At 68.4% G+C, this 49,608-nt stretch carries 39 protein-coding genes and 1 pseudogene; 23 read left to right on the plus strand and 17 right to left on the minus strand.

The window, feature by feature from the left end; genetic code table 11:
• Positions 1 to 382 precede the first annotated feature (382 nt).
• Positions 383 to 1,021, minus strand: coding sequence for a LysE family translocator (locus VGP60_RS17825; protein ID WP_327549138.1), 639 nt, complete (start codon positions 1,019 to 1,021; stop codon positions 383 to 385).
• Between the two features lie 72 nt (positions 1,022 to 1,093).
• Between VGP60_RS17825 and VGP60_RS17830 the strand changes: the two genes are divergently transcribed.
• The 6 genes from VGP60_RS17830 to VGP60_RS17855 all read left to right on the plus strand — a co-directional run bounded on the left by VGP60_RS17830 (position 1,094) and on the right by VGP60_RS17855 (position 6,148).
• Positions 1,094 to 2,272, plus strand: coding sequence for a winged helix DNA-binding domain-containing protein (locus VGP60_RS17830; RefSeq protein WP_327549139.1), 1,179 nt, complete (start codon positions 1,094 to 1,096; stop codon positions 2,270 to 2,272).
• Positions 2,273 to 2,424: 152 nt separating this feature from the next.
• The gene (gap, locus tag VGP60_RS17835; protein WP_327549140.1) at positions 2,425 to 3,429 is read left to right on the plus strand and encodes a type I glyceraldehyde-3-phosphate dehydrogenase; all 1,005 of its coding nucleotides are present in this window, start codon (positions 2,425 to 2,427) and stop codon (positions 3,427 to 3,429) included.
• 10 nt (positions 3,430 to 3,439) lie between these two features.
• Positions 3,440 to 4,678 (plus strand): phosphoglycerate kinase, encoded by a 1,239-nt coding sequence (locus tag VGP60_RS17840; RefSeq protein WP_327549174.1) that lies wholly within the window; start codon positions 3,440 to 3,442, stop codon positions 4,676 to 4,678.
• Positions 4,678 to 5,463 carry a triose-phosphate isomerase gene (gene tpiA, locus VGP60_RS17845; protein ID WP_327549141.1) on the plus strand — a complete coding sequence of 262 codons (786 nt, stop codon included), beginning with the start codon at positions 4,678 to 4,680 and terminating at the stop codon, positions 5,461 to 5,463. Before VGP60_RS17840 ends, tpiA begins: the two co-directional genes overlap by 1 nt.
• Before the next feature lie 55 nt (positions 5,464 to 5,518).
• On the plus strand, positions 5,519 to 5,749 hold the full coding sequence (gene secG, locus VGP60_RS17850; protein ID WP_327549142.1) for a preprotein translocase subunit SecG: 231 nt from the start codon (positions 5,519 to 5,521) through the stop codon (positions 5,747 to 5,749).
• A 57-nt stretch (positions 5,750 to 5,806) separates the two neighbouring features.
• Positions 5,807 to 6,148: an RNA polymerase-binding protein RbpA gene (locus VGP60_RS17855; RefSeq protein ID WP_327549143.1), complete on the plus strand. Its 342-nt coding sequence runs from the start codon at positions 5,807 to 5,809 to the stop codon at positions 6,146 to 6,148.
• A gap of 172 nt (positions 6,149 to 6,320) precedes the next feature.
• Here VGP60_RS17855 and VGP60_RS17860 read toward each other — a convergent pair whose 3' ends face one another.
• Together VGP60_RS17860 and VGP60_RS17865 are read right to left on the minus strand one after the other, a co-directional pair.
• Positions 6,321 to 7,523 (minus strand): sensor histidine kinase, encoded by a 1,203-nt coding sequence (locus tag VGP60_RS17860; RefSeq protein WP_327549144.1) that lies wholly within the window; start codon positions 7,521 to 7,523, stop codon positions 6,321 to 6,323.
• Between the two features lie 195 nt (positions 7,524 to 7,718).
• Positions 7,719 to 10,376: a helix-turn-helix transcriptional regulator gene (locus VGP60_RS17865; RefSeq protein WP_327549145.1), complete on the minus strand. Its 2,658-nt coding sequence runs from the start codon at positions 10,374 to 10,376 to the stop codon at positions 7,719 to 7,721.
• 171 nt (positions 10,377 to 10,547) lie between these two features.
• Between VGP60_RS17865 and VGP60_RS17870 the strand changes: the two genes are divergently transcribed.
• Positions 10,548 to 11,555 (plus strand): RNA polymerase sigma factor, encoded by a 1,008-nt coding sequence (locus VGP60_RS17870; protein WP_327549146.1) that lies wholly within the window; start codon positions 10,548 to 10,550, stop codon positions 11,553 to 11,555.
• Positions 11,556 to 11,612: 57 nt separating this feature from the next.
• On the opposite strand, the gene pgl is transcribed toward VGP60_RS17870, so the two are convergent.
• From pgl to tkt, 6 genes are read right to left on the minus strand one after another with little or no spacing between them, the layout of a single operon-like run.
• Complete coding sequence (gene pgl, locus VGP60_RS17875; protein WP_327549147.1) at positions 11,613 to 12,392, minus strand: 6-phosphogluconolactonase; 780 nt, start codon at positions 12,390 to 12,392, stop codon at positions 11,613 to 11,615.
• Positions 12,389 to 13,381, minus strand: a complete 993-nt coding sequence (opcA, locus tag VGP60_RS17880) for a glucose-6-phosphate dehydrogenase assembly protein OpcA (RefSeq protein WP_327549148.1) — start codon at positions 13,379 to 13,381, stop codon at positions 12,389 to 12,391. Before opcA ends, pgl begins: the two co-directional genes overlap by 4 nt.
• The gene (gene zwf, locus VGP60_RS17885) at positions 13,378 to 14,907 is read right to left on the minus strand and encodes a glucose-6-phosphate dehydrogenase (RefSeq protein WP_327549149.1); all 1,530 of its coding nucleotides are present in this window, start codon (positions 14,905 to 14,907) and stop codon (positions 13,378 to 13,380) included. The genes opcA and zwf overlap by 4 nt, the downstream gene beginning before the upstream one ends.
• Positions 14,904 to 16,520 (minus strand): glucose-6-phosphate isomerase, encoded by a 1,617-nt coding sequence (locus VGP60_RS17890; RefSeq protein WP_327549150.1) that lies wholly within the window; start codon positions 16,518 to 16,520, stop codon positions 14,904 to 14,906. Before VGP60_RS17890 ends, zwf begins: the two co-directional genes overlap by 4 nt.
• A gap of 8 nt (positions 16,521 to 16,528) precedes the next feature.
• Positions 16,529 to 17,656: a transaldolase gene (tal, locus tag VGP60_RS17895; RefSeq protein ID WP_327549151.1), complete on the minus strand. Its 1,128-nt coding sequence runs from the start codon at positions 17,654 to 17,656 to the stop codon at positions 16,529 to 16,531.
• 29 nt (positions 17,657 to 17,685) lie between these two features.
• Complete coding sequence (gene tkt / locus VGP60_RS17900) at positions 17,686 to 19,785, minus strand: transketolase (protein ID WP_327549152.1); 2,100 nt, start codon at positions 19,783 to 19,785, stop codon at positions 17,686 to 17,688.
• Positions 19,786 to 20,149: 364 nt separating this feature from the next.
• Between tkt and VGP60_RS17905 the strand changes: the two genes are divergently transcribed.
• The 3 genes from VGP60_RS17905 (at position 20,150) to VGP60_RS17915 (ending at position 24,149) form a co-directional block, all read left to right on the plus strand.
• Entirely contained in the window at positions 20,150 to 21,130 is a 981-nt protein-coding gene (locus VGP60_RS17905) for a heme o synthase (RefSeq protein ID WP_327549153.1), read from the plus strand.
• 168 nt (positions 21,131 to 21,298) lie between these two features.
• Positions 21,299 to 23,566, plus strand: a complete 2,268-nt coding sequence (locus tag VGP60_RS17910; protein ID WP_327549154.1) for a HelD family protein — start codon at positions 21,299 to 21,301, stop codon at positions 23,564 to 23,566.
• Positions 23,567 to 23,576: 10 nt separating this feature from the next.
• Positions 23,577 to 24,149 (plus strand): FKBP-type peptidyl-prolyl cis-trans isomerase, encoded by a 573-nt coding sequence (locus VGP60_RS17915; protein ID WP_327549155.1) that lies wholly within the window; start codon positions 23,577 to 23,579, stop codon positions 24,147 to 24,149.
• Positions 24,150 to 24,225: 76 nt separating this feature from the next.
• Here VGP60_RS17915 and VGP60_RS17920 read toward each other — a convergent pair whose 3' ends face one another.
• Entirely contained in the window at positions 24,226 to 25,197 is a 972-nt protein-coding gene (locus tag VGP60_RS17920; RefSeq protein WP_327549156.1) for a quinone oxidoreductase, read from the minus strand.
• Between the two features lie 97 nt (positions 25,198 to 25,294).
• Here VGP60_RS17920 and VGP60_RS17925 point away from each other — a divergent pair, with 97 nt between their 5' ends.
• Entirely contained in the window at positions 25,295 to 25,609 is a 315-nt protein-coding gene (locus VGP60_RS17925) for a hypothetical protein (RefSeq protein ID WP_327549157.1), read from the plus strand.
• On the opposite strand, the gene VGP60_RS17930 is transcribed toward VGP60_RS17925, so the two are convergent.
• From VGP60_RS17930 to mptB, 5 genes and pseudogenes are all read right to left on the minus strand, one after another.
• Complete coding sequence (locus VGP60_RS17930; protein ID WP_327549158.1) at positions 25,606 to 26,583, minus strand: COX15/CtaA family protein; 978 nt, start codon at positions 26,581 to 26,583, stop codon at positions 25,606 to 25,608. The two genes, VGP60_RS17925 and VGP60_RS17930, sit on opposite strands and share 4 nt — an antisense overlap.
• Before the next feature lie 26 nt (positions 26,584 to 26,609).
• A pseudogene (locus VGP60_RS17935) lies at positions 26,610 to 27,991 on the minus strand (APC family permease).
• A gap of 138 nt (positions 27,992 to 28,129) precedes the next feature.
• Complete coding sequence (locus VGP60_RS17940) at positions 28,130 to 28,936, minus strand: ABC transporter permease (RefSeq protein WP_327549159.1); 807 nt, start codon at positions 28,934 to 28,936, stop codon at positions 28,130 to 28,132.
• Positions 28,933 to 29,856: an ABC transporter ATP-binding protein gene (locus VGP60_RS17945; RefSeq protein ID WP_327549160.1), complete on the minus strand. Its 924-nt coding sequence runs from the start codon at positions 29,854 to 29,856 to the stop codon at positions 28,933 to 28,935. Before VGP60_RS17945 ends, VGP60_RS17940 begins: the two co-directional genes overlap by 4 nt.
• Positions 29,857 to 29,892: 36 nt before the next feature.
• On the minus strand, positions 29,893 to 31,488 hold the full coding sequence (mptB, locus tag VGP60_RS17950; protein ID WP_414640371.1) for a polyprenol phosphomannose-dependent alpha 1,6 mannosyltransferase MptB: 1,596 nt from the start codon (positions 31,486 to 31,488) through the stop codon (positions 29,893 to 29,895).
• Positions 31,489 to 31,663: 175 nt separating this feature from the next.
• Here mptB and VGP60_RS17955 point away from each other — a divergent pair, with 175 nt between their 5' ends.
• The 8 genes from VGP60_RS17955 to VGP60_RS17990 all read left to right on the plus strand — a co-directional run bounded on the left by VGP60_RS17955 (position 31,664) and on the right by VGP60_RS17990 (position 38,645).
• Positions 31,664 to 32,518 (plus strand): helix-turn-helix transcriptional regulator, encoded by an 855-nt coding sequence (locus VGP60_RS17955; RefSeq protein WP_414640370.1) that lies wholly within the window; start codon positions 31,664 to 31,666, stop codon positions 32,516 to 32,518.
• Positions 32,515 to 33,963 (plus strand): Fe-S cluster assembly protein SufB, encoded by a 1,449-nt coding sequence (gene sufB, locus VGP60_RS17960; RefSeq protein ID WP_327549161.1) that lies wholly within the window; start codon positions 32,515 to 32,517, stop codon positions 33,961 to 33,963. The genes VGP60_RS17955 and sufB overlap by 4 nt, the downstream gene beginning before the upstream one ends.
• Complete coding sequence (gene sufD / locus VGP60_RS17965; RefSeq protein WP_327549162.1) at positions 33,963 to 35,138, plus strand: Fe-S cluster assembly protein SufD; 1,176 nt, start codon at positions 33,963 to 33,965, stop codon at positions 35,136 to 35,138. Before sufB ends, sufD begins: the two co-directional genes overlap by 1 nt.
• A 55-nt stretch (positions 35,139 to 35,193) precedes the next feature.
• The gene (gene sufC, locus VGP60_RS17970) at positions 35,194 to 35,961 is read left to right on the plus strand and encodes a Fe-S cluster assembly ATPase SufC (RefSeq protein ID WP_327549163.1); all 768 of its coding nucleotides are present in this window, start codon (positions 35,194 to 35,196) and stop codon (positions 35,959 to 35,961) included.
• A gap of 47 nt (positions 35,962 to 36,008) precedes the next feature.
• Complete coding sequence (locus VGP60_RS17975) at positions 36,009 to 37,325, plus strand: cysteine desulfurase (protein WP_327549164.1); 1,317 nt, start codon at positions 36,009 to 36,011, stop codon at positions 37,323 to 37,325.
• Positions 37,322 to 37,771, plus strand: a complete 450-nt coding sequence (gene sufU / locus VGP60_RS17980; protein WP_327549165.1) for a Fe-S cluster assembly sulfur transfer protein SufU — start codon at positions 37,322 to 37,324, stop codon at positions 37,769 to 37,771. The genes VGP60_RS17975 and sufU overlap by 4 nt, the downstream gene beginning before the upstream one ends.
• Positions 37,768 to 38,193 (plus strand): metal-sulfur cluster assembly factor, encoded by a 426-nt coding sequence (locus VGP60_RS17985; protein WP_327549166.1) that lies wholly within the window; start codon positions 37,768 to 37,770, stop codon positions 38,191 to 38,193. The genes sufU and VGP60_RS17985 overlap by 4 nt, the downstream gene beginning before the upstream one ends.
• A 119-nt stretch (positions 38,194 to 38,312) precedes the next feature.
• On the plus strand, positions 38,313 to 38,645 hold the full coding sequence (locus VGP60_RS17990; protein WP_327549167.1) for a YnfA family protein: 333 nt from the start codon (positions 38,313 to 38,315) through the stop codon (positions 38,643 to 38,645).
• 106 nt (positions 38,646 to 38,751) lie between these two features.
• Here VGP60_RS17990 and VGP60_RS17995 read toward each other — a convergent pair whose 3' ends face one another.
• Together VGP60_RS17995 and VGP60_RS18000 are read right to left on the minus strand one after the other, a co-directional pair.
• Positions 38,752 to 40,419, minus strand: coding sequence for a GGDEF domain-containing protein (locus tag VGP60_RS17995; RefSeq protein WP_414640372.1), 1,668 nt, complete (start codon positions 40,417 to 40,419; stop codon positions 38,752 to 38,754).
• Positions 40,420 to 40,524: 105 nt separating this feature from the next.
• Positions 40,525 to 41,652 carry a lycopene cyclase family protein gene (locus VGP60_RS18000; protein ID WP_327549169.1) on the minus strand — a complete coding sequence of 376 codons (1,128 nt, stop codon included), beginning with the start codon at positions 41,650 to 41,652 and terminating at the stop codon, positions 40,525 to 40,527.
• A 54-nt stretch (positions 41,653 to 41,706) separates the two neighbouring features.
• Between VGP60_RS18000 and VGP60_RS18005 the strand changes: the two genes are divergently transcribed.
• From VGP60_RS18005 to VGP60_RS18020, 4 genes are all read left to right on the plus strand, one after another.
• Complete coding sequence (locus VGP60_RS18005; protein ID WP_327549170.1) at positions 41,707 to 43,275, plus strand: dGTP triphosphohydrolase; 1,569 nt, start codon at positions 41,707 to 41,709, stop codon at positions 43,273 to 43,275.
• Positions 43,276 to 43,590: 315 nt separating this feature from the next.
• Positions 43,591 to 46,485 (plus strand): S8 family serine peptidase, encoded by a 2,895-nt coding sequence (locus VGP60_RS18010; protein WP_327549171.1) that lies wholly within the window; start codon positions 43,591 to 43,593, stop codon positions 46,483 to 46,485.
• Between the two features lie 724 nt (positions 46,486 to 47,209).
• A complete protein-coding gene (locus tag VGP60_RS18015) occupies positions 47,210 to 47,878 on the plus strand; it encodes an acVLRF1 family peptidyl-tRNA hydrolase (RefSeq protein WP_327549172.1) in 669 nt (222 codons plus the stop codon).
• A 160-nt stretch (positions 47,879 to 48,038) separates the two neighbouring features.
• A partial coding sequence (locus VGP60_RS18020) for an ABC-F family ATP-binding cassette domain-containing protein (protein WP_327549173.1) occupies positions 48,039 to 49,608 on the plus strand: 1,570 nt, incomplete at its 3' end.

Here is a 49,608-nt window from a genome sequence, read left to right on the forward strand (position 1 = left end):
CGCGTCGTCCGGCGAAGCATCGCCAGCGACGCGGATTTTCCCCCCAAATAAGGCAAAGAAAACCCACTACGAAGTACTACAGGAAATCTCCTCACGACCCAACCCACCCCGACGCCCCCGGAGCTACCCCAGAGCCGTCAATCGCCGCCAAGTCGGCCACAAACTCACCAAAAAAAGCCACCACACCCAAACCCGACACCCCAACTCACCCCAGATCCACCTCAGCCGAGCCCCCAGTTAACTTACCGGCATTGCTGTCGACAGATGGCGATCTCTTAGCTACTAAGAGGTCACGTGATGTCGACATCTCGTGACTGGATCGGGTGCTATGAACGGACCCTTCCTGCCGAAAATCGAGATGAAAGGTCCGTTCATCCCACTTTCAGTCCTTCCCCCCGCTAACGACCAGTGTCGTGCCCAGTCCGATCATCACCAGCCCGCCGGACCCGCCCACCATCTCCAGCCGCCGCGGCGACCGCGCGAACCAATCCCGCGCCCCGCCCGCGACCAGTGCCCACACGGAATCCGAGAGCAGCGCGAGCACCGGCAGCGCGATCCCCAGGATCAGGATCTGCCCGGGCACGGCCCCGAGCGCGGGGTCGACGAACTGCGGCAGGATCGCCGCCAGGAACACGATCGACTTCGGGTTCGCCAGGCCGACGATGAACCCGTCGCGAAGCACCTTCAGCGTCCGGCCGGGGGCCGCGCGCACCGTGGCGTCGAAGGTGAGGGAACGCCGGTGCCGTAGCGCCTGAACGCCGAGATAAATGAGATACGCGGCGCCGACGAGTTTGACGATGGTGAACACGGTCGCGGACTCGGCCACGATCGCGCCCAGACCGAAAGCCACGGCGACCACTTGCAGGTAGACACCCGCAGCGTTACCGCAGACCGTCAAAAGCGCGTCTCGGCGCCCGACGGTGAGGGCCCGGCTGATGGTGAAGAGCACACTGGGGCCGGGCACCACGACCATCAGGAACGTGAGCGCGGCGAACGCCGTGAAGTGACCGAGGGAGACCATCGTCCGAGGGTAAAGCCCTTGGCGCACAAAGCGCGCGGGGTTTTTGTCGGGCCCGGGTGGTAGGACGGTCCGGTGCGAAAGATCAGCTTGGCCGAGCGGCGCGCGCGCCTCGGTGTCCGTCACTGCCTGGCGGTCAAGGCCGCGACACCCCAGGAGGCCGCGGACGGGGTCGTGGCCCTGCATGCGACGGATCCGGCGACGGTCCATCTCTCGGTGTACGCCAGGACGGGTCTCGCCGGAGTGTCCGACGTCGAGCGAGCGTTGTACGACGAGCGCGCGTTGCTGCGGATGCTCGGGATGCGGCGCACGATGTTCGTCGTCGACACCGAGTTCGCGCCGGTGATCCAGGCGGCGTGTTCGGCGGACATCGCGGCGAAGCAGCGGCGGCTGCTCGCCGGGCATCTCGGGAAGCAGGGGTATCCCGAGAACGTGCCGGAGCCGGAGGCCTGGCTGGCGGAGGTGGAGGAGTCGACCGCGAAGGCGCTCGCCTCCCGGGGATCGGCCACCGCCCAAGAGCTCTCCGCTGACGAGCCGCGGCTCAAGCAGCAGCTGATCATGGCCAAGGGCAAGCCGTACGAAGCGATCGGGAACGTCACGAGCCGGGTCCTGTTCCAGCTCGCGGTGGACGGCCGGATCGTGCGTGGGCGGCCGCGCGGCTCGTGGCTCAGCACGCAGTACCACTGGTCGACGGTCGAGAACTGGCTTCCGGGCGGTATGACGGAGTGGACGGCCGAAGCGGCGCGCGTGGAACTGGCGCGGCGGTGGCTGTACGCCTACGGGCCGGCGCCGGTCGCCGACCTGCGCTGGTGGACGGGCTGGACGGGCGGCCAGACGAAGAAGGCGCTCGCCGCGATCGGGCCGGTGGAGGTCGATCTCGACGGCGTCATCGGGATCGTCCTGCCCGACGACCTCGACCCCGTTCCGTCACCGGAGCCGTGGGTGGCGCTCCTGCCCGCCCTGGACCCGACGTCGATGGGCTGGTCGGAGCGGGACTGGTTCTTGGGCGAGCACCGGGCGCCGCTGTTCGACGGCACGGGCAATATCGGGCCCACGGTCTGGAGCGACGGGCGGATCGTCGGCGGGTGGGCGCAGCGCCCGGACGGCGAAGTGGTGTTCCGGTTGCTGGAGGACGTCGGCGCCGGAGCAAAAGCGGCCATCGAGGCCGAAACGGGACGTCTTGCGCAGTGGTTCGGTGCCGTGAGAGTGACACCTCGCTTCCGGACGCCACTCGAGAAAGAACAGTCTTCTTGATCGATCTTGACCCGGCCATGGTCGTGGTGCAAGTCTCAACGGGGTGGTCAAGTACCCCCAGGCCAGCACGCTAGTGTTGCGCCCGAGTCCGCAAAGTCTTTCCGGGCGAGCCCCGGACAAGTCGTAGTCGATTTTTCAGAGGAGTGGCAGTAGTGACGGTTCGCGTAGGTATCAACGGCTTCGGTCGGATCGGCCGCAACTTCTTCCGCGCCGTGCAGGCCAGCGGGCACGACATCGAAGTAGTCGCCTTCAACGACCTCGGCGACCTTGCCACGATGGCCCACCTGCTCAAGTACGACTCCATCCTCGGCCGTTACCCCGGAGAGGTCACTGTCAGCGACGAGGGTCTCGTCGTCGGCGGCAAGACCATCAAGGCACTGGCCGAGCGCGACCCGGCGAACCTGCCGTGGGGCGAGCTGGGTGTCGACATCGTCATCGAGTCGACCGGTTTCTTCACCAACGCCGACGCCGCCAAGGCGCATATCGCCGGTGGCGCCAAGAAGGTCATCATCTCCGCGCCCGCCAAGGGCGAAGACCTCACGGTCGTGCTGGGCGTCAACGACGACAAGTACGACGGCTCGCAGGTCATCATCTCCAACGCGTCGTGCACCACCAACTGCCTCGGCCCGCTGGCCAAGGTGCTGAACGACAGCTTCGGCATCGAGCACGGCCTGATGACCACGATCCACGCGTACACCCAGGACCAGAACCTCCAGGACGGCCCGCACAAGGACCTCCGCCGGGCCCGCGCCGCCGCGCTGAACATCGTGCCGGCCTCGACCGGTGCCGCGAAGGCCATCGGCCTCGTGCTCCCGGAGCTGCTCGGCAAGCTCGACGGTTTCGCGCTGCGGGTGCCGATCCCGACCGGCTCGGCCACCGACCTCACCGTGACGCTGAAGAAGTCCGCCACCCTCGAGGAGATCAACGCCGCGTACCAGGCCGCCGCCGACGGTCCGCTCGCGGGCATCCTGCGCTACAGCACCGACCCGATCGTGTCCTCGGACATCGTCACCGACCCGGCGTCCTGCATCTACGACGCGCCGCTGACCAAGGTCATCGGCAACCAGGTCAAGGTCGTCGGCTGGTACGACAACGAGTGGGGCTACTCCAACCGCCTCGCGGACCTCGTGAAGCTCGTCGGCTCGAAGCTTTCCTGAATCAATGGCTCTGAAGACTCTCGAGGACCTGTTCAGCGCGGGCGTTTCCGGTCGGCGCGTGTTCGTGCGCTCCGACCTGAACGTCCCGCTGGACGGCTCCAAGATCACCGACGACGGCCGCGTCCGCGCCGCCGTCCCCACGATCAAGCGACTGGTGGAAGCCGGCGCGAAGGTGGTCGTGGCCGCCCATCTCGGCCGTCCCAAGGGCGAGCCGGACCCGAAGTTCTCGCTGGCGCCCGTCGCCGGGAGGCTCGGCGAGCTGCTCGTCACCGGCGTCACCCTCGCCGGTGACGTCGTGGGCGAGTCGGCCAAGGCCGCTGTCGCCGCGCAGGCGAGGGGTTCGGTGGTGCTGCTGGAGAACGTGCGTTTCGACGCGCGCGAGACGAGCAAGGTCGAAGCGGAGCGGGCCGAACTGGCCGCCGAGCTCGCCGCGCTGGTCGGCGCCGAAGGTGCCTTCGTCTCCGACGGTTTCGGTGTCGTGCACCGCAAGCAGGCTTCGGTCTACGACATCGCACGTGCGCTCCCGGCGTATGCCGGCGGCCTGGTGCTGGCCGAGGTCGAGGTGCTGCGCAAGCTCGCCGGCGAAGACACAGCGCGTTCCAACCGGCCTTATGTCGTCGTGCTCGGCGGTGCCAAGGTCTCGGACAAGCTGGGCGTGATCGCCAACCTGCTGACGAAGGTCGACAAGCTGCTCATCGGCGGCGGCATGGCGTACACCTTCCTCAAGGCCCAGGGCCACGAGGTCGGCAACTCGCTGCTGCAGGCCGACCAGCTCGACCAGGTCAGCGGTTTCCTCGTCGAGGCCGAGAAGCGCGGTGTGGAGCTGGTGCTCCCGGTCGACGTCCTCGCCGCCACGGGCTTCGCGCCCGACGCGGAGTTCGAGGTCGTGGACGCCACGGCGATCCCGGCCGACCGTGAAGGCCTCGACATCGGCCCGAAGACGAGGGAGCTCTTCGCGAGCAAGCTCGCCGACGCGGCGACGGTGTTCTGGAACGGCCCGATGGGTGTGTTCGAGTTCGAGGCGTTCGCCGGTGGCACCAAGGCGGTCGCGCAGGCGATCGCCGACGGCGACGCGTTCAGTGTCGTCGGTGGTGGCGATTCCGCCGCCGCGGTCCGCCAGCTCGGTCTGCCCGAAGACGGTTTCTCCCACATTTCCACCGGTGGCGGCGCGTCGCTGGAGTACCTCGAAGGCAAGGAACTGCCCGGGGTCGCCATTCTTGAAGACAGCACCGTTGAGGAGCAGAAGTAGTGGCGCGCAAGGTTCTCATCGCCGGCAACTGGAAGATGAACCTCAACCACCTCGAGGCCATCGCACTGGTGCAGAAGATCGCGTTCGCGCTGCCGGAGAAGTACTACGCCAAGGTCGACGTCGCGGTGCTGCCGCCGTTCACCGCCATCCGCAGCGTGCAGACGCTGACCGACGGTGACAAGCTGCTGCTGACCTACGGCGCGCAGGACATCGCCCCGAACGATTCCGGTGCCTACACCGGGGACGTCTCGGGCCCGATGCTCGCCAAGCTGGGCTGCAAGTACGTGACCGTCGGGCATTCGGAGCGGCGCGAGTACCACCTGGAGAGCGACGAGCTCGTCAACAAGAAGGTGAAGGCGGCGCTCAAGCACGGCATCACGCCGATCCTCTGCGTCGGCGAGAAGCTCGAGGTGCGGGAAGCCGGTGCGCATATCGAGCACACCACCGACCAGCTGGTCGCGGGCCTCAAGGGGCTCAAGGCCGAGCAGGTGCGCACGGTCGTGGTCGCCTATGAACCCGTTTGGGCGATCGGCACCGGTCGAGTAGCCACCCCGGCCGACGCCGAAGAGGTCTGCGCGGCACTGCGCGCGGTGCTGGCCGAGAAGTACGGCGCCGAAGTGGCGGCCGACGTCCGGGTCCTTTACGGCGGCTCGGCCAAGGCCAACAATGTGAGTGAACTCGTCGCTTGCGACAACGTCGACGGTGCTTTGGTCGGCGGTGCCAGCTTGGACGGTGACGAGTTCACGAAACTCTGCGCGCTCGCCGCTGGCGGGCCGCTGCCCTGATCGAGGCCACTACCGGGTAATCTGTGTATTCGGTCCGTCACACAGCGAGGATAAGATGAAGCTGTTCCTGCAAATCCTGTTGATCGCCACCAGCGTCTTCCTGGTGATCGCCGTCCTGCTGCATCGCGGCCGTGGCGGCGGCCTCTCGTCGCTGTTCGGTGGCGGTATGGCGTCCAGCTTGTCCGGATCGAGTGTTGCTGAGAAGAACCTCGACAGGATCACGCTGCTGCTGGGTGCCGTGTGGCTGATCAGCATCGTCGGCCTTGGGCTCCTGCTCAAGGTTTGAGTGTTTCGGCGTGCCTTTTGGGGGGGCGCGCCGCCGATTCCTTAGGTGTGAGGGTTCATGGTTGGCGGTAACGCTATTCGGGGCACCAGGGTAGGTGCCGGTCCGCTTGGCGAGTCGGAGCGCGGCGAGGCTGCTCCGAGGCGCCGGATCTCCTATTGGTGCGCGAACGGGCACGAGGCGCAGCCATCGTTCTCGATGGAGGCGGACATTCCCGAGCTGTGGGATTGTCCTCGCTGCGGGCTGCCCGGTGGACAGGACGAGAAGAATCCTCCTGCCGCGCCGCGCACCGAGCCTTACAAGACCCACCTGGCGTACGTGAAGGAGCGGCGCAGCGACGCCGACGGCGAGGCCATTCTCGCCGAGGCTCTGGATCGGCTGCGCTCGCGCAGGGAGATTTGAGCTTCTAACTCGCTTTGACGGAAAGGGGCACCCCCGGCCAACCGGCCAGGGGTGCCCCTTTCGTGCCATCCCCAGGGTGTCACGCTTCCGAACATGTCGACATATTCGGAAGCGTGACGGTCGGAAAGTGGGCGACATGTTCGGGGGAATATGTCGACACTTTCCCCAGGGGTCAGCGGTCCAGGGGGTAGCGGGCGCGGACGCGGAAGCCGCCGTCCTCGGTGTCGGTGGTTTCGAAGCTGCCGCCCAGCAGGCGGGCACGCTCGGCCAGCCCGGTGAGGCCGTGCCCGCCCGAGGGCAGTGTGGTCGCGGAGCGGCGGGCACGCTCGTTGCGCACCTCGACCTTCAGCGCGTCGTGCTCACCCCGGATACGGATGGTGGCGGTGGCGCCCGGTGCGTGTTTGTGCACGTTGGTCAGGCATTCCTGGACGGTCCGGTAGGCCGCGGCGGACACCTGGTTCGGCAGCGTGTCCGGGATCTGCTCGACGGTCAGGTGCACCGAGACGTCGGAGCTGCGGATCAGCCCGTCCAGCTCTTCGATGCCGTGGCGGGGACCGTCGTCCTCCGACCCCGAGCGCAGCACGCTGACCAGCGAGCGCAGTTCCTCGAGGGTCCGGTGGCTCAGTTGCCGGATCACCTGCGCGGTCTGGACGGCTTGGGTGTCCTGCGACTGCGACTGCAGCGCGCCGGCCTGCATGGCGATCAGCGTGATCTGGTGGGAGACGACGTCGTGCATTTCGCGGGCCAGCCGGGCACGCTCCTCGGCGCGGACGGCGTCGGCGTGGAAGCGGTGCTCACGGTCGCGGCTGGCGGCCAGTTCGGTGAGCCGCTTGGACAGTTCGGTGCGGGCGCCGATGAGCAGCCCGATCGCGACCGGCATGCCGGCGACCAGCACGCCGTAGATGCCGTCGAGGATGTGCTCACGCCAGCTCAGCTGGGCGAAGTCGTCCAGCGGCCATTGGACGAACCGGCAGATCCAGACCAGTCCGGCGCCGACCCAGGTCTGCCAGCTGAGTTGCTTGCGGGTGGCGAGGATGCCGAGCGCGATCATCGCGGCGAGCTGGGACCAGCCGGCGAGGAAGCCGGGGACGGTCGCCACCACCGCGACGAACGGGAGCCACCTGCTGAACGCCAGCGCCAGGCAGGCGGCGCCGGAAAGATAGATCGAGTAGGGCTGTGCCTTCTCGGGGATCACGAGCCAGACGTCGAGTATCGCCAGCACGATCGCGGTGAAGTGGAGCCCGGCCGACAACAGGGCGGGCCGTCTGGTCGCCGCGAAACCGCTGTTCGCGGTCGCACGCCGCGCTCGCTCGGCGGCCCCCGAGCCGGGGCCGCCGACCGAGATTCCTGGAATGGAGAGTCCCTCTGTGCTCATCGCTTGGACCTCACTCGTCTTGTGGACTTGTCCATGAGAGTCCAAAACCACCCGATCGGGACGCGTGTCGCCGAACAAATGTGCGGATGCTAACGAACAGGGGTGAGATGGCGGTTAGTTTCACCCAGAGTTGGCGGACCGGTGTCCGGTTTGCCCGTGCTGGTCCATTCGGGGGGTACCAATGACGATCGTGGTTCACCCGCGGTTGGGCGGGCCGTCGGCACCGGTCAACGCGTCGGCGAGATGCTGCCGGCCCGGGATGCCGAGTTTGCGATAAGCCTGGGTCAGGTGGAGCTCGACGGTCCGCTGGGTGAGGTCGAGCTCGTCGGCGATCTTCCGGTTGGTCAGCCCGGCCGCGGCCCGGCGCGCCACTTCCCGCTCCTGTGTGGTCAGCACCGCCGGATCGGCCGGGCCGGCTGGACCGGACTTGGCGGCGGGCCGCCCGCCCGCACCGCGTAGCTCCCGTGCCGCCCGGCCCATCAGCGGGACGGCGCCGCAGTGCTTGGCCAGCGCGTGCGCCCGCCGGAGGGTGGACCGGGCCTCCACCCGGCGCCCGGCGTCGCGCAGCGCGACACCCCAGTCGGTCAGCGACGTGGCCAGCTCCACCGGGACGGGCGATTCCCGCAGCGCCGACACCGAGTCGGCGAGCAGCGAGTTGCCGGTGTACCCGCCGACCACCAGACCGGCTGCCCGCAACGCGACCCCGAGCGCGGTCGCGGTACCCCATTTCCCGGCGAGCTCCAGTTCCTCCTCGATCAGCGGGAACGCCTCGGACTTCCGGCCGAGGTTCAGGTAGGCCAACGCCGCGTACGAGCGCCACGGGTGGACGGCCGGGTTGTGCGCCCCGCGCTGTTCCATCCGCCGCCCGCATTCGAGATGGTCCAGCAACGCCTCCTCGTGGTGGCCCAGCGCGGTCCGCAACCGGCCTCGCTGGTGCAGGACGGCGTGGTAGTGCGAGAACTCGGGCAGGTCGCCGTCGAGGTGGCGCTCGCGCAGGAGTCCCACCGCCGGGCCGGTCTCCCCGCTGTCGACCCAGGCGCCGACCAGACCGGCGACCGTGGTCGCGAGATGGCCTTCCTCGACCGCGCTCAGCGCGTCGAGCTGCCGTAGTGCCGCCAATCCCAGCGATTCCGCGTCGCCCAGCGCGCCCAGCCGGGCGGAGACATGGCACTTCAGCCCTCGGACGAGGGCCGTGACCACCGCGGCGTTCCGCTCTTCGGCGTGTTCGAGCGCTTCGGCGCAGTAGCGCCCGGCCAATTCCAGTTCGTCGACGGCGACGAGCGCGCCCACGAGGTAGAACAGCGACCACCGGTCGACGAGGTCGGTCGCGGCGCCTTCGGTCAGCTGCCGCTGCGGGGCGAGCATGCGGACGGTCTGGACCCGCGTCAGCGCTTCGTCGGAGCGGGTGCCGACCATGGCCGCCTGGTACGCGAGGGCCGCGTTCAGGAACAGTTTGTTCCGTTCGGAGGTTTTCGGCCCTTCGAGCAGCCGCCCGACGCGCCGCTCGACCGCGGGGGAGTGGTAGGACTCTTCGAATTCCAGGCACAGCGCGAACAGGTCGAACCGCTGCGCGAGGTCGGGGTCGGTGTCCGCGACAATGGCGATCGCGCTGTCGAGGGTCGACGCCGTCTGCGCGTGGAGCTCCCTCCCCGCCAGCGCGTCCGTCATGGCCGTGGCCAACCGGCGGCGTACCGAGGCGTCGACCGCGGTCATGGCCGCGGCTTCGGCCAGGCAGCTCAGCGAGGCCGCCGGGTCGCTCTTGGAGTGCGCTTCGCCGAGTTCGACCAGCACTTCGGCGCGCAGCTGCTCGGACAGCGGTTCGCCGAGCAGGCGGTGCAGGAAGCCGATCGCCCTGACGGGAGCGTCTTCCCGCATGCTTTGCCGCGCGGCCCGCAGCAGGACGTCTTGGACCCAGTCCTGGTTGATCGCGGTCGTGCCCAGCAATTGCCCGGCTATTTCCCGGAGCGGTGCCTGCCGGTGGTGCAGGAATTCCGCGGCGCGGGTGTGCGCACGGATCCGTTCCAGCGGGGTGACGCTGTTCTCCAGCGCGGTGCGCAGCGCCGGGCAGGAGAAATCGATCAATTCACCCGGTATGCGAAACCCCAATTCTTCCAGCGTCCGCGCGGCGTTCGCCGCGGCCTGCCCGTCGATATCCGCCACCGCGGCGGCCAGCGGGAGACGCACGGTTCCGAGCACCGCGACCGCGCGGAGCAACGCGATCGCGTCCTGCCCGGCCTCTTTCGCCAAGGTCAGCACCGCGGTGTCCAGCTCGGGCGGCGTTTCCTTGAGGGCGAAGGGAATCTCGTCGTGGTCCCGCAGGACGCGGAGCAATTCTGTTAATAAATAAGGATTTCCGGCGGTGAGGTGGTGAAAGTCCGCCACGAGTTCCGGCGCCGGATCGGGGAACACCGTGCCGGTCAGCTCGGCGCAGCCGTCGTGGTCCAGACCGGTCAGCGTGATCCGCACGGCGCCGTCGACGAGTTCGTCGAGCAGGCTCGATTCCGGGGTTTTCCGGGTCCTGGTCAGCAGTAACACGACCGGTAACCCGGTGAGCCGCCGGCGCAGAAAAGCCAGTGAGCGCAGGGCGACCGGGTCGAACCGGTCGACGTCGTCGACCGCGACGAGTACGGGCCCTCGCCTGCCGAGTTGCTTGACGATCCGGAAAAGCCCGTGCTGGACTTCCGGCCGGTGGCCGTCCATCAGGATCGTGAACCCCGCCGCGCGGGCCTCCCGGACGTGGTGCCGCAGGAGAGTGGATTTCCCTATTCCCGTTTTTCCGTCGACACAAACCACCGCTGGACGGTTCTCCGCGGCGTCGTCCAAGACGTCGTGGAGCAAGGCCAATTCGTCCATTCGGCCGAAACAGGATTGAGCGGCGGGGTTTTCCTGTAGCGATCTCACACTGTTTCGTCGCTCGGGGTCGCCGAACCCCGCAAAAAGATCTAGTAGGACTTCATCGACTTTCGGTGTGTGCCCGACACTGGCACCATATAGAGCCGAGCGGAAATAATGAGAGGTGGGGAGATGACGGAAGGAATCGATTTCGTTCGCACCGCGGCGGTGCGGCATTGCCGATCGGCGGGAGCCACCGCCGAAGACGCCGAAGATTCGGCTCAGGACGCGCTCGTCTCCCTGCTCGAATCGCCCGAAGCGCCGGTACGAAGACCTGGGGCGTGGATCGTCACGGTGTCCCACCGGCGCTGGGTCGACCACCTTCGCCGCGACCGGCGGGAACACGCGGTGCTGCGGCACGAGCAAGCGATGAGTGGCGGGCCCGTCGATCCAGCCGAGGTCGTCGCGGACCGGGACCAGGCCAGATGGCTCGTCGCTTCGCTCAAGAAGCTGCCTGAGACGACACAGGAGATCTGCCTCGCCGTCGGCCGCGGTGCGAGCCGGGAAGAGGTGGCGCAGGCCTTCGGGATCAGCCCGCGCGCGGTGGAATCCCATCTGACCCGGGCGCGCAGGATGCTTCGCCGGCTCAGGACGATAGTCGTCATCCCGGTGGTGGCGGTGGTGGACCGGCTGGCCCGGCGCTGGCCGGGGGTGCCGGACATGGCGGCCGCGGTGGTCCCGGTCGTGGTCGGCGTCGCGGTGACGATGTACCCGCCACCCATGCATCTCCCGCCGCCGGAGCCGGTGGCCGCCGCGCGCGAGATCGTCAAGCCCGCCGAGCCGGTGGCGACGCCGTCCGGTGCCGTTCCCGCCGCGGGGACGCCGACGACCTCCGTCCTGCCGCCGCCCCCGCCCCCGTCGCCGACAGCCGTGCCGGCGGTTCCGGCGGCGAAATCCCCGTCGGCGACCGCGAAACCCCAGCCCTCGGGCGTTTCGGGGATTCCGAAGCTCACCACACCGCAGGTGCCGGACACACCGAAGCGCCCGGAACTGCCGGGACTCTCGAAGCTCCCCGAGCTACCGGTGACCGACCTGCCGACGCTGCCCGCGATCCCGCCCGTGCTGCCCCCGATCGCGCCGGGGGACATCATCGGCTCGGTGATCAACGGGCTCCCGATCAAACTGCCCGTAATAGGCTGAAGGGGACTTTCCCTTCCCCCAAGGAAAGCGAAAGTCCCCCTTCAGCTACGACACGACCTAGGACAGCGGCGGGCGGTACACCTTCGTCAGCTTCCCGGCCGCGGTGCGGTCCAGTAGCCAGAGAGTGCGACGCTGGCCGCGGGCCCCGGCGACGGGTAGCTGGACCTCACCGGCACCGGCCAGTGCGAGCGCCACGGCGTCCGCCTTGGCTTCACCGGCCGTCAGCAGCCAGACCTCGAGTGAACGCCGGATCGTCGGCAGGGTCATCGAGATCCGGGTGGGCGGCGGCTTGGGGCAGTTGCGCACCGCCACCACCGACCGCTCGGTCTCGTAGACCGCGGGCGACTCGGGGAACACCGACGCGGTGTGGCCCTCGCCGCCCAGGCCGAGCAGCGTGATGTCGAACGTCGGCACGTCACCGTGGTCCTCCGGCCGGGCGTTGCCGGCGAGCACCTTCGCGTACGCCACGGCGGCCGCGTCCGGGTCGTCGCCGAACTCGCCATCCGACGCCGCCATCGCGTGTACCCGCTTCGGGTCCACGGGCACCTTGTCCAGCAGTGCCTCGCGGGCCTGCTTTTCGTTGCGCTCGTCGCTGCCGGCGGGGACGAACCGCTCGTCACCCCAGTAGAGGTCCAGATGCGCCCAGTCGACGGCGTCGCGCGCCGGGGAGCGGTACAGCTCTTCGAGTACCGCCGTCCCGGTGCCGCCGCCGGTGAGCACCAGCGAGGCGTATCCCTTGGCGGCCTGCAGGTCGACCAGCCGCGTGACCAGCCTGGCCGCCGCGGCCGCCGCGAGCAGGCCGGGATTGGCGTAGACGACGACTTCGGTCTTACTCACGGCTTGGCCGCCTTCTTCGCGGCCTTGGCGGGAGTTTTGACCGCGGCCTTCGCGGTGGCCTTGGCCGTCGAGCCCGCCGCGAGCTTGGCCAGTCCGTGCAGCGAGGCCTCGTAGACCTCGTCCGGGTCGAGCCGGCGGAGCTCCTCGATGAGGCAGTCCTTGTTGGTACGCCGCTGAAGCGCGATCCGCCGCGTCGGCTGGCCGGGCTGGGTCAGCGTGCCGACCCGCCCGTCGGGCCGGTGCAGTTCGATCGGGCCGGACAGGCGGTCCAGCGTCACCGAGATGATGCCCTGCGCGGTGGAGCTCTTGCTCCGCTTCACCGGCACCTTGAGGTACTCGGCGAGCCAGCCCGCGAGCAGTTCCGTCGACGGCGAGTCGGCCTCGCCGGTGACGGTCGCGCCGGTCACCGCTTCGTACGGCGGCAGGTCCAGCGCCGACACCAGCTGCGCGCGCCAGTGCGTCAGGCGCGTCCAGGCGAGGTCGGTGTCACCCTCCACATAGGACTTGCTGCGGGTGGTGAGTGCCTTGACCGGGCTGCGTTCCGCGGCGGAGTCGGTGATCCGGCGCTGGGCCAGCTCACCGATCGGGTCCTCCGCCGGGGACTTCGGCCCGGTTCCCGGCCACCACGCGACGATCGGCGCGTCCGGGAGCAGCAGCGGCACGACCGCGCTCTGGCCTTGTGTGGCCAGTGCGCCGTAGAGCCGCATCACGATGACCTCGCTCGCGCCGGCGTCGCCGCCGACCCGGATCTGGCCGTCGATCCGCGGTGCCGCGGTGCGCGATCCCTTGGCCACCACGATCACCCGCGAAGGGTGCTCGCGGCTGGCTTCGTTGGCGGCCTCTATGGCGGCTTCGAGCTGTTCGTCGTCCTCGGTCGCGATGACGAGCGTGAGCACGCGGCCGAGCGCGACCGCGCCACCGCTGGCCCGCAGCTCGACGAGCTTCGCGTTGACGTGCGAGGTCGTGGTCGATGGCAGGTCGATGATCACGGTCGCCTCCAGTTCCGGCCGTCGCGGGCCAGCAGTTCGTCGGCCGACGGCGGGCCCCAGGTGCCGGGGGAGTACGGCTCCGGGGTGCCGTGGGCCGCCCAGCGGTCCAGGATCGGGTCCAGGATTTCCCACGACAGCTCGACTTCCTCGTTCACCGGGAACAGGGAAGGCTCGCCGAGCAGGACGTCGAGGATCAGCCGTTCGTACGCCTCGGGGGACGATTCGGTGAAGGCGTGGCCGTAACCGAAGTCCATCGTGACGTCACGGACCTCCATGATGTTGCCGGGCACCTTCGAGCCGAAGCGCAGCGTGATGCCCTCGTCCGGCTGGACCCGGATCACCAGTGCGTTCTGGCCCAGCTCTTCGGTCGACGACGAGTCGAACGGAAGATGCGGGGCACGCTTGAACACCACGGCGATCTCGGTGACGCGGCGGCCGAGCCGCTTGCCGGTGCGCAGGTAGAACGGAACCCCGGCCCAGCGGCGGTTCTGGACCTCGAGGGTCACCGCCGCGTAGGTCTCCGTCTTGGATTCCTTGGCGAACCCGCCTTCCTGCAACAGGCCGGGCACCTTCCTGCCGCCCTGCCAGCCACCGCTGTACTGGCCGCGCGCGGTGGTCTCGTCGATCGGTTCCACCGGCTTCGTCGCGGCCAGTACCTTGATCTTCTCCGCGCGCAGCGCCCTCGGCGCGAAGGAACCGGGTTCCTCCATCGCGGTGAAGGCGAGCAGCTGGAGCAGGTGGTTCTGGATGACGTCGCGAGCGGCGCCGATGCCGTCGTAGTACCCCGCGCGGCCACCGAGACCGATGTCCTCGGCCATGGTGATCTGCACGTGGTCGACGTAGTTGGCGTTCCAGATCGGCTCGAACAACTGGTTCGCGAAGCGCAGCGCCAGGATGTTCTGGACGGTCTCCTTGCCGAGGTAGTGGTCGATGCGGAACACCGACTCCTCGGGGAAGACGTCGTTGACGATCGCGTTGAGTTCCTTGGCGCTCTTCAGGTCGTGCCCGAACGGCTTCTCGATGACCACGCGGCGCCAGGTCTCCTCGTCCGCGTCCGAAAGACCGGAGCGGGCGAGTTGCTTGACCACCACGGGGAACGCGCCGGGCGGGATCGACAGGTAGAACGCGGTGTTGCCACCGGTCCCACGTTCGGAGTCGAGGTCCTTGACCGTCTGCGCGAGCCTGTCGAAGGCGTCGTCGTCGTCGAAGGATCCCTGTACGAAACGGATTCCCTCGGCGAGCCGGTTCCACACCGATTCCTTGAACGGGGTGCGGGCGTGCTCCTTGACGGAGTCGTGCACCAGTTCGCCGAAGTCCTGGTGTTCCCAGTCCCGCCGGGCGAACCCGACGAGCGAGAAACCGGCGGGCAGCAGCCCACGGTTCGCCAGGTCGTAGATGGCCGGCATCAGCTTCTTGCGGGCGAGGTCCCCGGTGACCCCGAAGATCACCAGGCTCGACGGCCCGGCTATCCTCGGGAGCCGTTTGTCGCGAGGGTCCCGCAGTGGGTTCTTCCAGGCGCGTGTCACTCGCCAACCTCCTGCACCGCGCGTATGAGCTCGGCCAGGCCGGCGGCCCGGTCGGTGAAGTGCAGCCGCAGGACCGGACGGCCGTGCTCGGCGAGCACCTGGCCGTCGCCGAGTGCCTGTGCGTGTTGCAGGATTCCCAGGGTGTAAGGCCTTTCGGGCACTTCGAGGTCCTGCTCGACCACACCGGTCAGCTGCAGGAAGACGCCGTTCTGGTGCCCGCCCTTGTGGTACTGGCCCGTCGAGTGCAGGAACCGCGGCCCCCACCCGAAGGTGGTCTGCAGGCCGGTGCGCTTGGCGAACTCGGGCCGCAGCAACGCCGTCGAGGCGTCGTCGAGACGGTCGAGGTACGCCTGCACCGAAAGGTAACCGTGCTCGGGAGCCGAGGCGATGAACGCGCGGAGCACGTCCACCAGGCTGCCTTCGCCGGAAACTCCCTGCGAGGCAAAGATTTCCACCGAACCATCCACAGTGGATGGTTTCTCGCCACCCTTGAGGGCGTCGGGATTGTCCAAAAGGGACCGTGCGGCCTTCTTGGCGGCCTCGACGTCCGGCTGGTCGAACGGGTTGATGCCGAGCAGGCGGCCCGCGATCGCGGTGGCGAACTCCCACAGCAGCATCTGCGCGCCGAGCGGGCCGGTGACGGAGATCTTGGCCGGGCCCTCGGCCGGTCCGACGGCCACCGGGGTGGCGTCGGACTTGGCGTCGGCGAAGCCCGGGGCGTCCGGGCCTTCGACGGCGACCGGGAGAAGTCCGGTGCCCTGCTTGCCGGTGGACTCGGCGATGAGCTGTTCCGCCCAGTCACCGAAACCCTTGATGCCCGAACCGGTGTCGGCCAGCACGACCTTCTCGGCGCCGGTTTCGTGCGCCGCCGAGAGTGCCGCGGCGAGCTGGATCGCCGGGTTGCCGGCGCTGTCCGAACCGAGCGCACCGGCGACACCGGCGGCCTGGTCGAGCAGCCGCGCGACGTCCGCGCCGGCGAGACCGGACGGCACCAGGCCGAACGCGGTCAGCGCGGAGTAGCGGCCGCCGACGTTCGGGTCGGCGAGGAAGGTCTTGCGGTAGCCCAATTCCTCGGACAGCTTCGAGAACGGCGAGCCCGGGTCAGTGACGACGACGATCCGCCGGGCCGCGTCGATCCCGGCCTCGGTGAACGCCTTCGCGAAGATCCGGCGGTGGCTGTCTGTCTCGACGGTGCCGCCGGACTTCGACGAGACCACCAGCACGGTCCGCTGGAGGTCACCGGCGAGTGCGTCGGCGACCTGGCCCGGGTCGGTGGTGTCCAGCACCGTCAGCGCGACGCCTTCGGTGTTGGCGATGACCTCGGGGGCCAGCGACGAGCCGCCCATCCCGGCGAGGACCACGCGATCGACACCCTCGGCGCGCAGTTCTTCGCGCAGTGCCTCGATTTCGCCGATCAGCGGGCGGGAGGACTTGTGCAGCGACGTCCAGGACAGCCGGATGGCCGACTCGGACTCGGCGTCAGGCCCCCACAGCGTCGGGTCCTGGGCGGCGAGCTTCGAGGCGACCTGGTCCCCGACGAGCTTGTCGATCAGTGGTGCGGCCTTGTTTTCCAGCGCGGCGTCGACGATCTTGACGCCGATTTCTTCTGCCATAAGGTCTGTCAGCCCTTCTCAGTAGCAGACACAGCCTTGTCCAGCTGGCCGGTGACGGACTCGAGGAGCTCGGTCCAGGACTTCTCGAACTTCTCGACGCCTTCGTTCTCCAGCGTGAGGAACACGTCGGTGATGTCGATGCCCGCTGCCGACAGCTGGTCGAAGACAGCCTGCGCTTCGGCGCCCTTGCCGGACACCGTGTCGCCGGTGATCTCCGCGTGGTCCGCGGCGGCGTCCATGGTCTTCTCCGGCATGGTGTTGACCGTGCCGCGGACGACGAGCTGGTCGACGTAGCGGGTGTCGGAGTAGTTCGGGTCCTTGACGCCGGTCGAGGCCCAGAGCGGGCGCTGCGCGTGGGCGCCTTCGGCAGCGAGAGCCTTCCAGCGGTCGGTCGCGGTGAGCTCTTCGAACGCCGCGTACGCGAGCTGTGCGTTGGCGATGGCCGCCTTGCCCAGCAGGCCCTTGGCCTCGTCGGTGCCGATGGCGTTGAGGCGCTTGTCGATTTCACTGTCCACACGGGACACGAAGAACGACGCGACCGAGTGGATGGTCTTCAGGTCGTGGCCGTTGGCCTTGGCCTGCTCGAGACCGGCGAAGTGCGCCTCGATGACCTTCTTGTAGCGCTCCACCGAAAAGATCAGCGTGACGTTGACGCTGATGCCCTCGGCGAGCGTCTTCGTGATCGCCGGGATGCCCTCTTCGGTGGCCGGGATCTTGATCAGCACGTTCGGCCGGTCCAGGGTCTTCCAGAGGTCCTGGGCCTCGGCCACGGTGGCGTCGGAATCCTTGGCCAGTCGCGGGTCCACCTCGATGGACACGCGGCCGTCGACACCGTTGGACGCGGTGTAGACGTCGCGGAACAGGTCCGCGGCGTTGCCGACGTCGGTCGTCGTGAGCTCACGCACGGCGGCGTCGACGTCGGCGCCGCGGGCGGCGAGCTCGCCGACCTGCTTGTCGTACGCGTTGCCCTTGGTCAGTGCGTTGGCGAAGATCGTCGGGTTGGTGGTGACACCCACGACGTGCTTGTCGCGGATGAGCCCGGCGAGGTTGCCCGAGTCGAGCCGCTCACGCGAAAGGTCGTCGAGCCAGATCGAGACGCCGGCTTCGGAAAGCTGGGCAAGCCGATCGGTGGTCATGTGTTCCCCTTTGCTTGTTAGGGAGGGAATTAGTTAGTGGTCTTGGCGAGCGAGCGGCGGGCGGCGTCGACCACGGCTTCGGCGGTGAAGCCGAACTCGCGGAAGAGCGTCTTCGCGTCCGCCGAGGCACCGAAGTGCTCGATCGAGACGTTCTCGCCGGCGTCGCCGGTGATGCGCTGCCAGGACATCGCGATACCGGCTTCGACCGAGACCCGGGCCTTGACGGCGGCGGGGAGCACGGACTCGCGGTACTCGGCGTCCTGGGCGTCGAACCATTCGAGGCACGGGGCGGAGACCACGCGGGTCGCCACGCCGTCGGCGTCGAGGGCCTTCTTCGCCTCGACGGCCAGGTGCACCTCGGAACCGGTCGCGACCAGGATCACGTCCGGTGTGCCTTCGGAGTCAGCCAGGACGTAAGCGCCCTTGGCGACGCCTTCGGTGCTGGTGCCTTCGAGGATCGGCAGGTTCTGCCGGCTCAGCGCCAGACCCGACGGCGCGTGGATGTCCTCCAGCACGGCCTTCCACGCCGCGGCGGTCTCGTTGGCGTCCGCGGGACGGACGACGTTGAGACCCGGGATCGCGCGCAGCGTCGAGAGCTGCTCGATCGGCTGGTGCGTGGGGCCGTCCTCGCCGAGGCCGATCGAGTCGTGCGTCCACACGTAGATGACCGGCGCCTTCATCAGCGCGGCCAGCCGCACGGGCGGGCGCATGTAGTCACTGAAGATGAGGAATGTCGCGCCGTACGGGCGGGTGCCGCCGTGCAGCGCGATCCCGTTGAGGATCGAGCCCATGGCGTGCTCGCGGACACCGAAGTGCAGCGTGCGGCCGTACGGGTTGGCCTTCCACATCTTCGTGGAAGCGTCCTCGGGGCCGAACGAGTCGGCGCCCTTCATCGTGGTGTTGTTGCTGCCCGCGAGGTCGGCCGAGCCGCCCCACAGTTCCGGGAGGACGTCGGCGAGGGAGTTGAGGACCTCACCCGAGGCGACGCGCGTCGCGATGCCCTTGGCGTCCGGCGCCCAGCGGGGGAGCTTCTCGGCCCAGCCCTCGGGCAGCGAACGCGTGGCGAGCCTGTCGCCCAGCGCCTTGCGCTCCGGGTTGGCCGCGGCCCAGACGTCGTAGCGTTCCTGCCACTTGGCGTGCGCCGCCTTGCCGCGGTCCAGTGCCTTGCGGGTGTGGGCGATGACCTCGTCGTCGACCTGGAAGCTCTGCTCCGGGTCGAAACCGAGGATCTTCTTGACCGCGGCGACCTCTTCGGCGCCCAGCGCGGCGCCATGCGCCTTGCCGGTGTTCATCAGCTTCGGCGCCGGGTACCCGATGATCGTCCTGACGAGGATGAACGACGGGCGGCCGGTCTCGGCCTTGGCGGCATTGATGGCCTCCTCGATGGCGACCACGTCCTCGCCGCCTTCGACGATCTGGACGTGCCAGCCGTAGGCCTCGTAGCGCTTCGCGGTGTCCTCGGACAGCGCGATGTTCGTGTCGTCCTCGATGGAGATCTTGTTGTCGTCGTAGAAGACGACCAGGTTGCCGAGTTCCTGGCGACCGGCGATCGAGGAGGCCTCGGAGGTGACGCCCTCTTCGATGTCACCGTCGGAGGCGATCACGTAGATGTGGTGGTCGAAGATGCTCTCGCCGGGAGCGGCGTCCGGGTCGAGCAGGCCACGCTCGCGGCGTGCCGCCATCGCCATGCCGACCGCGTTGGCCAGGCCCTGGCCGAGCGGGCCGGTGGTGGTCTCGACGCCGTCGGTGTGGCTGTACTCCGGGTGCCCCGGGGTCTTCGAGCCCCACTTGCGGAGCTGCTTCAGGTCATCGAGCTCGAGACCGAAGCCCGCGAGATACAGCTCGATGTAGAGCGTCAGGCTGCTGTGCCCGGCGGACAGGACGAACCTGTCGCGGCCCGGCCAGTGCGGGTCCGCGGGGTCGTGGGTCATCGTCCGCTGGAAGAGGGTGTAGGCCAGTGGCGCCAGGCTCATCGCCGTGCCGGGGTGGCCGCTGCCACAGTGTTCGACGGCGTCGGCGGCGAGCACGCGGGCGGTGTCGACCGCGCGGGTGTCGGTCTCGGTCCAGTCGGCGGGCACGTTGCGCCGCAAGAGTGGGTTGTTCTCGCTGGTAGAGGCGGTTTCGGACACTGAACTCGAACTCCCCGTCGTCAAGGTGTGGCTGACATTTTCCGTGGTGTACCCGGTGCGCACGCCGTACCAATCTCAATCGATCCCGAAGGCACGATATTCCTGCTCAGCCACGTGCGCCCGATGGCAACCGGACCGGCGCGTCCAGCCTAGTGGCTCGGCCATCAGAGTGGCTTTCGGTCGACACGCTTGTGTCAGGGCGTGTCCGGTGGATCACCGGACACATCGGACGGCGGGACCCGCGATCACGGAGCGGAAACGCCGCGTCTAACATCGGATCGGGCCCAGCCCAGCGGTGTCCCGGGTTCCACCACAAGATCACCCAGGAGCCCGTGTACCGCCCCGATCTGACACAGGGAGTGAAATGTCGTTGGTGAACGCTGCGCACGGACGCAGTGACAGCACCAGCGCCGTGCATCCGACCGGGGAACGACCTTCCGGTGGCCGGCGAAGCATTCGTTCGGTCGTCGGCGCGTACGCCGCGCTCTCGAAGCCCCGCGTCATCGAACTCCTGCTCGTCACCACGATCCCCGCGATGTTCCTCGCGGGCCGCGAAATCCCGTCGCCGTGGCTGGTTCTCGCCACGCTGGTCGGCGGGACGATGGCGGCCGGCAGCGCGAACGCGTTGAACTGCGTCATCGACGCGGACATCGACAAGGTGATGAACCGCACCAAGCGCCGCCCGCTGGTGAAGGACTCCGTGTCCCGCCGGGGCGCGCTGATCTTCGGGCTCACGCTCGGGGTGCTGGCGTTCGTGGTGTTGTTCTTCACGGTGAACCTGCTCTCCGCGGTGCTCGCGGTGACCACGATCCTGTTCTACATCTTCGTCTACACCCTGGTGCTCAAGCGCCGGACCTCGCAGAACGTCGTATGGGGCGGCGCCGCCGGGTGCATGCCGGTGGTCATCGGCTGGTCCGCGGTCACCGGGACCGTGCAGTGGCCCGCGTTCGTGATGTTCGGCGTCATCTTCTTCTGGACGCCGCCGCACACCTGGGCGCTGGGCATGAAGTACCGCGAGGACTACGAGCGCGCGGGCGTGCCGATGCTGCCGGTGGTCGCCACCGCGGAGCACGTCGCCAAGCAGATCGTCATCTACTCCTGGGTCATGGTCGCCTGGACGCTCCTGCTGCTGCCGGTGACGAGCTGGCTCTACGCGTCCTTCGCGGTGCTGGCCGGCGGCTGGTTCCTCTTCTACGCGCACAGCCTGAATGCCGCCGTACGCCGCGGTGAGACGACCAACCCGATGTCGTTGTTCCACCGTTCGAACACGTACCTGATGATCGTGTTCGTCGCGCTCGCCGTCGATTCGGCCATCGGCTTGCCCACCCTCGGCCTGCCTTTCTAGACCTTCCTCGCCCGAGTGCAATCCACGCGCACTCAAGTGCAGTTCGTGCACGCTCGAGTGCAGTTGATGTACGCCTGAGCGGAATTCGTGCGGGACGGGGGAATTCCGGGCCGGTCTCTGTCGTTGGTCCTTTCGGCCGAGTTTCTTCCAACTGCGAAAGGGCAGCGCTTGTCCGTGTCCCCTGATCGGGAACTAGACACCCCCGCCGACGAAATCGCACGTGAGCAGGAATACGTGTCGATGCTGTACCGCAAACTGGACGCCGAGCGCGAAATCGCCCAGCGCCGGTTGACGGCCACGCTGCGCCAGAGCGGTGGCACGCCTCAGGCGCGCACCGAGCGCGACGTGTCGACGGCGATGTACAGCGACAGGCTCGCCCAGCTGGGTTCCGTCGAACAAGGGCTCTGCTTCGGCAAGCTCGATTTCGCGCCCGGTACCGAGGATGAGACCGCGTACATCGGCAGGCTCGGCCTGTTCGACGAGGACGACGAGTACCAGCCGCTGCTCGTGGACTGGCGAGCGCCGGTGGCGCGGCCGTTCTACCTCGCCACCGCGGCTTCACCCGAAGGTGTGCGTCGCAGACGGCACATCCGGTCGCTGAGCCGGAAGGTCGTCGGGTTCGACGACGAGATCCTCGACCTCCACGCCGCAGACCAAGGCCAAGACCTGGGGCTCGCCGGTGAGGCCGCGCTGCTCGCCGCGCTGGAGCGCAAGCGCACCGGTGAGATGAGCGACATCGTCGCCACGATCCAGGTCGAGCAGGACCGCATCATCCGCGCCGGGCTGAACGGCGTGCTCGTCGTGCAGGGCGGTCCGGGCACCGGCAAGACGGCCGTGGCGCTGCACCGCGCCGCGTACCTGCTCTACACGTTCCGCCAGCAGCTCACCACGCGCGGCGTGCTCGTGGTGGGGCCGAACAGTACTTTCCTGCGCTATATCGGGCAGGTTCTCCCTTCGCTGGGGGAGACGGGCGTGTTGCTCGCCACTGTCGGCCAGCTCTATCCGGGCGTGACCGCCGACGGCGTCGACTCGCTCGTGGCGGCCGAGGTCAAGGGCCGCGCGTCGATGGTCGACGTCCTGACCAACGCCGTTCGCGACAGGCAGCAGGTTCCCGAGCCGGTGCTGGAGATCGAGGTCGAGCGCGAAACCCTGCGCCTGGACCGGAAAACCTGCACCGAAGCCAGGGCCAGGGCCCGCCGGTCGCGGCGGCCGCACAACCAGGCGCGGCGCATCTTCGTCTCCGAGCTGCTCGACGCGCTCACCCGCCAGGTCGCCCGCAAACTCGGCGAGGACCTGCTGGACCCGCGTGACCTCGACGACATCCGCGAGGAACTCACCGCCGACGCGAACGTCGCCAAGGCGATGGACTCGCTGTGGCCGGTCCTGACCCCGGAACAGCTGCTCGACGACCTGTTCGCCGAGCGCGAACGGCTCGCCGGCGCGGCCGGGAAACGGCTCACCGAAGCCGAACGCGAGAGCCTGGTCCGCCCGCTCGAATCGCTGTGGACCCCTGGCGACGTCCCGCTGCTCGACGAGCTCGCGGAGCTCCTCGGCGAGGACGACACCGAGGCCCGCGCCGAAGAAGCGCGCCGCGAACGCGAGGAACGCGCGTACGCCGAGGGCGTGCTGGACATCCTGGAGCAGGACGAAGAGATCATCGACGAGGAACTGCTGCGGGTCAGCGACGTCCTCGACGCCGAGCTCTTCGCCGAACGCCAGCAGCGCCGCAGCGAACTGACCGCGGCGCAGCGGGCCGCGCAGGACCGCACCTGGACCTTCGGGCACGTGATCGTGGACGAGGCGCAGGAACTGACGGCGATGGACTGGCGCGTGCTCATGCGCCGAGCACCGAGTCGCTCGATGACGCTCGTCGGCGACGTCGCGCAGACCGGCGCCCCCGGTGGTGCGAAGTCGTGGGACTCGGTGCTCTCGCCGTACGTCGCCGACCGGTGGCGGCTCGAAGAGCTGACGGTGAACTACCGCACCCCGGCCGAGATCATGGACGTCGCCGCGCGGGTGCTCGCCGAGGTGAACCCGGAGCTCGAAGCGCCGGTCTCGGTGCGCGAAACCGGCGTCACCCCGTGGCGGGAACGCTTGGCCCCCAACGAACTCGCGGACCGGATCAAGTCCCTTGTGGACGGTGAGCTCGAAGCCGTCGACGGCGGCACGGTGGCCGTTTTGGTCCCGGCCAAGCGCCTGCGGAAGCTGCGGAAGGCACTCGGTCCCGACGACGAGCGGCTCTCGCTGCTGACCGTGGACAAGGCGAAGGGCCTCGAATTCGACTCCGTCGTGCTCGTGTCGCCGGACGAGATCGTCGCGGAATCACCCCGCGGCCTGAACGATCTTTACGTGGCCCTCACACGGTCCACGCAACGGCTCGGAGTGGTCCAGACCGGCGACGATCTGTCGGTGTTGGGGGATATCCCCAACCAGTAGGGTGCGGGACATGGACAAAGTCGCCAAGATCATGGTCGCGGCAGCGGCTGCCCTGACCCTCGCCAGCTGCGGGGAGTCTTCCCAGCCGTCAGCCGCCCCCGGCTCGAACGCCCCTTCGGCAGCCGCCCCCGCGAGCACGCCGAAAAAACTCGTCGGCAAGGAGTGCACCGCCGACGACATCAAGACCACCGGGAAGTTCGGCGAGAAGCCGGAGATCACCATCCCGGACAGCTGTGACCCGCCGACCAAGCTGATCACGAAGGACCTGTCCGTCGGCACCGGCCCCGCGGCCAAGTCCGGCGACTCCCTCGAGATGAACTACCTGCTGGTCACCTGGTCCGACAAGAAGGTCCTCGACACCTCGTTCGGGAGCGAGACCTTCAAGTTGAATCTCGGCGCGGGAGATGTCATCAAGGGCTGGGACCAAGGCCTCGTGGGTACCAATGAGGGCAGCCGCCGCCTCCTGATCATTCCGCCGGACCTCGCCTACGGTGCTGGTGGCCGAGGCATCCAGCCGAACGAGACCCTCGTCTTCGTCACGGACGCCGTAAAGGTCGGCCCGGGCACTGGCGCGACCCCATAGCTCGGCTGGTCACGTCCAAAAGTGACATGAACGGACCTTTCCTAGCGAAAGACGCCAGGAAAGGTCCGTTCATGGCTTACGGGACGAGCAGGAGCTTTCCCGTGGTCTTGCGGCCTTGCAGGTCCTCGTGGGCCTGGCGGGCGTCGGCCAGCGGGTAGCGCCCGCCGATGCGGATGTTCAGCGAGCCGTCGAGCACGGCGCCGAACAGGTCGCCCGCCCGCCAGTCCAGTTCCTCGCGAGTGCGCACATAGTCGCCGGTCGTCGGCCGGGTCAGGTAGAGGGATCCGGCTGTCTTGAGCTGCTGCGGGTCGATCGGCGGCACCGGGCCGCTCGCAGCGCCGAACAGCGCCAGCAGGCCGCGCGGCTTCAGGCTGGCCAGGCTTCCGTCCACAGTGGACTTTCCGACGCCGTCGTAGACCACGGAGACACCTTCGCCGCCGGTGAGTTTCCTTGTCGCCTCGGCGAAATCGACCTTGTCGTAGCGGATCACGTCGTCGGCGCCGGCTTCACGCGCGAGCTGCTCCTTCTCGGCCGTCGACACGGTCCCGATCACCCGGGCGCCGCGTGCCTTGGCGAGCTGCACCAGCAGCAGGCCGACACCGCCGGCCGCGGCGTGCACCAGGATGTCGTCGCCCGGCTTGACCTCGTAGGTCGAGGCGACCAGGTAGTGCGCGGTCACGCCCTGCAGCAGGGTCGCCGCGGCGACCTCGTCGGACACGCCGTCCGGCACCTTCACCGCGACGTCGGCGGGCACCAGTTTGCGCTGGGCGTAGCTGCCGATCGAACCCTGCCACGCCACCCTGTCACCGGGCGCGAACTCCGTCACCTCGCCGCCGACGGCCGCGACCGTCCCGGCGCCTTCCTGCCCGAGGACGAACGGCAGCGGGATCGGGTAGATCCCCGACCGGTGGTAGGTGTCGATGTAGTTGACGCCCGCGGCCGCCACGTCGACCAGGATCTCGTGCGGTCCGGGGTCGCCGACCTCGACCTCCGCCACGGTGAGTACCTCGGGGCCACCGGTCTTGGTCACCTGCACTGCCGTGGGCATGCGTCCTCCTTGGGTGCGCGATCTTTTCCGTCGGTTGTAACTATGGCTGGCGACACGATGCTCCGCGGTCCGGGGCGTGGGCCGTTAAGCTCGCGGAGTGGCTGAGGAAACTGAGAAGACGATCGCCCCCACCGGACGGCAGCTGGCGGCCGCGCGCGCATTCGTCGCGGAGCACGGCAAGTCGTCGAAGGCCGTGGTCGAGAACGTCGGCAGGGCAGGGGCGCGGGTGGTCCTCGTCGGCGCCGACGGCGCACTCGGCGACATCTTCGTGCCCAGCGTGGCCACGGGTGAGGCCCTGGTCGAGGCGGTCGAAGACCTCGAACCGGCCGAGTGGGACAACCCGACGGTGAACCTGGTCAAGATCGGCCCGGCCCACCGGCGGAAAATGGCCGGTCCGCTCGCGCGTCGTTAAGCCTTTACGTCGACCTTGGCCGAGTCAGCGGGAGCGGGTTCGAGCGAAGTCACCGGGCCTCGGTCACGCGAGGCCGTCCACAGTGCCGCGGTGGCGACGATGACGAGCGCGGAACCCAGTACGTGGAAGGAAACCAGCGCCTCCGGCACACCGAGCGCGTACTGCAGTGTGCCGAGCCCGCCCTGTGCCAGCGCGACGACCCACGCGACGGCGTAGTGGTTCCACAGCCGCTTCGGCGCCCCTGCCCGGCGTAGCTGCACGCCCAGCGCCGCGAGGACCAAGAGGTAGACGACCAGCAGGCCGCCATGGATCTGCGCGAGCGTTTCGATCGGCGCGTTGAGCCGGTGCGTTTCGGGGTCCCCGCCGTGCGGGCCGGCGCCGGTGACCGTGGTGCCCGCCACCAGAACCGCCCACATCGAGACGACGAGCGCCACCAGGAGCTTGCGGGTCGGCGCCGGGATCAGCCACCGCGCGGGCTCGTCACCCTCGTTGAACGCGCGCAGCAGCAGGACGGCCAGCCAAACCAGGGGAGTGGAGGCGAGGAAGTGGATCGCGACCGTCCACCACTCCAGCTTCGCCAGCACCGTCATCCCGCCGAGAACGGCCTGCAGGACGACACCGCCCGGCATCGCCCACGCGAGGGTGACCAGCCGCTTCCTGTCTGGGTGGTCCTGCCGGATCCGCCACGCCGCGAGCACGCACAGCGCCGCGACCAGGATGACCACCCCGGTGAGCATCCGGTTGCTGAACTCGATCCACTGGTTCAGCGCGTGGTACTCGGGGTGGTCGACCGGGAACATGCTGCCGGAGACACATTGCGGCCAGGTCGGGCAGCCGAGCCCGGACCCGGTGACGCGCACGACCGAACCGGTGACACCGATACCGGCCTGCGCGATCACCGCCGCCACCGCGATAGCCCGCTGAACAGCGCGGGAAGGGTACGGAAGGCGGGCAACGAGAGTCTGCAACGGCACGTCCGGAGCTTACTCGCGAGCGGTTTCTAGCCTGACGACCCCACGGATTCCTTGTCCTTTTCCCTGCTCGCGCGCATGAAGAGCCAGTTGATGCCCCAGAGCAGCAAACCGGCGGCGAGCAGGATCGCGGCGACCTGGTAGTCCCGGCCGGGACGGCCGGAAAGCGGGCTCACCAGGTACAAACAGAAGATCGCGGCGAATACCGGGATGACGGTCGGCGCCCGGAAGTGCTTGTGCTCCACCTTTTCCCGGCGCAGCACCAAGACCGCGATGTTGACTATGGCGAACACCACAAGCAGCAGCAACGCCGTCGTCCCGCCGAGCACGCTGATGTCCACTGTGGACACCAGGACGATGGCGATCGCGCTGGTGAACACGATCGCGACCCACGGGCTTCGCCGGAACGGGTGCACCGTGCCCAGTTGCTTCGGGATGATGCGCTCGTTCGCCATGCCGTAGAGCAGGCGGCTCGCCATCAGCATGTTGATCAGCGCCGAGTTGATGACGGCGAACAGGCCGATCGCGGAGAAGATCTCCCGCGGCAGTCCGGGCGCGCCGACGTCGAGCACCTTGAGCAACGCGTTGCTCTTGGCCGCCGCGAGGTCGTCGGCGGGCACGAGCAGCGAGGACGTGACCGACACGAGGATGTAGATGGTGGAGGCGACGACCATGCCCCAGAGCATCGCCTTCGGGAAGATGCGCACCGGAACATGGCACTCCTCGGCCATGTTCACCGAGTCCTCGAACCCGACCATCGCGAAGAACGCCAGCGAGGTGGCCGAGGTGATGGCCACCAGCGCGGTCTGGTTCCCGGTGTCGATCTGGGTGAGCCTGCTCGCGTCACCGTTGCCGTTGATCACCGCCCACACGCCGACGCCGATGATGATCAGCAGCCCGGACAGCTCGATACAGGTCAGCACCACGTTGGTCTTGACCGATTCGCTGACGCCGCGGAAGTTGATCGCGGCCAGGCCGAGGATGAACGCGATGGCCACCCACGGCATCGGCGCGGTGATGAACTCCGCGAGGTAGGTCTTGCCGAACGCGACCGCCGCCGAAGAGGCGGACGTGATGCCCGAGCACATCACCGCGAACGCGACCATGAAGGTCAGATCGGGATTCTGAAGGCCCGGTTGGTGTAGAGCGCGGCGCCGGCCGCTCTCGGATACTTCCCCACGAGTTCCAGGTAACTGAACGCGGTCATGAACGCGACGACGAAGGCGACGAGGAACGGGAGCCACAGCGCACCACCCACGCGACCGGCGACTTGGCCGGTGAGCGCGTACACGCCGGTACCGATGATGTCTCCGACCACGAAGAACAACAACAGCTTCGGGCCCATCACCCGATTCAGCGCTGGTTGGCCGGATGGCCCGGTTTCCTCTTTAATGCCGGTTGTGTCCACCATGCCGAGTCAGTGCGCAGTAGTTCGGCCCGCGCGGATAGCCGGTTGATCGAATCGATGCGGCCCGGCGACGAGATGCCGACATCTCGTGATCTCTTGGCAACTAAGAGATCGCCATCTGTCGACAGATGGCGGGAGGGGTTACGTGAGTTTGGTGGTGCGGGTGGCGAGGGCCCCGACTGCGACGGCCCAGACGACGAGGACGGCCAGCGGGCCCCAAGCGAAGGTGCCGTCGACGAGGGCGGCACGCAGGCCCTCGGCGAGCGCGCCTGAAGGCAGGAGCCCGACGATGTCGCCGAACGCGCCCGGGAGCGACGACGGCGCCAGCAGGATCCCGCCGGCGAGCAGGAGCACGAACCAGATGATGTTCGCCAGCGCCAGCACGGCTTCCGCGCGCAGCGACCCGCCGAGCAGGACACCGAGCGCGCCGAAGCTGAGCGTGCCCGCGAACAGGAACACGACCGCCGTCACCAGCCCGCCCGGCGACGGTGACCAGCCGAGCAGTGCCGCGACGACACCGAGCGCGATCGCTTGCAGCGCAACGACCACCAGCGCGGCCACCACACGTCCGGCGACGAGCAGCCACGGCGGCAGCGCGGTGGTGGAGAGCCTTTTCAGTACCCCGTAACGACGATCGAAGCCGAGCGCGATCGCCTGCCCGGTGAACGCGGAAGACATCACCGCCAGTGCCAGGATCCTCGGCGTCACCCAGTCCACTTTGGACGTCGAACCGAGGTCGGCGGCGGGCAGGATGTTCAGCAGGCTCAGTCCGATGAGCAGGGCCATCGGGATCAGCAGCGTCAGCAGGATCTGCTCGCCGTGCCGCAGCGTCAGACTCGCCTCGACGCGGGCGTGCGCGAGCAACATGTGGCCGAGCTTGCCGCGGCCCGGCGCGGGGGTGAACGTGCCCGGCGCGAACCGAGGGTGGCCGTTGGTGGTGGCGCTCATGTGCGGAGTTCCCGTCCGGTCAGCTCGAGGAAGACCTCTTCGAGATCCCGCTTCCCGACATGCAACTCTTCGGCCAGCACGCCCTGCTGCGCGCACCACGCCGTCACCGTCGAAACGACCTGCGGGTCGACGCGGCCCTCGACCCGGTACGCGCCGGGTGCCGACTCACGCACGAGGTAGCCCTCGGGGAGCGCGGCGGCGAGGAGGTCGGTGTTGAGCCTGGAGCGCGCCTTGAAGCGCAGCTGGCCGTCGGTGCCTTCGGCGGTCAGGTCGCTGGGGGAGCCTTCGGCGATGATCTTGCCGCCGTCGATGATCACGACGTCGTCGGCGAGCGCTTCGGCTTCTTCCATCAGGTGGGTGGTGAGGAGCACGCTCACGCCGTCGGCGCGCAGCGCGCCGAGCAGGTCCCAGACCAGGCGGCGGGCCTGCGGGTCCATCCCGGCCGTCGGCTCGTCGAGGAACACCAGTTCGGGACGGCCGATCAGCGCGCACGCCAGCGAAAGGCGCTGCTGCTGACCGCCGGAGAGCCGCTTGAACGGCGTGCGCCGCGCGGTGCCGAGACCCAGGATGTCCAGCAGCCAAGCCGGATCGAGCGGGTTCGCCGCGCAGGCCGCGACCAGCCGGAGCATCTCTTCGGCCCGCACTCCCGGGTACGCGCCGCCGCCCTGGGGCATGACGCCGATCTTCGGGCGCAGCGCGGCACTTTCGCGGACCGGGTCGAGGCCGAGGACGCGCACGGAACCGGAATCGGGCTTGCGGAAGCCTTCGCAGATTTCGACGGTGGTCGTCTTGCCCGCGCCGTTGGGCCCGAGCAGGGCGAGCAGGCGTCCGCGTGCCATCCGCAGGTCGAGGCCGTCGACGGCGGTGGTGGATCCGTAACGCTTCACCAAGCCGGTGATCTCAACGGCGGGGGCACTCACGACCGTTCACGATACGCACCACCTCGCACCCCCATTTCAGGAGGGCGCGAGGTGTTCGGGGAGATGCTTCGGCGGGCGGGACAGCAGCAGCGGCGCCATCCGGTGGACGACCAGCACGGCGAGCCCGACCACGACCACGGCCGCGAGGTAGGCGTACGGCAGGACGTAGGACCGCCCGTCGAAAGTGCTTCCCGTCGGCGGCAGCAGGAACGGCAGGCCCGCGCTGATCAGCGTCGCCGCGACCCGGAACCTCGACGTCCCCGCCGAGGCGGCCAGCGGGATGACCGCCCACAGCACGTACCAGGGCTGCAGCGCGACGTGCAGGATCATCACCGCGCCGAGCGACACGCCGAGCCCGATCATCGGCCGGTACCGCCACTTGAAGCTGTCCCACAGGAACTTCAGCGTGATCGCGCCCGCCACGATGTAGCCGAGCATGCCGAGGATCGGCACCAGCGCGTTCGTGTGATTGCCGAGGCCGAGCAGGATCCCCAGCACCCCGCCGAGGTTCGCCAGCTCCGCGGTGGGCGAGATCCAGCTGCGCACCAGACCCGGCGTGCCGAGCGCGCCGACCCAGCCGAAGCCGAGCCCGGACCCGACACAGGCGATGACGAGCACCACGGCGAACAGCAGCGCCATCGGCGCGCCCGCCCGGAAGAGGTCACTCAGCTTTCCGTGCCAGCGTCTGGCCACCATCACCGCGAAGAACGGCAACGCCAGCACGGCGTTGAGTTTCACCGCGACGCCGAGGGTGATCACCGTGACGCCGAGCGCGATGAACAGCAACTCGCCCTTCGCCAACGGTGGCGGGCTGTCCCCGGCTATGCGCACCGGCAGCCTTCGGATGCCGAGTTCGAGGCCGGCGACCATGAGCCCGATCGCGAGCGCGTCGTTGTGCGCGCCGGCGACGAAATGGAAGATCAGCAGCGGGTTGGCCGCGCCGAGCCAGAGCGCCGTCGCGGGCTGGACGCCGAAGCGGCGGGCCAGTTTGGGCAGCGCCCACACGATCAGCACGACGCCGACGAGTGCCACCGCGCGCTGCAGCAGCACGCCGACGACGACGTCGGTGCCGGCGATCGGGGCCAGCCAGCTGCCGAGCTTCAGCAGCAGCGGCCCGTACGGCGCGGGGGTTTCGCGCCACATGTTGGAAACACCGGAGGTCAGCGGGTCGCCGATACCGAGCGCCTGCGCGGGCCCCAGCTCGTACGGGTCCATCCCGCGGTGCACGATCTCGCTCTGCGCGAGGTAGCTGTAGACGTCACGCGAGAACAGCGGCGGGATGAACAGCAGCGGGATCAGCCACATGACCAGCGTCCGCCGGAGCTGGCCGGGGGTGGCGAGCCGTTCGCGGTCGGGCCGGGCGAAGCGGCCGAGCATCAGCCAGCCGATCACCAGCATGCCCATCCCGGCGAACGCGATCGCCAGCGAAACCGTCGGGATACGGGCGAACAGCCGCAGGATCGGGATCTCCTGCACCGGGTTCAGCACCGGCGCCGCACCGGCGCCCAAGGACCCGAACGCGAGCAGGAGCGCGCCCACGATGCCGAAGCGGCGGACCACGATGAGCGCGCGGTGTTCGCCGTCGTTGAGGGGTTCCGTCTTCGCCGGGCGCACGAGGGACGCGACCACCACCGCGGTGCCGCCGCCTGCCTGCTCGGACCCGGTCGGCGGCACGTCAGTTTCCCGCTGCGCGGAATGTTCGCCGATAGCCACGGGGGAAGGGTATCGAGTCGGTGCCGGAGTGACCCCGCTCACCACCCCGGGCCCAGCCTTTGCCCTTCCGCCGGAAATAAGACACACTTGTGTTGTGAAAAAGGTGGGCACCGGGGAACTGGCGGGTGGCGACGTGCGCCGCACCGCGGGTTCCGGCATGCCCGCGCAGGTCAGCGCCGATGGCCGCACCCGGCACGAGGTCGCGAGGCTGCTGCTCGAGCAGGGTCCGATGACGGCCGTGGTGGTCGCCGAACAGCTCGGGATCAGCCCGGCGGCGGTCCGCCGGCACCTGGACGCGTTGCTCGCCGACGGCGAGACCGAAGCACGTGACGCACCTCGCCGTGGCCCGCGTGGCCGTGGCCGTCCGGCGAAGCTTTTCCTGCTCACCGAGTCCGGCCGGGCCCGCTTCGGGCACGCCTACGACGACCTCGCCGTGTCCGCGGTCCGGTTCCTCGCCGAGCACGCGGGGGAGGACGCCGTGCGGGCGTTCGCCGAGCGTCGCGTGGCGACCTTGGTGGGTCCGCATATGGACGCCGTGACCAGCCACGAGGACCCCGTCCGGCGAGCCGAGGCCCTCGCCATCGCGCTGAGCCGTGAGGGTTACGCTGCGTCGACCCGTCAGGTCGGCGCCGGCGCGCAACTCTGCCAGCACCACTGCCCGGTCGCCCACGTCGCCGCGGAGTTCCCGCAGCTCTGTGAGGCCGAGACCGAGGCGTTCGCCAAGCTGCTCGGCACCCACGTGCAGCGGCTGGCGACCATCGCACGCGGTGACAACGCGTGCACCACACACGTACCCGTCGCTTCGGCGGGTATCCCGGTTGAACCCCAGCCGGAATGCACGACTGAAGTGAACGTTCCCGAAGTAGAAGAACGCACCACCCCCGTTCGGACGGCGCAGCCGGCCGACGGGCGATCCACCCGGATCCCGATTGGAGGGAAACCCGTATGACTGCCGCCGCCGAGCAGCGCACTCCCACCACCGCGCCGCTGAGCCAAGAAGAGACGATCGACTCCCTTGGCAAGTACGCGTATGGCTGGGCCGACTCTGATTCCGCTGGCGCGAGCGCCAAGCGCGGACTCAGTGAGGATGTCGTGCGCGACATCTCGGAGAAGAAGTCCGAGCCCGAGTGGATGCTGGATACCCGCCTCAAGGCGTTGAAGCTGTTCGACTTGAAGCCGATGCCGAACTGGGGTGCCGATCTTTCGGGCATCCACTTCGACACGATCAAGTACTTCGTGCGGTCCAGTGAGAAGCAGGCCACCAGCTGGGAAGACCTGCCAGAGGACATCAAGAACACCTACGACAAGCTCGGCATCCCCGAGGCGGAGAAGCAGCGCCTCGTCGCCGGTGTCGCGGCTCAGTACGAGTCCGAGGTCGTCTACCACTCGATCCGTGAGGACCTCGAGGCCCAGGGCGTGCTGTTCCTGGACACCGACACCGCGCTGAAGACGCACCCGGAGCTGTTCGCCGAGTACTTCGCGTCGGTCATCCCGGCCGGGGACAACAAGTTCTCCGCGCTGAACACGGCCGTGTGGTCCGGTGGCTCGTTCATCTACGTCCCCAAGGGCGTCAAGGTGGACATCCCGCTGCAGGCCTACTTCCGGATCAACACCGAGAACATGGGCCAGTTCGAGCGGACCCTGATCATCGTCGACGAAGACGCCTACGTGCACTACGTCGAAGGCTGCACCGCGCCGATCTACCAGTCCGACTCGCTGCACTCGGCGGTCGTGGAGATCATCGTGAAGAAGGGCGGCCGGTGCCGCTACACGACCATCCAGAACTGGTCGAACAACGTGTACAACCTGGTCACCAAGCGCGCCAAGTGCGAAGAGGGCGCGACCATGGAGTGGATCGATGGCAACATCGGTTCCAAGGTGACCATGAAGTACCCGTCGGTCTTCCTGATGGGCGAGCACTCCAAGGGCGAAGTCCTCTCGGTCGCTTTCGCCGGTGAGGGCCAGCACCAGGACGCCGGCGCCAAGATGGAGCACCTCGCCCCGCACACCTCCTCGACGATCGTGTCGAAGTCGGTGGCGCGTGGCGGTGGCCGCACCTCGTACCGCGGCCTGGTCAAGATCGCCAAGCGGGCGCACCACTCGCGCTCCAGCGTCGTCTGTGACGCGCTGCTCGTCGACACGATCTCCCGTTCGGACACCTATCCGTACGTGGACATCCGCAACGACGAGGTGTCGATGGGCCACGAGGCCACGGTCTCGAAGGTCAGCGGTGACCAGCTGTTCTACCTCATGTCCCGCGGTCTGAGCGAGACCGAGGCCATGGCGATGATCGTGCGCGGGTTCGTCGAGCCCATCGCGCGTGAGCTGCCCATGGAGTACGCGCTCGAGCTCAACCGGCTCATCGAGCTTCAGATGGAAGGGTCCGTCGGCTGATGACGTTGACCGAAAACAATGTCGCTGCTGCTGCGCGGGAGGACGGTGGGACGCTGGTCCCGGCGGCCTCCCGCGCGGAGCGGTTCGCTTCCTACGACGTCGAGGCCTTCGAGGTCCCGCGCGGTCGCGAGGAGAACTGGCGCTTCACGCCGATGAAGCGGCTTCGCGGACTCCACGAGGGTCCCGTCGCCACCGGTGAGGTCAAGGTCGACGCCGATGTGGCCCCCGAGGTCAGCGTCGAGACCGTCGGCCGTGAGGACGAGCGTCTCGGCAAGGGCGGCACGCCCAGCGACCGCATCGCGGCACAGGCCTACTCCTCGTTCACCGCCGCCACCGTGGTGACGGTGCCCAAGGAGACGCGCGCGTCGAAGCCGTCGGTCATCCGGATCACCGGCCCCGGTGAGGGAAACCTCGCCTACGGCCACGTCCAGGTGCGCGCCGAGCGGTTCGCGGAAGCCGCGATCGTGCTCGACCACGTCGGCTCCGGCACGTACGCCGACAACGTCGAGTTCGTGATCGAGGACAACGCGCGGCTCACCGTCGTCAGCGTGCAGGACTGGGCCGACGACGCCGTCCACGTCTCCGAGCAGCACCTCAAGCTCGGCCGTGACGCGCGACTGCGGCACATCGTGGTCACCCTGGGCGGCGATCTCGTCCGCGTCAGCCCGACGGCGACCTTCGCGGGTCCCGGCGGCGACGTCGAGATGCTCGGGCTGTACTTCGCCGACGCGGGGCAGCACCAGGAGCACCGGCTCTTCGTGGACCACGCCGAGCCGAACTGCAAATCGAACGTGATGTACAAGGGCGCGCTGCAAGGTGAAGGCGCCCACGGCGTGTGGATCGGCGACGTGCTGATCCGCGCCGCCGCCGAAGGCACCGAGACCTACGAGGTCAACCGGAACCTGGTGCTGACCACGGGGGCGCGCGCCGATTCGGTGCCGAACCTGGAGATCGAGACCGGTGAGATCACCGGCGCCGGTCACGCCAGCGCGACCGGCCGGTTCGACGACGAGCAGCTGTTCTACCTGCAGTCACGCGGGATCGACGAGCAGCAGGCCCGGCGCTTGGTGGTCCGTGGGTTCTTCCACGAGATCCTGGCCAAGATCGACATCCCTGAGGTGCGCGAGCGCCTGCAGACGGCGATCGAAGCCGAGCTCGAAGCCGTCAACGCGTGATTTTGGGTCAACACCGCCCGTGCCCGTACTGAACTGACTTAGGAACGAAGAAGCCATGGCAACTCTGGAAATCAAGGACCTGCATGCCTCCGTCATCACCGACGAAGGCGACAAGGAGATCCTCAAGGGCGTCAACCTGACGATCCGCGGGGGCGAGACCCACGCGATCATGGGCCCCAACGGCTCCGGCAAGTCCACCCTGTCCTACGCGATCGCCGGTCACCCGAAGTACGTGGTGACCTCCGGTGAAATCCTGCTGGACGGCGAGAACGTGCTCGACATGTCCGTCGACGAGCGCGCCCGCGCCGGCCTCTTCCTGGCCATGCAGTACCCGGTCGAGGTCCCCGGCGTCTCGATGTCGAACTTCCTGCGCACCGCGGCCACCGCGGTCCGGGGCGAGGCTCCCAAGCTCCGCACCTGGGTCAAAGAGGTCAAGGAAGAGATGAACAAGCTCGAGATCTCCTCGGAGTTCGCCGATCGCAGCGTGAACGAAGGTTTCTCCGGTGGCGAGAAGAAGCGCCACGAGATCCTGCAGCTGTCGATCCTCAAGCCGAAGATCGCGATCCTCGACGAGACCGACTCAGGCCTCGACGTCGACGCCCTGCGCGTCGTGTCCGAGGGCGTGAACCAGTACAAGGCGGCGAACGAGGTCGGCGTCATGCTGATCACGCACTACACGCGAATCCTCAAGCACATCACGCCCGACTTCGTGCACGTCTTCGCCGGCGGGAAGATCGTGGAGTCCGGTGGCGTTGAACTGGCCAATGAGCTCGAAGAGAACGGCTACGTCAAGTACGCGGGCGCGCAAGCGGCCGCAGTCTGATCCGGTCTGCCGAGAATCCAAGAACGACACCGAGAGGAGTTGGCTCGATGACCACCACCACGGCTAACTCTGTCCCCTTGGGGACACCGTTGGACGTCGCCGCGTTGCGGGCCGACTTCCCCATCCTTTCCCGTACCGTCCGGGACGGGAAACCCTTGGTGTACTTGGATTCCGGGGCGACCTCGCAACGGCCGACCCAGGTACTCGACGCGGAACGGCGTTTTCTCGAGACGTCCAACGCGGCCGTGCACCGTGGTGCGCACCAGCTCGCCGAAGAGGCCACCGACGCCTACGAGTACGCCCGTGCGCGTACCGCGGAGTTCGTCGGCACCTCGCCGGAGGAACTGGTGTTCACCAAGAACGCCACCGAGGGCATCAACCTGGTCGCCTACGCGATGAGCAACGCCGCCACCGCCGGTCCCGAAGCCAAGCGCTTCGTGATCGGCCCCGGCGACGAAATCGTCATCACGGAGATGGAGCACCACGCTAACCTGGTGCCGTGGCAGCAGTTGTGCCAGCGGACCGGCGCCACGCTCAAGTGGTTCTCCGTCACCGACCAAGGTCGCTTGGACCTGTCGAACATCGACGAGCTGATCACCGAGCGCACGAAGGTGGTCGCGTTCGCGCACCAGTCCAATGTGCTCGGCACGATCAACCCGGTCGCCGAACTCGTCGCGAAGGCCAAGAAGGTCGGCGCACTGACCCTGCTGGACGCGTGCCAGTCGGTGCCTCACGGTGTTTTCGGCCAGGGCACGGTGAACTTCCGTGAGCTCGGCGTGGACTTCGCGGTCTTCTCCGGGCACAAGATGCTGGCCCCGTCCGGAATCGGCGTGCTGTACGGCCGTTCCGAACTGCTCGAAGCGATGCCGCCGTTCCTGACCGGTGGCTCGATGATCGAGCTGGTCCGGATGGAAGGCTCGACCTTCGCGCCGCCGCCGCAGCGGTTCGAGGCCGGTGTCCCGATGACCTCACAGGCCGTCGGTCTCGGTGCCGCCGTGGATTACCTTTCCGTGGTCGGCATGGACCGGATCGCCGCGCACGAACACGCTCTCGCCGAAGCCGCTTTGCGGGGCCTGGGCGAAATCCCCGGTGTCCGGATCATCGGCCCGACGGAGATGGTGAACCGTGGCGGCACGGTCGCGTTCGTGATCGACGGGGTACACCCGCACGATTCGGGGCAGGTGCTCGACAGTCTGGGCATCGCCGTCCGCGTCGGACACCATTGCGCGTGGCCGTTGCACCGGCAGTTCGGGATCCCCGGTACCGTGCGGGCGTCTTTCTATCTGTACAACACACTGTCCGAAGTGGACGCTCTGATCAGCGGTGTCCGTGAGGCTCAGCGCTTCTTCGGGGTGGCGAAATGAACCTGGAAAGCATGTACCAGGAGATCATCCTGGACCATTACAAGCACCCGCACGGCCGAGGCCTGAGGGATCCCTTTGACGCGGAGTCGTTCCAGGTCAACCCGACCTGTGGCGACGAAGTCACCCTGCGCGTGAAGCTCGACGGTGACAAGGTCGCCGACATCTCCTACGAGGGGCAGGGCTGTTCGATCAGCCAGGCGTCCACGTCGGTGATGACGGACCTCGTCGTCGGGCAGTCTCTGGAGGACGCTTTCACGAAGCTCGACGCGTTCGTCGAGCTGATGCAGGGACGCGGCAAAGTTGAGCCCGACGAAGACGTGCTGGAAGATGGAATAGCGTTCGCGGGCGTGGCGAAGTACCCCGCGCGCGTGAAGTGCGCGCTGCTCGGCTGGATGGCATTCAAGGATGCGGTGGCGCGCAGCGCTACCGGAGTGGAGACGGCATGAGTGACGAGACGACGACGAAGGTGGCTGAAGCAGCCGCCGAAGTACCCGAACATCGAGAGGGCCGCACCGCGGCCGACCTGCCGGACCAGGTCGAGCCTGCCGTGGCGCTCGCCAAGCTCGAGGACGTCGAAGAGGCCATGCGCGACGTGGTCGACCCCGAGCTCGGGATCAACGTCGTGGACCTCGGACTGGTCTACGACATCCGGGTCGAGCAGGACAACTCCGCGACCATCGACATGACGCTGACCTCGGCGGCCTGCCCGCTGACCGACGTCATCGAGGACCAGACCCGGTCCGCGCTCACCGCCGACGGACTGGTGAACGATTTCCGGATCAACTGGGTCTGGATTCCGCCGTGGGGTCCGGAGAAGATCACCGACGACGGCCGCGAGCAGCTTCGCGCCCTCGGCTTCACGATGTAACTCGCCTTAGAGCGGGAGCAAGGGACCTTTACTGCCGTTTCGCGGTAGTAAAGGTCCCTTGCTCCCGCTTTTTGGTCTCATACGCCGTATAACGACCTATACCGCGCGGGGGTGTCGAGTTGTCTGTGTTGCGGTCGGTGCCGCTGTTCGTACTGGCGGCGTTGCTGGAGATCGGCGGCGCTTGGCTGATTTGGCAAGGCGTGCGTGAGCACCGCGGCTGGGCGTGGATCGGCGGTGGTGTCGTCGCGCTCGGGCTGTACGGCTTCGTCGCGACACTGCAGCCGGACGCCCAGTTCGGCCGCATCCTCGCCGCGTACGGTGGTGTGTTCGTCGCCGGGTCGCTGGTGTGGGGCATGGTGGCCGACGGCTACCGTCCCGACCGGTTCGACGTCCTCGGCGCGTTGATTTGTCTCGCTGGGGTAACTGTCATCATGTACGCGCCCCGATCGTGAAAACATCCGGCTGTGACCGAGCGTGATCGGCACGTACGAGATGCCGACATCACGCGATCTCTCAGTAGCTAAGAGTTCGCCATCTGTCGACAGATGGCGAACTTCGTTACGCCGATCGGCTGACCGGGCCGCGCTGTGTCGGCATGGGCGGACGGCCGATGCCGCGCAGTACCTCGACCCGCTCGGCACCAGGACGGCCGAGCACCCAGCTCGATCCCGGCACTGATTTCGCTCGCTTCTTCAGCGGTGCCAACAAGCGTGAAACGTCGCGATAGGACGGAACCGCGCCGCTGCCGCACATCAGTGTCGCGAGCGAAACCGTGACGGGCATGCCTTCCGCGGACCACGGGGTGTCGAGCAGTGCGGCGGCGATCGTGCCGATTTCGTCCAGATCGCAGGCGATGAGGAAGTCGTCGCCGCCGACATGACTGACCGTCATCCGGGGCAGGCGTGTGGAGAGCTCGGTCAGGGTGCGGCCGAGTACCCGGATCAGATCGTCCCCGGCGGCGAATCCGACGGTGTCGTTGACCGTCTTGAAGAAGTCGACATCCAGCCAGGCGGCCACGAACGGTTCGCCGCTGCCGATCCGGCGGTCGACGTCCCGCGCGACGGTGTCACTGCCCGGCAGCCGGGTGAGCGGGCTGAGTGCGGCGGCTGCCTCGACCTTCGCCTCGGCCACCCCGCGGACGACCTCGTTCACCAGCACCACGCCGATGCAGCGGCCGCTGCCGTCGACCACCACGACGTCGTCGCCGGTGCGGGCCCAGTCCGCGTCGGTCACCAGTTCCAGGAACTCCAGCGCGCTCGCGTCGGCGTTGATGGTGTGCGGAGTGTCCGCGAGCCGTTCGGCCGGGCGCTTGGCGTGCAGGGCGTGACCGTACAAACCCGTTACGGCGACCAGGAAGCGGGTCCGGTCGACCGACCACTGTGGACGGTTGGTGTGGTCGATGCCGATGATGCCCGAGGGCTCGTCGGCTGCGGCGAGCACCTGGCGGACGTCGTCACAGGTCGCTGTCGCGGGCACGGTTGTCGCCGGGCGGATGAAGTCCCGGATCCGCGGTGCGGCCGAAGTGCCGCCCGCCAGCCGGTTGTCGGGCTCGGTGTCGGCGGGGGTGCTGAGGCTCGCCCAGGAGGCTTCGAACCCGGCCGGGGCGAACAGGTTGCCCTGGGCGATCCGGATCCCGAGCTTCCGCGTGGCCAGCAGCTGGGATTCGGTTTCGATCCCGGTGGCGACCAGCCGGATGTTCGTGCGGGAGGTGAAATGCAGCAAGGCCTCGACCACGGCTATCGCGGCGGGATCCTCCGGCAGCCGGTGCAGCACACTGCGGTCCAGTTTCACCAGGTCGACCGGTGCGGCGGTGAGCAGGGCCAGTGGCAGGTCACCGTGGCCGAGACCGTCGAGCGCGAGCCGGAAGCCGAGGTCGCCGAGATGGCGCATGCCGAGCAGTAGCTGGTCGGCCCGGATATGGGAGAACGGCGGGCCGATCTCGAGTACCACCTCCCGGGTGCGCTTGCCGACCGAGGCGAGCGCTTCCAGCAGCGGTTCGAAGGTGCCCGCCGACGCGGCGAGCGAAGGCGCCAGCAGGTTCAGATGGAGGGGGAGCTGCGTCTGGTGTACGGCTTCCTGGCGCGCGGCGTCCGCGGCGAGGCCGATGTCGGTCTCGGCCAGCCTGCCGTCGCGGCGGGCTTGGGCGAGCAGTTCGTGTGCGGTGCCTTTGCCGGGACGGGCCAGCGCTTCGAGCGCGACGACGCCGCCGGTGTGGAGGCTGTACATCGGCTGGAAGGCGAATTGGACTGCGGTCAGGGGCGTACCCACTCCTCGATGTTCCCTGCTGCGTCCGGGAAACGAAACTGATGTCGACTGATGTTCACCGGGTAATCACCTGATCAGACGCGTGCGCAGAGCCCACGGGGCGCCCCGGAAAATTTCCGCCATCATGGCCGCGTTACCGGGTAGATCTTCGCGAGCGGAAGTGAAAGCGCGTTGGTGGTCTTCGGGCAGTGAAAAGAATAGTTCGAAGAATTCCGGCAGCCCCTCGGCCGGTAGCGCACGGAGTGCGCGCAACCCGTGGTGGCGCAAGGAATGGACGGCTTGGGCCATCGGCGACCAGATCCGCCGATGCGCGGCTTTCGCGGCGGCGACGGGCCCGTGTTCGAGGCCGTCCGCGAGCGTTTCGGCCACGAGCGGCGCCAGCTGGAGCGAGGTCGCCAGGCTGTACCCGGTCGCCGGATGCACCAGTCCGGCGGCGACGCCGAACGGTACGACCCGCCCGGCGCGGACAGGTGGCAGGTCCAGCGAGATGCGGACCTGCTCCTGACGGTCACCCGGTGCGACTCCCACCGCGGCGAGCCGGGCTCGCAGACGGGCCGCGAGCAGGTCCTGATCCAGGCCGGGGCGGCGGGCCAGCGACGTCTCTTCGACGAGCACGCGGCTGTCGCCGACCGGGAGTGCGTAGAGAAAACTCGGATCGGCCACCGGGGAGGCCTGGCGCCAGTCCATGAACAGTGCGGTGTCCCCGGGCACCAGCCGTTCGGCGTCCGCGACGTCGAGTACGAGGCCGAACGCGGTCTGTTCGGCGGTCCGGCGAGGTGGGCCGCCGGAGAGGATCCGCCGGGCGCCGGTCGCGTCGACCACGATCCCGGCGGCGATCCGGTGACCCGTGTCGAAGAAGACCGTCGAGCCGTACGGCCCGTGGACGGCGTGCCGGACACGCCCGGCGAGCAGCTGGACCCGGTCGTCGGCGAGCCAGTCACGCAGGCCCTCGTTGCGGGCGACGAGGTATCGCCGCCGCAGCAGGTGCTCGGAGGTGCCGATGGCGAGCGTGCGGGCCGGGGCCGCCGCGATGGCGCTCTCCGGCAGGTTCAGTTCGTCCGCCCAGAGCCCGTAGGTCGCGTGCCACGGCGCCAGCGGCGCCGGATCGGCCAGCGCGGTGCGCAGCCCGAGCCGCGCGCACGCGGCGGCCAGCGCCCAGCCCGCCGGGCCGGCGCCCGCGATCAGTACGTCCATTCCATCCGGCACGGTGTCGATCTCACCACGCGGCCTGCGGATACGGTGACGGGCATGCACGAGCATGACGACGACCCGAGGACAGCCCGGCGCGACGCGGCCGATTCCGCCGGCGGTTTCGCCGACCTGGCCGCCAGCCCGTTCCGCGTGGACCGCGACCGCATCGCCGCGTCCCCGTTCTTCGCGCGGCTCGGCGGTGTCACACAGGTGGTCAGTGCCGGTGGCTCGGGCCTGCTGCACAACCGGTTGACGCACAGCGTGAAGGTGGCTCAGGTCGCGCGGGCGATCGCGGAGCGCCTCTCGACGTCGAGCGACAGTTCGGCGCTGGCGGAGAAGCTGGGTGGTTGCGACCCCGATGTCGCCGAAGCCGCCGCGCTCGCGCACGACCTCGGGCACCCGCCGTTCGGGCATCTCGGCGAGCAGACGCTGGACCGGATCGCGCGCCACCGCTTCGGCCTCGCCGACGGGTTCGAGGGCAACGCGCAGACGTTCCGCATTCTTACCACGACCGACGTCCGTGGCCCGTCCGCGATCGGGCTGGACCTGACCGCGGCCGTGCGCGCCGCGGTGCTGAAGTACCCGTGGGCCCGGCTGCATTACCCGGCGCCGCATCCCTCCACAATGGACATACCGCCGCGTGGCGCGGCCGAGCCGGATGACGCTCCCGGCACGGGGGCGAGCAAGTTTTCGGCCTATAGCACGGAACTGGACGATTTCGAGCAGGCGCGGGCGGCGTTCGCGGGCCGGATCGAGCCGTGGCAGCAGACCGTGGAAGCGTCCGTCATGGACACCGCTGACGACATCGCGTACGCCATCCACGATCTGCAGGACTTCCACCGCATCGGCGTGCTGCAGCACGCGTCGGTGGCGGCCGAGCTCGGCGGCTGGGCGACGCACGCGCTCGAGCTGTCCCGATTGGACGAGGACACGCTCACCGCGGAACGACGGCTCCCCGGGCGTTCGCTGGAACGCGTGCGGCGCAGGATGCACGTGAAGGACGCCTGGATCGTGGACGACGAGGCGTTCGCGAACGCCGTCGCGCGGGTGCGCTCCGAGCTGGCCGACGACCTGCTGGCCAGTGTCTTCGACGGGTCGACCGAGGCCGAGCAGGCGACGGCGGCGTTCTCCGCGCGCTGGACGTCGAGGCTCGTCGACGGGGTGCGGCTGGTGCCCTCGCCGCCGACCCGGTCCGGGCACGTGACGCTGAACCAGCCGCAATGGCACGAAGTGCAGGTGCTCAAGTTCGTGCATCGGCGGTTTGTCCTGTTGCGCCCGGATCTCGCGCTGCACCAACGCGGACAGGCTTCGCTGGTGTCCAGCCTGGTGGACGCCCTTGACGCGTGGCTACTGGATCGTGATGAGGTGTACCGGCTGCCCCGCCGGCTGCACGACCTGGTGGAGCTCGCGCACGCCGAGTACACCGAGCTGGCCAGTACCGCGCCCGAGCTGTTGATCGGCGCGACGGGGGAGCGAGTGGAGGGCGCCGACGCCGTGCGCGGCCTCGCCCGTGGCCGCGCGGTGGTGGACTTCGTCGCGTCGTTGACGGACCGTCAGGCCGTGACCCTGCTGGACGCGCTCTCAGGCCGGGCGTCGCAACCGTGGTCGGACTCGTTCGTCCTCTGAGGACCCGCGCTGAAACCCGTGTCGCTGAAACCCGGGTTGCTGAAACATCGTTGAAACACCGTGATGAAGAGACCTTTCGCCCGCCGACGAAAGGTGTTTCGGTGTCGCATTTGGACCAACGCCGACGAACTCGGAGCGTTAGCGGAAATTACCTGCCTAGTGTCACCCGATCGGGTGCTGCTTCACCGAACTGTGAGTACCTAGGTTGATCCAGTCGGTAACCACCGGCATCGGTCAGCGTGAGTCGGGGCACGCGCGTAAGAACCGGAGTCGCTCGTGCGTCCAAGTCATTCGATCAGGGGAAGAACGACGGCCTTGGCAGCCGGTGCGGCGGCTCTCGTCGCCGCGCTGGGGCTGGTTACACCCACCACCGCGGTCGCTGCCACGGCCACCTCGCCTGACGCCTTTTCCGAGACCACCATTCAGCAAATCGCCGCGCTGCAAGCGATCAAGAAGTCGCAGACCGCTGGGGAATCCAAAATAGACAGCCGACTGGTCGTGCAGCAGAAGCTGAGCGGCCAGCGCATGGCGGCATCTGCGCTGCCCAATCTGCAAGCCGGCGCGGAGGTTTCTTCGACCGGCACCGTACTGGTCGACATCCGCGCGAGCAAGGTCTCCCAAGATCTGCTCGGCGCGTTGACAAAGGCCGGCGCGGGTATCCGCGCGGTGTCCGAGAAGGTGGGGAGCGTCCGCGCCGAGGTGCCACTCAGCGCACTCAGTGAGATCGCCCAAAGGAGTGACGTCCGTAAGGTCGAATCGGCCGACCAGGCGATGACCGCCCGGCAGCGGGCGGCGGCTCCCGGCGGCCCGAGCCAGGGCGTGACCGACACCAAGCCCGAGACCAAGCAGCAGAAGGCCGACCGCATCGCGGCCGAGCTGAAGAAGGCCACCCAGGCCAAGGAACAGCGCGTGGGCGCCGCCGCGACGATCGTCAGCGAGGGCGACCGCGCCCACAACGCCGACACCGCGCGTCAGCAGTACGGCATCAGCGGCGTCGGCACGAAGGTGTGCGCGCTGTCCGACGGTGTCGACTCGCTCCTCACCTCGCAGGCCAAGGGAGAGCTGCCGGCTTCGGTCGATGTCCTGTCCGGCCAAGCGGGCTCGGGTGACGAAGGCACCGCGATGCTGGAGATCCTCCACGACGTCGCGCCCGGCGCGGCGCTCGGCTTCGCCACCGCGTTCAACTCCGACGCGAGCTTCGCGGACAACATCCGCACGCTGCGCTTCGAGTCGCACTGCGACGTGATCGTGGACGACATCATCTACTTCAAGGAATCGCCGTTCCAGGACTGGATCATCGCCCAGGCCGTGAACGACGTGACCGCCGACGGCGCGCTGTACTTCTCGTCGGCCGGTAACGAAGGCAGTGTCGCCAACGGCACCGCCGGCCACTGGGAAGGCGACTTCAAGGACTCGGGCAAGGGCGTCGGCAAGTTCGCCGGCACCGCGCACAACTTCGCGCCGGGCACGCAGTCCCAGATCTTCGAGCCTCTCTCCGCGAGTTCCGCGGGTGTCCCGGTGAACCTCTTCTGGTCGGACCCGCTGGGCGCCTCGTCCAACGACTACGACCTCTACCTGCTGAACGCGGCCGGTGGGGTCGTGGACTTCAGCCAGGACGTCCAGAACGGGACGCAGGACGCCTACGAGCGCGTCGACACCCCGTCCGGCGGCCTGCGGCTGGCGATCGTCAAGTTCTCCGGTGAGAACCGGTACCTGTCGCTTTCCGCGCTGCGCGGCCGGTTCGCGGACTCGTCCGACGGACTGCTGAAGGCTTACAGCACCCCGGGTGAGACCTTCGGTCACTCCGCGGCCCGCGCGGCCTTCGCCGTCGCGGCCACCCCCGCCGCGAAGGCGTTCGGCAGGCTGCTCGAGCCGGGCGACCCGGCGAACCCGGCCGGCCCGTTCCCGGGCGCGTTCAGCGGGACCAGCAAGACCGAGCGGTTCAGCTCGGACGGCCCGCGCCGCGTGTTCTACGAAGCCGACGGCACCCCGATCACCCCGGGCAACGTCACCTCGACCGGTGGGGAGGTGCGTCAGAAGCCGGAGATCACCGCGGCCGACGGCGTGCGGACCAGTGTCACCGGGTTCGACCCGTTCTTCGGCACTTCGGCGGCCGCACCGCATGCCGCGGCGATCGCCGCGCTGGTCCTCTCGGGCAACCCCGGCCTCCCGCCGGCCGAAGTCCGTGAAGCGCTGATCAACACCGCCGTCGACATCGGGTCCCCTGGCGTCGACAACGTCAGCGGCGCGGGCGTCATCCTCGCCGACCGCGTCCTCGCCTACACCGGTGCCAGCCCGCAACCCCTTGCCACGGCCCAGAACCCGACCGTCACCCCCACCGACGGCGGCGCCTTCGTGGACCCGGGCGACACGGCCACGGTCTCGCTGCCGGTGACCAACACCGGTGACGGCACCGCGGTGTCGACCAGCGTCGTGCTCACCAGCCCGACGCCGGGCGTGACCATCACGCCGCGCACCAAGTCCTACGGCACCATCAGCCCGGGACAGACCGGCGTGAACACCTTCACCGTGTCCGTTCCCGCCACCCAGGAACTGGGGGCCCCGGTCGTGCTTTCGGCCAAGGTCACCTTCGCCGGCTCGCTTTCGCCGACGACGTCCCAGTTCTCCATCCCGATCGGCCAGCCGTCGGCGGTGGTCCAGAACTTCGCCTACGGTGGCGCGGCCGTGGCCATCCCCGACAACAACCCGATCGGCGCGTCGGTCCCGATCACCGTCAGCGGTGTCGGGCGGGCGTCGAAGGTGACGTTCTCCGTCGACGGCACGGTGTGCACCGCCGACCAGGACGCCACCACGGTCGGGATCACGCACTCCTATGTCGCCGACCTCGTCGGCACCCTGACGTCCCCGTCGGGTGCCAAGGCGACGCTGTTGCAGCGCAACGGTGGTTCGGGCAACAACCTCTGCCAGGTCGTCTTCGCGGACTCGGCGGCGCAGCCCTTCAGTTCGGTCACCACCGCCAACGCCCCCTACACGGGCTCCTGGCGCCCCGCGACCGCGCTCTCGGGCGTAGCCGCGGGCTCCGCTGATGGCACCTGGACCTTCTCCGCCGTCGACGCCGTCGGCAGCGACACGGGTTCCATCCGCGCGGTTTCCCTCCACATCAACGGCTTCGTGCAACCGCCCGCGGCCGCCGACCGTCCCGCCACCACCCGCCCCAACACCCACAGCGGCCCCGTCCGCCCGGTGTGATCCTTTTGCGGCAAGGGAAGCCCCCGGTACTCAGTGCCGGGGGCTTTCCCCTTTTTCGGCCCGCCCGCCCACAGCTATTGATGGGTAAGGCAAATGCTGCTTCGCGGACCGCTCAGTCGGGTGGGTGGGTCGTGAGTGTTTACGAGTGTTAGAACACTTGTTGCCACTCACGACCCCGACTGGCTAACCCAACTACGGCACTTCGAGTCAAGACTTGCGTGGCCACCACAAGCCCGGTCAACTCTTTGTTCGGAACGAGAGCACGCTAAGTCCCGGGCTACCGCAGTAAGCCCGTTGGGCGGCAGGCGAAAAGACCGCAGCGCGCGCCCTGGTGACGCGAAACCGTCAGCGCGCAGACCCGCCGAAAACACAGTGCTGCCGCGCGAACCTCAGGACCGCAATGAACGGACCGTTCCTACCAAAAACCGCAAGGAAAGGTCCGTTCATACCACGGCTAAACCAGGGCGGGACCAGCCGTGCGAACGTCAGCCGGGACGCGCAGCCACCCACCCAGCCCGCACCCCGCCCGATGCGGCTACGGTGGATTACGTCACACCGGCAAAAGCCCTTCCAGCGAACGTTTGTACGCGAACCGCACATTCCTTCCGGAATATGTCGACATCTCGCTAGAGGTCTTAAGAGAAAAGCACTCACTTGCTAGACCGATCGGCGCAACTGGGGAACTTCACCGATTCCCCATTCCCACACCCAGTAACGTTGCCTCATGAGCAAGACACGCCAAGTCGCCGGTGGCGGTCGCGCCGTCGAAGTGCCCCCTGATCGCCTGGAAGGCTGGTTCGACCGTTTCTCCATGCGAAACGACGGCATCCGGAACACATTGCTTCGCCCGGACGAAGCCGTCGTCACCGGAGGCAACGGGACCACGGCGACAGCGATCATCCCGTTCCCGCCGTTGCGGACGGTGGGGAATTTCAATGGGCTACTGGTGGATCCGCTCATCCGGCACACCCAGGTGCCGCGTCAGATCGGCCTGCTCATGGTCCGGCTCGGCGGGCACAGTGTGGGAATGTCCCGCAACGGCCGGGTTCTGCTTTCACGGACGGATCGTCATCAGGTGCACGGCCGGTCCGCGGCCGGGGGCTGGTCGCAGAAGAGGTTCGCCCGCCGCCGTGAGGGCCAGGTGCGTGACGCTCTCCGCGCGGCCGCGGACGACGCCTACGAAGTACTCGTCCCGCGAGTGTCCGAAATGGACGCCGTCGTCGTCGGTGGCGACCGGGCGGCGCTCGACGAGCTCCGCCGGGACGTCCGGCTCGCCCCGTTGTTCGCCATCGCCGACCCGCGGATCCTGGACATCCCCGAGCCCCGCCGCACGGTCCTCGACGAGGCCGCGGAACGCGCGATAGCGGTGGAGATCATCCTGCAGGACGGGTGAGCCCGGACACGGGGTGCAAAAGAAGTGGACGCCGACCCGTACACTGATGACGTGGACATCCTTCTGGAGTAGCTCCGAGCCGAGTGCGGTGCCGGATCGCGGCACCGTCGGCTCGTCGACGCTGTCCATATGACCACTTCACCCCATCACGGGAGTTCTCTTGATCACGGCCACCGGCCTTGAGTTGCGCGCCGGCTCGCGCATCCTGCTCGCCGACACCACGCTCCGCATCCAGCAAGGCGACCGCATCGGCCTCGTCGGCCGTAACGGCGCCGGCAAGACGACGTCGCTGAAGGTGCTGGCGGGGGAAGGTGAGCCGCACGCGGGCGAAGTCCGCATGACCGGCGAACTCGGTTACCTGCCGCAGGATCCGCGCGAAGGTGATCTCTCGGTCACCGCGAAGGATCGCGTGCTGTCCGCGCGCGGTCTCGACGCGTTGCTGCGGGACATGGAAAAGGCGCAGACGGCGATGTCCGAGCTCGTCGACGACGCCCAGCGCGACAAGGCGATCAACCGCTACAGCCGGCTGGAAGAGCGGTTCTCCTCTCTCGGTGGTTACGCCGCCGAGAGCGAAGCCGCGCGCATCTGCTCGAACCTCGGCCTCGCGGATCGCGTGCTCGCGCAGACCCTGCAGACGCTCTCCGGTGGCCAGCGCCGCCGCGTCGAGCTCGCCCGGATCCTGTTCGCGGCGGCCGAAGCGGGCGCCGGTGGCAAGTCCGAGACGATCCTGCTGCTCGACGAGCCCACCAACCACCTCGACGCCGACTCCATCAACTGGCTGCGCGGGTTCCTCAAGGCGCACGAGGGCGGGCTCGTGGTCATCAGCCACGATGTCGAACTGCTCGGCGACGTGGTCAACAAGGTGTGGTTCCTCGACGCCACCCGCAGCGAGCTCGACCACTACAACATGAGCTGGCAGCGGTACCTCGACGCGCGGGCGACCGACGAGAAGCGCCGCCGCCGTGAGCGCGCCAACGCCGAGAAGAAGGCGTCCGTCCTGCACACGCAGGCGTTGAAGATGGGCGCGAAGGCCACCAAGGCGGTCGCGGCGAAGAACATGGCGCGCCGGGCGGACCAGTTGCTTTCGGGTCTCGACGCGACGCGCGTGGCGGACAAGGTCGCCAACATCCGCTTCCCCGACCCCGCGCCCTGCGGTAAGACACCGCTGATGGCCGAAGGGCTCTCGAAGTCTTATGGCTCACTGGAAATCTTCACCGGCGTCGATCTCGCGATCGACCGCGGTTCGAAGGTCGTCGTACTCGGCCTGAACGGCGCAGGAAAGACGACATTGCTTCGGCTCCTCGGCGGAATGGAAACCCAGGACACCGGTTCCGTGGTTCCGGGTCACGGAATGCGTTTGGGCTATTACGCACAGGAACACGAAACTCTTGATCATGATGCGTCGGTGTGGGAAAACATCCGACACCTCGCGCCGGACACCGGCGCACAGGAGTTGCGGAACCTGCTCGGCTCGTTCCTCTTCACCGGCGAGCAGCTCGACCAGGCGGCCGGCACGCTTTCGGGCGGGGAGAAGACCCGGCTCGCGCTCGCGGCCCTGGTCGTCTCCAGCGCCAACGTCCTGCTCCTCGACGAGCCGACGAACAACCTGGACCCGGCCTCCCGCGACGAGGTCCTCGGCGCGGTCGGCAGCTACCCGGGCGCGATCGTCATGGTCACTCACGACGAGGGCGCCATCGAGGCGCTGCGCCCGGATCGGGTGCTGATCCTGC

Origin of the sequence: Amycolatopsis sp., from assembly GCF_036008905.1 — a bacterium.
Classification (GTDB): Bacteria; Actinomycetota; Actinomycetes; order Mycobacteriales; family Pseudonocardiaceae; genus Amycolatopsis.

Coding starts and splice junctions, on each gene's coding strand:
- VGP60_RS18015 (WP_327549172.1), top strand. CDS start 47,210: ATGAGCAAGACACGCCAAGTCGCCGGTGGCGGTCGCGCCGTCGAAGTG.
- sufB (WP_327549161.1), top strand. CDS start 32,515: ATGACTGCCGCCGCCGAGCAGCGCACTCCCACCACCGCGCCGCTGAGC.
- secG (WP_327549142.1), top strand. CDS start 5,519: ATGAAGCTGTTCCTGCAAATCCTGTTGATCGCCACCAGCGTCTTCCTG.
- sufU (WP_327549165.1), top strand. CDS start 37,322: ATGAACCTGGAAAGCATGTACCAGGAGATCATCCTGGACCATTACAAG.
- VGP60_RS17905 (WP_327549153.1), top strand. CDS start 20,150: ATGTCGTTGGTGAACGCTGCGCACGGACGCAGTGACAGCACCAGCGCC.
- tal (WP_327549151.1), bottom strand. CDS start 17,656: ATGACCACCGATCGGCTTGCCCAGCTTTCCGAAGCCGGCGTCTCGATC.
- VGP60_RS18005 (WP_327549170.1), top strand. CDS start 41,707: ATGCACGAGCATGACGACGACCCGAGGACAGCCCGGCGCGACGCGGCC.
- VGP60_RS17920 (WP_327549156.1), bottom strand. CDS start 25,197: ATGCCCACGGCAGTGCAGGTGACCAAGACCGGTGGCCCCGAGGTACTC.
- VGP60_RS17855 (WP_327549143.1), top strand. CDS start 5,807: ATGGTTGGCGGTAACGCTATTCGGGGCACCAGGGTAGGTGCCGGTCCG.
- VGP60_RS17865 (WP_327549145.1), bottom strand. CDS start 10,376: ATGGACGAATTGGCCTTGCTCCACGACGTCTTGGACGACGCCGCGGAG.
- VGP60_RS17890 (WP_327549150.1), bottom strand. CDS start 16,520: ATGGCAGAAGAAATCGGCGTCAAGATCGTCGACGCCGCGCTGGAAAAC.
- sufC (WP_327549163.1), top strand. CDS start 35,194: ATGGCAACTCTGGAAATCAAGGACCTGCATGCCTCCGTCATCACCGAC.
- VGP60_RS17995 (WP_414640372.1), bottom strand. CDS start 40,419: ATGTACAGCCTCCACACCGGCGGCGTCGTCGCGCTCGAAGCGCTGGCC.
- VGP60_RS17915 (WP_327549155.1), top strand. CDS start 23,577: ATGGACAAAGTCGCCAAGATCATGGTCGCGGCAGCGGCTGCCCTGACC.
- VGP60_RS17870 (WP_327549146.1), top strand. CDS start 10,548: ATGACGGAAGGAATCGATTTCGTTCGCACCGCGGCGGTGCGGCATTGC.
- VGP60_RS17860 (WP_327549144.1), bottom strand. CDS start 7,523: ATGAGCACAGAGGGACTCTCCATTCCAGGAATCTCGGTCGGCGGCCCC.
- VGP60_RS17940 (WP_327549159.1), bottom strand. CDS start 28,936: ATGAGCGCCACCACCAACGGCCACCCTCGGTTCGCGCCGGGCACGTTC.
- VGP60_RS17975 (WP_327549164.1), top strand. CDS start 36,009: ATGACCACCACCACGGCTAACTCTGTCCCCTTGGGGACACCGTTGGAC.
- VGP60_RS18000 (WP_327549169.1), bottom strand. CDS start 41,652: ATGGACGTACTGATCGCGGGCGCCGGCCCGGCGGGCTGGGCGCTGGCC.
- sufD (WP_327549162.1), top strand. CDS start 33,963: ATGACGTTGACCGAAAACAATGTCGCTGCTGCTGCGCGGGAGGACGGT.
- VGP60_RS17985 (WP_327549166.1), top strand. CDS start 37,768: ATGAGTGACGAGACGACGACGAAGGTGGCTGAAGCAGCCGCCGAAGTA.
- VGP60_RS17825 (WP_327549138.1), bottom strand. CDS start 1,021: ATGGTCTCCCTCGGTCACTTCACGGCGTTCGCCGCGCTCACGTTCCTG.